This window comes from Mesorhizobium sp. CNPSo 4671 (assembly GCF_057784245.1).
In genome coordinates, this window is record NZ_JBWLUW010000006.1 from 278161 (window position 1) to 335484 (window position 57324).

Sequence of the window (57324 nt, forward strand, 5' to 3'; positions counted from 1 at the left end):
CCGCACGCATGGGCGGCGAGGAATTCGCACTGGTGTTGAAGCGCACCCTGCCGGAGACGGTCGAGGACGCTGCAGAGCGCATCCGCACCGCCTTCGCGACGCGCCTGATAGAAACCGAGGCGGGATCCCTGAGGTGCACGGTCAGTGCCGGCTTTGCGTTTGGCAGCAAAGAGGGCCTCAGCTTCGACAAGGTGCTCAGCGCCGCCGACAAGGCGCTCTACGACGCCAAGCGCGGCGGCCGCAACCGCGTCACCGCCTCTCCGTTCCGGCGCGCGAGCTGATTCCGAGCCTATGACGCTGGATAGGCGAAAGCGGCTCTAATGCATGTCGCCCAAAAGTGGCCCCGGTTTGGGAGAACGACATGCATGAAACAAGGACCTAAAGCGCGTCGCATGAAGCCGTTCAGATGCGACGCGCTTTAGGCCGCCATGACGATTTCATTGAAGGTATCGAGATCGACATAGAAGACCTTGGTGATCTCCTCGATCAGATCGTCGTATTCGCAGCCCTGTGACCGCAAGATGTTGATGGCGGCGATGATGTCGACGCGTTCGGTAAGCCGCCGCTTCTGATAATCCTCGACGTAACGTTCCATGGCTGTCCCTTAGCCTGTGTGCCCAAACGCGTTTGAACGACAGATCGCAGGAGGGAAGCTAGGAAGCCTTGCTTGCGTGGAACTTGCCCGGCCTTCGCCGCGCCCTCGATCTGCGATAACCAGACTGATACGGAAGCGGCCGACTCACAAAGCCAACAAAAGACTAGCATGCAGCCTCTGGCGCGCCAGAGATGCAGATCGCGAGATGGAAGAAATATTGGACTTGCCAGGGACTTTGGATCGTCAGCCGAAGTTCAATACCGATTCTAGACGGTAAGGAACTTGCGCACATCGGCCCGGTCTAAATCTTCCGCCGGGCCAGTATGGACGATCTGGCCCCTGTCCATGATGTTGACCTCGTCGGCGAGTTCGCGGCAGAAGTCGAGATATTGTTCGACCAGCAGCACCGCAATGCCGGCCTGGTCGCGCAGGTAACGGATGGCACGGCCTATATCCTTGATAATCGATGGCTGGATGCCTTCCGTCGGCTCGTCGAGCACCAACAGCTTCGGCCGCATCACCAGCGCCCGGCCGATAGCCAGTTGCTGCTGCTGGCCACCGGAAAGATCGCCGCCTCGACGGCCGAGCATCTGCTTCAGCACCGGGAACAATTCGAAGACATGCGTCGGCACATTGCGGTCGGCACGCTTCAACGGCGCAAAGCCGGATTCCAGGTTTTCGCGCACCGTTAGCAGGGGAAAGATCTCCCTGCCCTGCGGTACGAATGCGATGCCCGACCGGGCGCGGTCATACGCCGCGCTCCGGTCGAGCGCCTTCCCCTCGAAGGCAACGCTTCCGCTCGTCAGCCGGTGGTGGCCAACGATCGATCTCATCAAACTGGTCTTGCCGACGCCGTTGCGGCCGAGCACGCAGGTGATCTTGCCGGCGCCCGCCTTCAGCGAAACGCCGCGCAGCGCCTGGGCGGCGCCGTAATGGAGCGTGGCGTTTGAAACTTCGAGCATGTCAGCGCCTTCTCCAGAACCGTAGGAAGGCCAGATCGAAGTGATGGAAATGCACCCGCCAGACCATGTTCATCTCCCCAGATAGACTTCGACGACGCGCTCGTCGGCCGAAACGAAATCGAGCGTGCCTTCCGACAGCACCGAGCCCTCGTGCAGGCAAGTGACCTTGACGCCGAGTTCGCGCACGAAATGCATGTCGTGCTCGACGACGATGACCGAATGGTCGCGCGCAATGTCCTTGAGCAGCCGCGCGGTCTCCTCGGTCTCGGCATCGGTCATGCCGGCCACCGGCTCGTCCACCAAAAGCAGCTTTGGATCCTGTGCCAACAGCATGCCGATCTCCAGCCACTGTTTCTGGCCGTGGCTGAGATTGGCCGCCAGCTCATGGCGCTTGTCACCTAGCCGGATGATGCCGAGAATGTCGTCGATCTGCCGCGCCTCGGCCGCCGAGCGGCGATGAAAAAGCGCCGGGAAGATAGAACGCGGTCCCTTCAGCGCCAGCATCAGGTTTTCTTCGATCGTGTGGCTTTCGAAGACCGTCGGCTTCTGGAATTTGCGGCCGATGCCCATCATGGCAATCTCGGCCTCGTCATGCCTGGTCAGATCGACCTGGCCGTCAAAGAACACTTCGCCCTCATCGGGTCGCGTCTTGCCGGTGACGATGTCCATCATCGTCGTCTTGCCGGCGCCGTTGGGCCCGATGATGGCGCGCATCTCCCCCTTTTCGAGCACCAGCGACAGATTGTTGATAGCGCGAAAGCCGTCGAAGGAGACCGAGACGCCGTCGAGATAGAGGATGGTGTTCGACTTGCTCATGGCCCTTACTCCGCCGCCTGCGGTTCGGGCTCGGACCACGACCACTCGCCTGGATTTCTCGCCGGCGAGCGAGCGGGCTTCGAGGTCGCGGACGCCACGGCAACCTCGGTGCCGGCTTCTTCAGCAACCGCGGCTGCGCGCAACGCCTTCGCATTGCCGCGCCAGCTGTCCCACATGCCGATGATGCCCTTCGGCAGAAGCAGCGTGACCGCCACGAACAGGCCGCCCAGCGCAAACAGCCACAATTCCGGCAGCACGCCGGTGAACCAGGATTTGCCTGCGTTGACCAGCAGCGCACCGATGATCGGCCCGACGATTGTGCCGCGCCCGCCGACGGCCGCCCAGATCACCACCTCGATCGAATTGGACGGCTCGAACTCGCCGGGATTGATGATGCCGACCTGCGGCACATAGAGCGCGCCGGCAATGCCGGCCATCACGGCCGAGACGGTGAAGGCGAACAGTTTTACGTTCTCCGCTCGCCAGCCCAGGAAGCGGGTGCGGCTCTCGGCATCGCGCACAGCCATCAGCAGCTTGCCGTATTTGGAGCCGACGATCGCCCAGGTGATGAACACGGCGAACGCCAGCATCACCGCGCTTGCGGCGAACAGCGCCGAACGGGTCGCATCGGCCTGCACGTTGAAGCCCAGAATATCCTTGAAATCGGTCAGGCCGTTGTTGCCGCCGAAACCCATGTCGTTGCGGAAGAAGGCGAGCAGCAGCGCATAGGTCATCGCCTGGGTGATGATCGAGAGGTAGACGCCGGTGACACGGCTGCGGAAGGCGAACCAGCCGAAGACGAAAGCGAGCAGGCCGGGCACGGCGAGCACCATGATCGCGGCAAACCAGAAATGGTCGAAGCCGTACCAGAACCAGGGCAATTCCTTGTAGTTCAGGAACACCATGAAGTCCGGCAGGATCGGGTTGCCATAGACGCCGCGCGAGCCGATCTGGCGCATCAGGTACATGCCCATCGCATAGCCGCCGAGCGCGAAGAAGGCGCCATGGCCGAGCGAAAGGATGCCGCAATAGCCCCAGACCAGGTCGAGCGCGAGCGCCAGCAGCGCATAGCAGAGGTACTTGCCGGTCAGCGCCACGATATAGGCCGGGACATAGAAGGCGCTGGTCGGCGATACCGCAAGATTGAGCAGCGGCACGATGATGGCCACCCCCAGCAAGATGAAGATGGTGATGGCGATGCGGCGGTCCGCGCCCGCGGCGAAGAAGCGTCCCGTGATCATGCTTCCACCGCCCTGCCCTTGAGCGCGAACAGGCCGCGCGGGCGCTTCTGGATGAACAGGATGATCAGCACCAGCACGACGATCTTGCCGAGCACGGCACCGGCATACGGCTCAAGGAACTTGTTTACGATGCCGAGCGAAAAGGCGCCGACCAGCGTGCCCCAGAGATTGCCGACGCCGCCGAAGACCACGACCATGAAGCTGTCGATGATGTAGCCGCGGCCGAGATTGGGCGAGACATTGTCGATCTGGCTGAGCGCGACACCGGCAATGCCGGCAATGCCGGATCCGAGCGCGAAGGTCAGCGCGTCGACCCATGGCGTCCTGATGCCCATCGACGCCGCCATGCGGCGGTTGGCGGTGACGGCGCGCATCTGCAGCCCCCATGGCGTGCGCTTCATGACGTAGAGCAGCACGCCGAAGACGGTGAGCGCAAAGACCAGGATCCAGAGCCGGTTCCAGGTGATCGCCAGTTGTCCGACGTCGAACGAACCCGACATCCAGGAAGGATTGCCGACTTCCTGGTTGGTCGGCCCGAAGATCGAGCGCACCGCCTGCTGCAGGATCAGCGAGACGCCCCAGGTTGCCAGCAGCGTCTCCAGCGGCCGGCCATAGAGGAAACGGATGACGCCGCGCTCGATGGCCAAGCCGACGAGGGCGGCGACCAGAAAAGCAAGCGGCAGCGCGATCACCAGTGACCAGTCGAACAGGCCGGGAAAGGACGTCCGTATCACCTGCTGGACGACGAAGGTGGTGTAGGCACCGAGCATCACCATCTCGCCATGCGCCATGTTGATGACGCCCATGACGCCGAAGGTGATGGCGAGCCCGATCGCCGCGAGCAGCAGCACCGAGCCCAGCGAGATGCCGTACCAGATGTTTTGGCCGGCATCCCAAAGCGCCAATGTCGAATTGATATTGGCGATCGCGGCCGTCGCGGCTTCCTTGACCGCTCCGGAGGCATTGGCCTCGACCGAGGTGAGCAGTGAAACCGCGTCACGATCGCCGCGCGAGCCGATCAGGGCGATTGCGGCGAGCTTGTCTGCATCGGGCTTGTCTGAAACCAGTATGGAAGCGGCGCGCGCCTGTTCGAGCAGAGCCTTGACGCTCGCCACGCCTTCACTGGCGATCGCCGCGTCGAGCGGCTCGATATTGGCAGCGTCCGGTGTCTTGAACATAGTGTCGGCTGCGGCGATGCGGACAGTCGGATCCTTGGAGCCGAGCGTCAACGTGCCCAATGCATCACGGATGGCGCGGCGCAAGGTGTTGTTGACAGTGATCTTGGTTATGTCGTCCGCGGAGGCCTCGCCAGCTGCCTCACCGCTTAGCGGGTCAAAAAGCTGGACGCTTTCATCGCCTTCCTTGCCGACAAACACCATCGAGTCGGCCGTGCGAATGTAAAGATTGCCGTCAGCCAATGCAGCAAGCGCCCGTTCGACAGCGGGATCCCCTGTGGCGGTCAATTCGTGAACGACGGCTCCCGTCTCGGAAAAATCCGTTGCCGTAGCGAACTTGGCGATGATGCCACGCAGGTCGGCTTCCGCCGCGCCCGAAGACGACAGCGTCGCCAACAGGAACAGCAGCGTCAGGCCAATCGTGCGGAGCAGACTCATCGGCTTCAGGCGACCCTTGGAGGTTGAATTGGGCGTCCGGACGGTGGAGGAAACCGTCCGGACGCGCGCGGTCTTGGGCATGGACCTGAAGGTCCAGCCCGGGGAGGATCAGTTCGTTCCCTTGCCGCCACACTTGCCGGTGGCAACGTTGAAGTTGCCGCAGGACAAAGGCTTGCGCCAATCCGAGATCAGGTCCTTGGAGTCCGGCAGGTAGTCGGACCATTCATCGCCCATCACCAGGCCCGGTGTCTTCGAAACCGTCTCGAACTGGCCATTGGCCTGGATTTCACCGATCAGAACCGGCTTGGTAATGTGGTGGTTCGGCATCATCGTCGAATAGCCGCCGGTCAGGTTCGGCACCGAAACGCCGATCATGGCATCGATGACCTTGTCCGGATCGGTGGTGCCGGCCTTCTGGACCGCCTTCACCCACATGTTGAATCCGATATAGTGGGCTTCCATCGGGTCGTTGGTGGTGCGCTTGTTGTTCTTGATGAACTTGTGCCAGTCGGCGATGAACTTCTTGTTTTCGGGCGTGTTGACGCTCTCGAAATAGTTCCAGGCGGCGAGATGTCCGACCAGCGGCTTGGTGTCGAGACCAGCGAGCTCTTCCTCACCGACCGAGAAGGCCATGACCGGGATGTCCTCGGCCTTGATGCCCTGGTTGCCGAGTTCCTTGTAGAACGGCACATTGGCGTCGCCATTAACGGTCGAGACGACGGCGGTCTTCTTGCCGGCAGAACCGAACTTCTTGATCGCCGAGACTTCAGTCTGCCAGTCGGAGAAGCCGAACGGCGTGTAGTTGGTCATGATGTCCTCGGCCGCGACGCCTTTGGACTTCAGGTAGGCTTCTAGGATCTTGTTGGTCGTGCGCGGATAGACGTAGTCGGTGCCTTCAAGCACCCAACGCTTCACCGAGCCACCGTCCGCGCTCATCAGATAGTCGACCGCCGGAATGGCCTGCTGGTTCGGAGCCGCACCGGTGTAGAACACGTTGCGCTCGCTTTCCTCGCCCTCATACTGGACGGGATAGAACAGGATGTTGTCGAGTTCGGAGAACACCGGCAGCACCGACTTGCGCGACACCGAGGTCCAGCAGCCGAACACCGCCGCGACCTTGTCCTTCGAAATCAGCTCGCGTGCCTTTTCGGCGAACAGCGGCCAGTTGGAAGCCGGATCGACGACGACGGCCTCAAGCTTCTTGCCGAGCAGGCCGCCCTTGGCGTTCTGCTGCTCGATGAGCATCAGCATGGCGTCCTTCAGCGTCGTCTCCGAAATCGCCATGGTCCCCGACAGCGAATGGAGAATGCCAACCTTGATCGTGTCCTCAGCCGCCTTGGCGGGTACGGACATCAACAGGCCGGCGGCGATCACGCTTGCCGAAAACATTTTTGTTATTGTAGAGAAACTACCCCTCATACCGAAGACTCCCAAGCTGGTTGATTGCACCGCAACAATACAATGCAACCCCCATGCCAACCGCTGCCGGGATATTGAAAAACGGCAAATAGTTAAACATTATCAGGCATTTATTATATTAGATTGAGCGAACAAAAGAGAGCCGGTTAAAAATCGGTTGAGAGAAATTTGCGCAACGCACACGGCATTTGCCTAATTTTCGCCCAATTTCACAAGATGCCTAGATTTTGACCTACGAGCCCATGCCGCGGACGACAAATGTTGCGGCACAGCGCAAAAATAGGGCAAGCTCGCCGCTCAACCGAGCGACGTCATGGCATCCCTGATTTCACGCATTTTTATCAGCACAGTGCTTCTGGCGGCGGCGACCGGCGCCGCACGGGCCGATTTCAGCGACGGCAAGATGCCTGACGGCACCTATCACTGTGAAGTCTACCTGCTCGGCATGTTCCTCGACCTTGGAGACATCACGATCAAGGGGAACGTCTATAGCGGCCCTGTAACCTTCGGAACCGCCCAGCAGGCTTACAACTATCAGATGAACGCAAACGGCGAGATCTCCTGGCTGGGACCGCTCGGTGGCTACACCGCCGGCGGCAACTCGCTGTCGATGACCCAGGCAACGCTGGATGGCCAGAGCCCCCCCTCCTTCGACATCATCATGAAGCAACCCGACGGCGCCTTCACCGCCTCGACCTGCACCAGGAACTGAACGCAAAAAAGGCGCGGAACCATGTCAGGTTCCGCGCCAGCAGGCAGTCGGGAGGTCAGATGGTCTTGGCCGACATCTGCGCGGCGATGTAGTCGGCCTGGCGGATCGCCAGCGACACGATGGTCAAGGTCGGGTTTTCAGCGGCACCCGTCGTGAACTGGCTGCCATCCGACACGAACAGGTTCTTGATGTCGTGCGTCTGGCCATGGTTGTTGACGACGCCGTCCTCCGCCTTCTCGCTCATCCTGTTGGTGCCGAGATTGTGGGTCGAGGGATAGGGCGGCGTCGGGAAGGTTCGGGTAGCGCCGACCGCGTCGTAAAGCGCCGAGGCCTGCTTGTAGGCATGGTTGCGCATCGCCGTGTCGTTCGGATGGTCATCGAAATGCACATCGGCGATCGGCATGCCGTGCTCGTCCTTCTCGTCGGCATGCAGCGTGATGCGGTTCTCCTCGCGCGGCATGTCCTCGCCGACGATCCACAGGCCGGCCATGTGGTCGTAGTGGTCGAGCGCGGTGGTGAAGGAGCGTCCCCAACCGCCCGGATCGAGGAAGGCGGCCATGAACGGCAGGCCGAGCGACAGCGTCTCGAACTCATAGCCGCCAACAAAGCCGCGCGACGGATCATGCCGCGCCTCGTCGCGGATGATGCCGGCCATGGTGGTGCCGCGATACATGTGCACCGGTCTGTCGAAGATGGCGTAGACCGATCCGGTGGTGTGGCGCATGTAGTTCTTGCCCACCTGCCCCGACGAATTCGCGAGGCCATGCGGGAACTTGGCTGATTGCGAATTGAGCAGCAGGCGCGGACTCTCGATCGAATTGCCAGCCACCGCGACGATGCGGGCCTTCTGCTCCTGCAGCTTGCCGTCCTTGTCGGCATAGACGACGCCGGTCACCTTGCCGCTGGCGTCGTGGTTGATCTTGATCACCATGGCGTTCGGCCGGACTTCGAGATGGCCTGTCGCCTCGCCCTTGGGAATCTCGGTGTAGAGCGTCGACCATTTGGCGCCCCATTTGCAGCCCTGGAAGCAGAAGCCGGTCTGCTGGCAGGAATTGCGATCGTCGCGCTCGACCGAATTGATGGCCATGTTGCCGGTGTGGCATTCCTTGTAGCCGAGCTTGTCGGCGCCGGCCTTCAACACCTTGAAATTGTTGTTACCCGGCAGGCGCGGCCAGTCATTGGTGCCGGTCACGCCCATCTTGGCTTCCGCCTTTGCGTAATAGGGCTCCATTTCGGCAAGTGTCACTGGCCAGTCGAGAAGGTTTGCGCCCTTCACCTTACCGTAGGTGGTTGCCGCCTTGAACTCGTGCTCCTGGAAACGCAGCGAAGCGCCGGCCCAGTGCGTGGTCGAGCCGCCAACCGACTTGACGATCCAGGCCGGCAGATTCGGGAAATCCTTGGCGACCCGCCAGTCGCCGGATGTGGTGCGCTTGTCCTTCCAGGCGAGCTGGGCGAACGAATCCCACTCGTCATTGATGAAGTCCTCATATTCGTGGCGGGCGCCCGCCTCGAGTATGACGACGTCTATACCCTTCTGCGCCAGTTCGTTGCCGAGCGTGCCGCCGCCGGCACCGGAGCCGATGATGACGACCACGCCATCGTTCTTGAGATCAAATTGTGCTGCCATGGTTTCCTCCCATGAGATCGGTCAAAAAGCGGTTGCGGACAGAGCGGCTCAGAGCCACTCGATGTCGTTGAAACCGCGCGCGATGTAGCCGCCCTTGGAATAGGACTCGCCCTCGTAACCGAAGATCGGCCACACCTCTTTCTGGTTGTAGAGGCTGACGACGAGGCCGCCGCGCACCGCCTGGAAGAAAGGCGTCTTCTCGATCTCGGTGAGCAACGCCACACGCTGCTCTTCCCAGCCGAGCCCGCGATAACCACTCTTGCCGGCCTTCTTGTCGAGTTCGGCAATGCCCTTCTCGATCAGCTCCTTGTGGGCAGGATCCTTGGCGGCTGTCTCGTCATGGCTTTTGACGGCGATGGCGTAATATTTGTCCGGCACCTGGTCGTGCGGATAGATGTCGCGCGCCAGTTGGATCAGCGTCGCCATCGTCTCAGGCTTCAGCGCCGAGGTCTCCAGCCCCCAGGCGTGCTCTGGGCTGATGATGGCGCTGCCCGAAATGACGAGCAATGCGCCCGCTCCACCACGTTTGAGAAGCTCGCGCCGTGACAGGCCGGGCTTCCTCTCATAGATCGTGACCATTTGTTCCTCCCTGCTTGCTGTTCGCACCCTTGGGGTGCCGTTGCTGGCGCCGCGCTGGTCCGCGCGGCCGGTTGTCCCCTATTGAAAACGTCCCCCACGCTGCAGAACCTCGATCTTGTAGCCGTCAGGATCCTCGATGAAGAAAAAGCGGGCGATGAGCGAACCGTCGCGGTTGAACTCGACGATCTTCTTCGGATTGAGGCCGAGCGCGCCGAGGCGATCGTGTTCGCTGTCGAGATCGGCGACCGAGACCGCGAGGTGGCCATAGCCGTCGCCAAGCGCATAAGGCTCCTGCCGGCCCTTGTTGACGGTCAACTCGACTTCGAAAGGTGTGTCGGCATTGCTGAGATAGATCAGCGTAAAAGTCTCGAAATCCAGCCTTTGGGCGATCTCCAGGCTGAACGCCTTGCTGTAGAAATCGATGGACCGGGCCTCGTCGAGAACCCGGATCATGGTGTGGATCGCCTTCGCCAAATCAAACTCCGCAGGCCTCGCGCTATGGAGGATGATTATGCGCGCCAGCGAAGAAAGGTGGTGGCAGCCGATTACCACGTATAAGATTGGGAATGGGTAGTGTCCCATCTAAGGACGAAAGTCCGATTGCCGTAGTCGACGGTCCGGTCGAAAATGAAATCGCAGGCAGTGATCAAAAGGCGCCGATGGCCCCGTCGACGCTCAAGACCAACAAAAACGGGAGGTTACGATGTGCAGAGTGTTTGCCGCACAGGATCCGGAAGGCTATCGCCAGATCAACCGGTCGATTCGCATCGATGGACATTCGACCAGCATCCAGCTCGAGGCGACGTTCTGGGCCTTGCTTGACGAAATCGCCGAAAGCCAGAACCTGACGACGCCGAAATTCATCTCGAAGCTTTACGACGAAGCCATCGAGATCAATGGCGAGATTCCCAATTTCGCCTCCATGCTGCGCACCACCTGCGCGCTCTATCTGCGCGGCCACCGACCCAGCATGGACGAGCGGATGGCGCTGAAGCAGGAAGCCGCCTAGAGCAATTCCGGGAAAAGTGTGAGCGGTTTTCCCTAGGGAATTGCGTAAAACAAAGAGATAGAGCGGTTTGCCGTCTCCGTGAAACGGTGAAACGCTCTAGCGCCCTTCCGCCGCGATTTCGAGTGCCAGTCGGCTCATATCGGTGAAAAGCGCCTGGCGTTCGGAATAATCGGCCTGTTCGCCGGTAACCAGACTGTCGACGACGGTCAGCAGCGACAGGGCCCTCGCGCCGAAATGTGCCGCTATGCGGTAGAGCGCACTGGTTTCCATATCCACGGCCAGGGCTCCGAGCGCCCTTGCTTCGGCGTAGCGAGCGCGCGCCTCAGGATGGTAGAATATGTCGGTGCAGACTGTCAGGCCGGCGTGGTGGTCGATGCCGAGTTCGGCTGCCTTGGCCAATGCACAAGCGAGCAGGCCCGGATCCGGGCCGGCATCGGCTTGGTAAAGGCCAAAGACCTGACCGCTGTCGGTGTTTTCCGGCCGTGCCGATTGCGAGATCACCAGGCTGCGCAGCTTGGCCTCGGCGCTCAGGCCGCCGCAGGTACCGGTTCGGATCAATGTTCGGGCGCCATAATAGTCAAGCAATTCATGAGCATAGATCAGGAACGATGAAACACCGATGCCCGTCGCCTGAATGCTGATGGGCTGACCGCGATAAAGGCCGGTAAAGCCGAGCGCGCCGCGCCGGCGATTGACGCAGCGTGGCGCCTCCAGAAATGTCCGCGCCATCCATTCGGCGCGCTGCGGGTCACCCGGCAACAGCACCGTATCGGCGTAGTCACCCTTGGCTGCTTCGATATGTGGCGTCAACCGCTGCTCCCCCAAGCCCGCTTGCCGTTTCACCCGCAATCATGGCGTTGTCGGGGCGCTGCGCAAGGCGGACCATCGAAGAAAGCTAAATTAGGACTCCAGCATATCCTTGACGATCGTCGCCAATTGCTTGAGCGAAAACGGCTTCGGCAGGAAGCCGAAATGCGCGTCGGCCGGCAGGTTCCTGGCGAAGGCATCCTCGGCATAGCCGGAGACGAACACGAACTTGATATCCGGCTGGCGCTTGCGCAACTCGCCAAGCAGGGTCGGCCCGTCCATCTCCGGCATGACCACGTCCGAAACGACGATGTCGACCTTGCCGCCCAGGGCTTCGAAGACTTCCAGCGCCTCGACGCCCGAGGACGCCTCATGCACCGTATAGCCACGCGAGGTCAGCGCCCGCATGCCACCCATGCGCACGGCATCCTCGTCCTCGACCAGCAGCACCGTGGCTGACCCCGACAGGTCCTTGGTGCTGTCGACCGGTTTGACCGGCACAGCGCTCGGCGCGTCCCCGGGTTCAGCCGCCTTCTTCGCTTCCGGGATGTGACGCGGCAGGAAGATGCGGAAGGTCGATCCCTTGCCGACTTCGGAATCGCAGAAAATGAAGCCGCCGGTCTGCTTGATGATGCCGTAGACCATGGACAGGCCAAGGCCCGTGCCCTTGCCGACCTCCTTGGTGGTGAAGAAGGGCTCGAAGATCTTCTTCAGCACGTCAGGCGCGATGCCGCTGCCGGTGTCCTCGACCTCGACCACGACATAGTCGGCCACGGCGAGTTCGCGATAGGGGAAGGTCTTGCACTCCTCGGCGGTGACGTTGCGGGTGCGCACGGTAAGATCGCCGCCGGCAGGCATCGCGTCGCGCGCATTGACCGCCAGATTGACCACCACCTGCTCGAACTGGCCGATATCGACCTTGACCGGCCACAGGTCGCGGCCGTGATCGATCTTCAGCTTGATGTCGTTGCCGACCAGGCGGGCAAGCAGCATCCTGAGATCGGCGAGCACGTCGGTGAGGTTCAGCACTTCCGGCCGCAGCGTCTGCTTGCGCGAGAAGGCCAGCAACTGCCTGACCAGCGAAGCCGCGCGATTGGCATTCTGTTTTATGTTCATGATGTCGGGGAAGGACGGATCCGACGGCCGATGATTGGTCAACAAAAGGTCCGACGCCATGATGATGGCGGTCAGCACATTGTTGAAGTCGTGGGCGATGCCGCCGGCGAGCTGGCCGACCGCCTGCATCTTCTGGCTTTGCGCCATCTGCCCTTCGAGCGCCTTCTGCTCGGTCGTCTCGACGGCGTAGACGATGGCCGATTCCTCGGCGCCCTCGCCGCCGGTGCCGTCGGCGACGGCGTTGACGTAGAAACGGATGTGCCGGTCTTCGTTGCCGGGCAGCACGGTGTCGATCGGCTCGATGTCGGCCTGCCGCTGCCGGGCTTTCTCGAATGCCGCGGCAAAGGCCGGCCGCTCGCGCTCATGGATCACCGTGTCGAGCCGCACGCGGCGATCCACGGCGTCCCGGTCGACGACCGAGGCAAACAGCGACAGGAAGGGCGCGTTGGTGCGCAGGATGCGCCCGCTGGCATCGACGCCCGCGATCGCCATCGGCGTCGAATTGAAGAAGCGGGTGAAGCGCACTTCCGAAGCGCGCAGATCGGCCGACGCATCCTCGCCCTGCGTGCGGTTGAGCACGATCGTGCGCGTCGGGCCGCCGATACCTTCTCGGCTGGCCGAAACGCGATGCATGAAGCGCACTGGCAACGCTTGCCCCGACATCGTCGTCAGGTCGAGATCGATGACCGCGTTGCGCGTTGTGCCGGGGTCGGCCTTTACCGAGCGTACCAGCGCCATGCCGTCGCCGGCAACGATATCCGGCAAGGTCACGGCGCCGGGCGTGAAGCTGGCGAGATCGATGCCCAGCCATTCCGCGAGCGTGGCGTTGATGTAGGTGACGCGGCCGTCCTGGTCGGCTGAAAAGAAGCCGGCCGGAGCGTGGTCGAGGTGATCGATGGCTTTCTGCAGATCGAGGAAGAAACGTTCCTGCTCGGCCCGTTCCTGCGAAATGTCGGCGAGTTGCCAGGCCAGCATCGGCAAGCGCTGGCCCGGAACGCTGAAGGTGCGGGCGCGCGCCCTGTACCAGCGGGCGCCCGGTTCGGCGCCGGGCCGGATCGATTGCGCCAGCCGGAACTCACCGTCGCCCGGCTGGCCGTCACGCAGGCCGGAGGCCAGCCGGTAAATGGTCACCGAGGCCTCGGGAACATCCGAAAGCAGCCCCTCGACCGTCTTGAGGTCGGCGGCCGAGGACGCCCCGGTCATGTCGGCATAGGCCCGGTTGGCGTAGACGACGCGGCCCTTGGTGTCGGTGACGAGCAGGCCTTGCGCCATCGAATCGACGAACGCCTTGGACAGTTCATCGCCGGTCGAGCGCGGCGTGACCTGGACGAAGCCGATCGCGGTCGCGAACAGGAAGCCGACGCCGATCATCGCCAGCACGCCGAGCATGCCAAGCAGGAAGGGATCGCCGAGGCGCTCGCGGAACAGGCCGAAGACGATTGCCGCGCCCGTCAGAACGACGATGAAGATGATGAGCCGGGTGACCGCGCCCGGTCGCGTGTTCTGGTCGACGATCGGTACCGGATAGAAATCGCCGCGCGCTTCCTTGGCCATATGCCCCCTGCTCGTGAAGTCCGATGTTCCGACGCCCGCCCCTAATGCATGTCGCCCAAAAGTGACTTCGATTTTGGGAAAACGACATGCATGAAAACAAGGACCTGAAGCGCGTCGCATGAATCGGCTTCGGCGCGACGCGCTTTAGCCGGTTGAATCACATTCTCCCAGTCCGGAAAAGGCCCGGGCGGCAAATGTCAGATAAAAATGATGCCGGCCGTGTTTCAAGCTGTTCACGATGCGTGAAAGGCAACTTGCGGTGGCCAGCCGCAACGGTCTAGTGTCGCGTCACTTTCCAAACCGATCAGGGGAAACCAATGCAGTGGCTGGATAGCGTGGCGGGCCCTGGTTATGCGGCGGCACTCCTGTGGACCTTCGCGGCGCTGATCCTGCTGGTCATCGTGCTCGTCATCATCAGGCTCGTGCGCAACCTGACATTCGGCACGTTTGTCGCGGGTGGCCGGAACCGCAAGACCCGGCTCGCCGTCATGGACGCCACTGCCGTCGACAGCCATCGCCGGCTGGTGCTGGTGCGCCGCGACGACATCGAGCATCTGCTTCTCATCGGCGGCCCGACCGACGTCGTCGTCGAACGCGACATCCGCCTTGCCGCGCCACGCCGTCCGGCGCTGACCGGAGATGGCGGCCTGCAGCCTGTACCGACCACCGCGGCCCCGGCGGCAAAACCGCGGCCGCCTCAGCCCGCTCCCGCACCGGCACGACCGGCACCGCAGCCGGTGACCGCGGCGGCGCCTGCCCGCCCGCGCCCGGCAGCGCCGCCACCGGCCCCTGCGCCCGCACCGAAACCGGTGGCGCACACCTATCAGTCGGCCAACGTCACGCCGCTGCCTGCCTACGGCTCCGCCAACGCCAACGCCATCAGGCACGCGCCACCGCCGCCACGGCAGGAGAGCATCGACGACGCGCTGATGAAGGACCTGGAGGTTTCGCTCGATCAGCCGCGCTCTGGCGGCCCGATCGGTAAACCGGCAGCCAAGGCACCGCAGTCGCTGGACGATGAAATGACCAAGCTTCTGGGCGAACTTTCAAGCCAGAAGAGATGATTGGCGCGCCTGCGCCGCCCCGCCAGTCGGCGACCTGCCCGCCCGAGGTTTGAGTATACCTCAGCGTGATGCAACGAATCTGCCATCAAAAATGGCCGGAAAAACCGGCCATTTTTGATAATAATCTCACTGCAACTGCCCTGAGACACAGCCCAGAAGCAATGCGTCAGTCGTCGCGATAGACTTTTTCGCGGCGCTCGTGCCGTTCCTGCGCTTCGATCGACAAGGTGGCGATCGGGCGGGCGTCGAGCCGCTTCAGCGCGATAGGCTCGCCGGTTTCCTCGCAATAGCCGTAAGTGCCTTCATCGATGCGCTGCAGCGCCGAATCGATCTTTGAGATGAGCTTTCGCTGGCGGTCGCGGGCCCTGAGCTCGATGGCGCGGTCCGTTTCCGAAGAGGCGCGGTCGGCGAGGTCAGGGTGGTTGGCGTTTTCCTGCTGCAGGATTTCGAGAGTTTCGCGCGCTTCGCGCAGTATGTCGTTTTTCCAGGTGACGAGCTTTAGGCGGAAGTAGGATTTCTGCCGTTCGTTCATGAACGGCTCGTCTTCGGAGGGTACGTAATCGGCGGTAACGATGTCGTTCATTCGACTCACCCAAACTGCCCCAAATTTGGCGCCTATATATTCGCCACCAGACGCCTGCACAAGCGCAATCGGCCACCGACTCACGCAATTGTTAAAGTGCCCGGGCGGCGCCCGTTGGAGCGGGATGCCTCTGATTCGATGGAGAAAGTGCCACGACCCTTTGCCAACTTGTCCCGTGCGTGATTCATTGCGCGGGAGAAACAAGGGCCATTGTGCGCCGCGCCCTTCTCGTGGCTAATCCCGCTGCGGCTTCGGCTTCGGCATCCTCGGAGGTTGGGTGAGCAGGCTCTATCTGTTGCGACACGCCAAGGCTGGCTGGGCGCTGCCCGGCATGCGCGATTTCGATCGACCGCTTGACGCATCCGGTCGCGCCGATGCCGAGATGATGGGCGCAGCCATGCGCTCACGCGGCTATGTCCCCGACCTGACATTGTGCTCCAACGCCAAGCGCGCCAAGGAAACGCTCGAAGGCCTGGCCAGCCAGACCGATACCGGCAAGGTGCTGTTTTTCGACACGCTCTACAGCGAAGACGCGGCCGGTTATCTCCGTCTTATCCGGGAGCATGGCGGGCCGGGTTCACTGCTGGTCATCGGCCACAACCCGATGACGGAGGATCTTGCCATGGCGGTTTCGGGCGACGGCGACGAGACGGCACGTGCCACACTTAATCATGGCTTCCCGACCTCGGGCCTGGCGGTCGTGCGTTTCCTGGACGATTTGGCGAAAGCCGCCCAGGAAGCGGGTTATCTCGAAGCGTTTCTGACACCGGCCGATCTTTGATACCGGTTCCGGCGCCATTTCAAAGCCGGGTTTCAACGCCTATATCGGACGGACCGAAGCCCGAGAGATCACATTTTGGCATCATCGCTGACCACCTTCACCGACGAGGCAAGAATTGCCCTCGATACGCTGTCGGGACGCGCCACCGGGCTTTTTTCTCCGTCGCTGCGATTGGGCGTTACAGGCCTTTCGCGCGCGGGCAAGACGGTGTTCATCTCAGCGCTGGTCCACAATCTGATCCATGGCGGGCGCCTGCCGCTGTTCGAGGCGCAGAAATCCGGGCGCATCTCGCGCGCCTTCCTGGAAGAGCAGCCTGACGACGCCGTGCCGCGTTTCCAGTACGAGGACCACATCGCCGCCTTGGTCAACGACCGCGCCTGGCCCGATTCGACGCGCGCCATCTCGGAACTGCGGTTGACCATCGAATATGAATCGGCCTCCGGCTGGAGCCGCATGTTCTCGTCAGGCAAGTTGTCGGTCGACATCGTCGACTACCCCGGCGAATGGCTGCTCGACCTGCCGCTGCTCGGCAAATCCTTCGCCGATTTTTCCCGCGAGGCCATTGAGATGGCCGCTCTGCCGGTGCGCGAGGACCTTTCGCGGGCCTGGCGGGCGATTTCGGCGGAAATCGACCCGAATGCCGATGCCGACGAGATGACGGCACGCCGCCTGGCCGAAAGCTTCGCCGCCTATCTCAAGGCCTGCAAGCTCGACGAACGCGCGCTTTCGACCTTGCCGCCCGGCCGTTTCCTGATGCCTGGCGATCTCGAGGGCTCCCCCGCGCTGACCTTCGCGCCGCTGGCCGGCCTCGACAGGCGTCCGCGCCCAGGGTCGCTGCACGCCATGATGGAGAGGCGCTACGAGGCCTACAAGACGCATGTCGTCAAACCCTTCTTCCGCGAACACATCACCCGCCTGGACCGCCAGATCGTGCTGATCGATGCCATGCAGGCGCTGAACGCCGGCCCTGGCGCCATGGCCGACCTCGAGCGCGCCGTGACCGAGATCCTCAGCTGTTTCCGCCCCGGCCGGGGCAGCTTCCTCACCGACCTGTTTTCGCGGCGCATCGACCGCATCCTGGTCGCCGCGACCAAGGCCGACCACCTGCACCACGAAAGCCATGACCGGTTGCAGGCGATCGTGCGGCGGCTGGCAGACCGTGCCGTGGCGCGGGCGAATTTCACCGGCGCCGACGTCGACGTGGTCGCCATGGCGGCGGTACGCGCGACCCGCGAAGGCACGGTCAAGCAGAGCCGCGAGACATTGCCTGTCATCATCGGCACGCCGATCGCCGGCGAGACGATCAACGACGAAACCTTCGATGGAAAGACCGAAACGGCTATATTTCCCGGCGACTTACCGGAAAAGATTGATGCGGTGTTCGACATCTCCGGACCCGACCACAGGCAGGATTCGACGGACCCGGCAATCCGCTTTGTCCGGTTCCGTCCGCCAAAACTCGAACGCACGGCCGAAGGCGTCACGCTGTCCTTGCCGCATATCAGGCTCGACCGTGCCCTGCAGTTCCTGATCGGAGACCATCTGGCATGATCGCGCCCCGCAAACCGGCGGCCTTCCGCATCGAGCCGGAAGCCGCGTCAACACCAGAGGCGCCAAAGGCGCGCCAGACCGAGCTCTCGCGCAAACCCCGTGTGATGAAGGCCGATGTCACGCTGGTCATACCGGCGGAGCTCGACGTTTTCGAGGAGCCCGACATCGTAGCCGCAGAACCGCCGCCGGCAATCGCCCCCAGGAAGCGCTCGCTATTCGGCAGCATCTTCTTCGGCGCCCTTGGCGTGCTGGTTTCGCTGGCCATCGGCCTGTGGACCGACCAGCTGATCCGCGACCTCTTCACCCGCGCCGAATGGCTTGGCTGGCTGGCTGCCGGCATGGCCGCGATCGCATTGCTGGCGCTTCTGGTGATCCTGATCCGCGAATTCCTGGCGATTGCCCGGCTGGCCGAGGTCGAAAAACTGCAAAAACGTGCGCGCGACGCCATCGCGCGCGACGATCCCAAGGCGGCACGATCGGTGGTCGACGAGCTTTCGGCTTTCGTCGCCGGCAAGCCGGAAACCGCGGCCGGCCGGCGCGCTTTGGCCGAACTGCGCGGCGAAATCATCGACGGCGGCAATCTGGTGCGCCTGGCCGAAGCGGAAATTCTCGGCCCCCTCGATGCCAGGGCCAAGGTGATGATTCTCGAGGCCGCCAAACGCGTCTCGCTGGTAACGGCGGTGAGCCCGCGTGCGCTCGTCGATGTCGCCTATGTCGTGTTCGAGGCCGGACGCCTCATTCGCCGTCTCTCGGAACTCTATGGCGGACGCCCGGGAACGCTGGGTTTCTTCCGCCTGGCGCGCAGCGTGCTGGCGCATCTGGCGGTCACCGGTTCCATCGCCGTCGGCGACAGTTTCGTCCAGCAGATCGTCGGACACGGCCTGGCGGCAAGGCTATCGGCAAAACTTGGCGAGGGCGTCGTCAACGGCATGATGACGGCGCGCATCGGCATCGCGGCGATGGAAACGGCGCGCCCCCTGCCCTTCAGCGCCGCGAAGCGCCCGGGACTGGGCGATTTCCTCTCGGCATTGACGTCGTTTGCCGCGAAGAAGGACACCGAAACGGCCGGCCCGGGCAATTAGCGTTTTACGCTTCCAGACAGTGAACGGATTGCGGTTTCAAGGCCCTGCAGTGACGAAGCATTAACCAATCTTCTTCATGGTCGAAGAGGTTCCAAACAGCCTCTTTGTTGCCGGGTGTCGTCGATGAAAAGCGTAATTCTGTCCAGCGTCCTGCCCCTGGCCGTTGCGATCACAGCGGTCGTCGGTGTCGCCTCGGGAGCTTCCGCTACAGAGCCGGACAAGCAATTCTTCCAGTCGGCCGAAGGCAAATGGGTTGGCCCGGGCGAAATCGTCGCCGGCAAGTACAAGGGCACGAAATTCAACTGCAGTTTCACCGGCTCGACGCCGGACGGCAAGATGGGCATGACGCTCGACGGCGGCTGCCGGGTCGGCATGTTCACCCAGCCGATGTCGGCCAAGATCGAGCGCAAGGGCCGCGACTACAAAGGTTCCTTCATGGGTGGCGCGGACGGCGCAGGCCTCGATATCATCGGCGGCAACGTCGTCGATGCCCGCAAAGTGGTCTTCACCATAAACCGCAACCAGTTGCGCGGCGTCATGCAGGCCCGTATTCCCGACGACAATTCGATGACCGTGACGGTTGCCGTGCGTGTCCAGGACCAGCTGGTGCCGGTCATCGGCATGAGCTTGAAGCGCGTCGATGCCGTCGAAGTCGGCTCCATCACGCCGAACTGAGCGGCTGTCGCGCCCTATCCCGTTTTACGCAATTCCCAAGGGAAAGCGCTATGCGCTTTTCCCGCGAAAACCGTTTGACACTTTTCCTGGAATTGCTCGAACGCATCCCCAAAAGCAAAGAGGCGGCAGCCCATCGCTACCGCCTCCTTGAACCAGTCGAATCAGGCGCTTAGCCCTTGATGGCGGCCGTCACCTCGTCATACGCCTTGCAGGCGTCGGCGAGCGTCGTGGCGCCCTGGTACTTGGTTGTCACCGCCTGGACCTTGGCGGTCAGGTCAGCTGCCTTGGACGGATCCTTGGTGATCGCTTCCTGCAGCGCGGCAGCCATGTCCTGCGCCTTCTTGGTCGCGATCTCGGCCGTGCATTCAGGTGCCTTCGAACAGGCCGAACCGGCAAGCACCGCCAGGCCGACGGCAACAAGCAAAAACTTCTTCATGTCAGTCATCTCCTCAAAAGGGCGCGACTTGATCGTCGCTCACCCTCCAATGGCCGAAGCCGTGCGTCCTTAGCCTTCGATTGTGGCAACACGCAACGCGCGCATGGCGTAAACTTGTGTAACGCGCCTGCAATATTGGTCCGGACCGGATTCGGGCTACTGTGTCAGCGGCGGCAAAGTTTGGTTGCGCGGCTGCAGCAGCGCCAAGACGGCTGTCGATGCGGCAAGGATAGCAGTCACGGTCAAAGGCGCTGTAGGGCCATAGGTGTCCACAGCATAGCCGCCGACAACCGCGCCGATGGTGATGGCGACCTGAAAAGAGGCGACCATCAGGCTGCCCGCCGCTTCCAGCGCGTCCGGCGCTGCGCGAGACAAATTTGTCGGCAGCACCACCGGCGCCATGCCGAAGGCGAAGCCCCACAACGTAGCGAAGCCAAAGGCAACGCCAATGTGCACGCCCCAAAGCACCAATGCCAGCGCCGCAAACGCCATCAATGCGGCGGTAACCACGAGAGCCACGTGGATATTGGCGTCGGCCATACGGCCACCGGCAATATTGCCGATCACTGCGGCGATGCCAAATCCGAGCAACGCCAGGGCAATTGGCCCGGTTGCAAGGAGCGTCACATGTTCGAGAAAGGGACGCACATAGACCGAGCCGGCAAAATGCCCCGTCATCAGCAAAAGAATGGCAAGCATACCAAGTTGAATGCCACGCCGCCGTGTCAGCCGAAGGACGTCTGCAAGACTATTGCTCGCTGTTGCAGGCAAAGACGGCAGGCTAAGCAACTGCAGCAACATGGCAACCACGGCCAGCCCCGCTGTCATGGCCATGGCGCTGCGCCATCCCAGCCAGTCGCTGATCAGCGCACCCATCGACGGTGCGGCAATGGTGGCGAGCGAGACGCCAAGGGTGACGATAGCCATGCCCCGACCTGTCGCATTGGCGCCAACCAGCCTCGCGACGACGGCGACCGAAAGCGCCCAGAAAGCGCTGAGAGCGATTCCCAGCCCGGCCCGGCCTAGCAACAGCAGCCAGAAATTGGGTGCCAGCGCCGCAAGAATATTGGAAGCGACCGCTAGGGCCATGAGGCCAACCAGCACCGTCTTGCGGTTCAATCGGCCGATGAGAACATTGCTCAACATGGCCGTCACGGCACCGATGGAAGCGGTGGCGGTGACGACCTGTCCGGCCGTTCCCTCGCTGATCCCGAGATCGCGCGCCATTGGCGTCAGCAGACCTGCCGGCAGAAATTCGGCTGAGACCAGGGCAAAGCTGGTGGCCGCCAATGAAACGACCGCGAACCAGGTGGTTGCGCTCCAGGCGGCCGGCGCAGTGCCGTGAACGTCTATCGTCGCGTCTTCAAGCTGTAATGTTGTGTCAGTCACGGGAAGATCTCCAAAGTTTGGAGATCTTCATAAACGAGTCTTTTCGGATGATATGTATCTCAAAATCCGAAATCCATGTCTATTCGTCCGGGAATTGTGCGACGCACAACGCCTGGCGAGACATTGGTGATGCGCTTGAAGGCACGAGCGAAGGATGCCTCGGAATCATAGCCCAAGCGGGTAGCAACCTCGGCCACCGACCAGCCGTTTTGCCCCAACAACTCACGGGCAAGCTGCATACGCAAACGGGCGAGATAGCGTGCAGCACCCTCTCCCAATATAGCGCTGAAGCGCTCAGCGAAAATCGAGCGCGATTGGCCTGCCAGGCTGGCGAGGCTTTCGAGCGTCCAGTTATGGCCGGGGTCTCCGTGCATGGCTGCGAGGGCGCGGCCAATATGGGGGTCGCGGATGGCAGCGAGCCAACCGGTGGTCGAAGCTCCCGTACAATTGACCCAGCAGCGAATGAGCCGGGCTGTCAGCAAGTCCGCCATACGCGACAAGATGGTGGCGCTACCCATCTGCGGTTGCGCGGCCTCCGCGGTCATGGCCGCCAGCAACGGACCAACCACCGGATCATTGGCGGCCACGTCGCAACCCTTAATGATAGGCGGCATCAGCGTGATCAATGGGTTTAAAGCACAGGCGCCTAAGGCCATTGAGCCGCAGAAAAGGGTGCTTGTCGCGCCCGTGCCTTCCCGTACGACTTCGCAGACGTTGCTTCCCAACTTGGTTACCCGGCAATCATCGAGCGAGCCGCGTGCAACGTCCGGCGCGCTGGCCAGCCGATGGGCGATGCCTTGCGGCAGCAGCACCAGATCGCCATCGCGCAACTCCTGCCAGCCTTGCGCTTCGGTATGGATCCAGCAAGGACCCTGACCGACGAAGTGAAAACGAAGCAGCGATTGTTGCGGAAACTCTATGCTCCAAGGATGTCGGAGCTCGCAGCGGCCATAACTGACGCCGCTCAAGCGAAAGTCTTGCAGGACTTCGCTGAGCGCATCCATCGGAATATGGGACGGCGGAGACGGCCGGGACGAATGGTCAGTCATCCGACCGATATAGACACCAATCGTCCGGTGGACAAGCGGAGACGGTTGTTCCACCAGCGGAAACGCTTCAAAGGCACCTACCCGTCCTGGCAGGCTCCCCGCCCTTGCCTCCCGCTCCAACTGCATGCAAGGAGTGCTGTCGGACATAAGGAACCAAGAGGCATGGCAGCGGAAGCGTCGGGCAGCGATCTCATTCAGGTGGTGGCGCTGCTTGCCGCGGGTGTCGTCGCCGTTCCGATCTTCAAACGCATGGGCCTCGGCTCGATCCTGGGCTATCTCGCCGCCGGCGTGGTGATCGGCCCGTTTGGTCTCCGTATCTTTTCCGAATCAGGGGCCATCCTCCATGTCGCCGAACTCGGCGTCGTCATGTTCCTGTTCATCATCGGGCTGGAAATGCAGCCGTCGCGGCTTTGGGGCTTGCGGCGCGAAATCTTCGGGCTCGGGGCGCTGCAGGTAGGCGTCTGCGCGGTTCTGCTGACCGGTGTCGGTGTGGCCGGAGGCTTTCCCATCTCGCAATCCTTCGTCGCCGGCGCCGGTTTCGTGCTGACCTCGACCGCCATCGTCATGCAGCTTCTCGAGGAACGCGGCGAGATCGCCTCGCCGAAAGGCCAGCGCATCGTCTCCATCCTGCTGCTGGAAGATCTTGCCATCGTGCCGCTGCTGGCCCTGATCGCGTTCCTGGCGCCGGGCGGCGCCGACACCAGCTTGTCGGAAAGGCTGACCGAGGTCGGCATCGGCCTTGCCGCGATCGTCGGACTGGTGCTGGCCGGACGCTATCTGCTCAACCCCTTCTTCCGCATCCTGGCGGATGCCCGTGCCCGTGAGGTGATGACGGCTGCAGCGCTTCTGGTCGTGCTTGGATCGGCGCTCGCCATGCAACTCAGTGGCCTGTCGATGGCGATGGGCGCGTTCCTGGCCGGCGTTCTTCTGTCCGAATCGACCTTCCGCCATCAGTTGGAAGCCGACATCGAGCCGTTCCGCGGCATCCTGCTCGGCCTGTTCTTCCTTGCGGTCGGCATGTCGCTCGACCTGCATGTAGTGGCCGCGAACTGGAGGCTGGTCGCCATCTATGTTGTCGCCTACATGGTGATGAAGGCAGTCGGCATCTACATCGTCGCCCGCATCCTCAAAACAGGCCATCGCGAAGCGCTGGAACGCGCTGTCTTCATGGCGCAGGGCGGTGAATTCGCCTTTGTCCTCTACTCCGCCGCCGCTGCCGTCGGCATCATCGACAGTCAGGCCAATGCGACGCTGACGGCAATCGTCATCATTTCGATGGTGCTGACGCCATTGGCGATCATCGCCTTGCGCTATGTCACCCCGCGCGACGAGCAGTCGCTCGACGGCGTCGATGTCGCCGACGGCCTCACCGGCAGCGTGCTGGTCATCGGTTTCGGGCGCTTCGGTCAGATCGCCAGCCAGCCGCTGCTGCTGCGCGGCATCGACGTGTCGATCATCGACAACGATGTCGAGATGATCCAGGCGGCCGCCGATTTCGGCTTCAAGGTCTATTATGGCGACGGCACGCGGCTCGACATCCTGCGCGCCGCGGGCGCTGGCCAGGCGCGCGCCGTACTGATCTGCGTCGACAAGGCCGATGCCGCCGTTCGCATCGCCGAGCTCGTCAAGGCTGAATTTCCCTTGCTTACCGTGCTGGCGCGCGCCTTCGATCGCGGCACCGCTCTGCAGCTCATCCGTGTCGGCGTCGATTATCAGCTGCGCGAGACCTTCGAATCGGCATTGGTTTTCGGTGGCTCGGCGCTGGAATCGCTTGGTGTCGATCCTGAAGACGTCGCTGAAACGATCGAGGACGTCAGGCGCCGCGACACCGACCGTTTCGAAACCCAGCTCGCCGAAGGCATCCGCGCCGGCCAGCGCTTCTTGCGGGGCAATATCGGCACGCCTATTCCGACACCGCTCTATACGCCGCGCCGCCCCGGTAAGGCCCTCAATGAAGAGACGGCCGGCGTTCTGCAGAAATCCGAAACTGCCGATTGAACAGGGAATCATGCATGGAATTGGACAGCAGAGCCCTGTCGGTCACCAAATTCTGGCGTGACGCCGGCGAGGATGCATGGTTCGAGAAGAACGAGGCTTTCGATGCCGATTTTCGCGATCGCTTTCTCGATCTGCACTATGCAGCCGCGCGGCGCGAATGCGACGCCTGGTCGGAACACGCCGAAGGCTCGCTGGCGCTGATGATCCTGCTCGACCAGTTTCCGCGCAATTGCTTTCGCGGCACTGGCCATATGTGCGCCACCGACCCGCTGGCGAAGCATTTCGCTCAAAAGGCGGTCACATCAGGGCATGATCTGGCCCTGCAACCGGAACTCCGCGTGTTCCTGTACCTGCCGTTCGAGCATTCGGAAAACCTTGCCGACCAGGACGTTTCGGTCGAACTGCACACCGCCAGGGCCGAGTTCAACCTGAAATACGCACTGGAGCATCGCGACATCATCCAACGCTTCGGAAGGTTTCCGCACCGAAACAGGTTTCTTGGCCGCGAAACAACACCGGAAGAACAGGCATTTCTCGACGGCGGTGGGTTTTCCGGCTGATCGCTATGACGGTCGGCGACAACCTGACGGAGAGATCAGGTCAGCCACCAGTCACGGCCGGACGGCAGGCGTTCGATGCCTGATGCATCGACCGCAGCCAATCGCACCGATACGCTTCGCCCGCCGACGGCAAGATCCGGCGCGATTTCGGCCAGCGGCGCCAGCACGAAGGCGCGCTCCAGCATGCGCGGATGCGGCACTTCCAGCCCGGTCTCGTGGATGACACGGTCGCCGAACACCAGGATGTCGATATCGATCAGGCGGGGCCCCCAGCGCTCCTCGCGCACGCGCTTCAGCTTCCGCTCCGCATCGAGGCAGAGGTCAAGCAGTGCCCGCGGCGAAAGCCGGGTCGACAATTCGGCCGCGGCGTTGAGGAAATCGGGCTGATCGAGCTTGCCCCAGGGCGGCGTGCGGTAGAGCGAGGAGACGGCGGCGACGCGTGTGTCCGCATCGGCATCGAGAATGCGCAGCGCCGAGGCCATCGAGGCAGCCGGATCGCCCAGATTGCCGCCGAGGCTGAGGTAGACGGTGTTACTCGGGCCAGACAACGGTCACCTCGACATAATCGAGCACACCAGGCACCGGCGCGTTCGGCTTGCGCACGGTGATTTCGGCCTTCCTGATCTGCGGAAACCGCTCCGTCAGCGCCTTTGCCACTTCCATGGCCAGGGCCTCGATCAGGAAGCGCCGCTCGCCGGTGATGATCTTCTCGATCACCGTGAAGGCAATGCCGTAATTGACGGTTTCCTCGATGGCATCGTCGACGAGCGCGCGTCCGGGTTCGACCGACAGTACCGCGTCTACATAGAAACGCTGTCCGAGCGCCTCTTCCTCGTCGAGCACGCCATGCCGGGCAAAGAAGGCACAGTTCTTCAGGCGGATGACATACATGGCTCAGCGTCCCGATCTATAGCGACATGCGTCCACTTGGACGCACAAAGTACGCTCTAGCACTTTGTATCTACGCATCGTGCTTTCCGAAAATCGATTCCGATTTCCGGGCCGATGCGATGGTTTCACGCGCCAGCATAGCATCCGCCACGGCCAGCGCGTCCACGTTGATTGCGACATCATGGACGCGAAACAGATGCGCGCCCTTGAGTCTGAGAATGACGCTGGTCGCCGCCGTCCCGGCAGCGCGGTCGGCCGCATCGCGGCCGGTGACGGCGCCGATGAAGCGTTTTCGCGAGGTGCCGGCCATCAGCGGAAAGCCGAGCGCATGGAGCTCGGAAAACCGCGCCATCAGGTCGAGATTTTCCTCAGCCGTCTCCTTGGCGAAGCCGAAGCCGGGATCGAGCACGATGCGATCGTCCGCAATGCCGTTGCGACGGGCGATCTCCAGCGACTTTTCCAGGAACGCAAACTGGTCGGCGATGACGTCGGGCAGCTTCTCGCGATCCCGCCCGGTATGCATGATGATGAGCCCGGCGCCGGTCTCGGCGGCGATCCGCGCAATATCGGGCTCGCGCTGCAGGCCCCAGACATCGTTGACGATATGCGCACCGGCAGCCACCGCCAGCCGCGCGGTTTCGGCACGATAGGTGTCGACCGAAACCAACACCTCGCTGGCGCTCGCCAACGCCTCGATCACCGGCAGGATACGCGCCTGTTCCTCGCTGGCCGATAGAGTGGCGGCGCCCGGCCGGGTCGATTCTCCGCCGACGTCGATAATCTCTGCCCCTTCCGCGATCATGCGGCGCGCCTGGGTCAGCGCCGCTTCCGGCGCATCAAACAGGCCGCCGTCGGAAAAACTGTCGGGGGTGACGTTGAGGATGCCGACGACCACGGCCTTGCCGCCAAGGTCGAGATGGCGTCCATGCGCCAGCTGCCATCGCCTCGCCGTCATTGTCCATCAACCATGGGGCTCATCAACCAAGGGCTCATCAACGATGTGTGATCCGCAAAGGATCAATTCCGTTGCGTCGGCAACGGCCGTAAAGCAAGGTGGGTAAAGAGGCAATATGATGAAACGATCCCTGCTTTACGCACTGCTGCTTGCCGCGACCACCGTCCCGGCGGGCGCGGCCAATCTGGTGAAAACATACAGCTATTTTTCCATTGGCGGCAGCACGCTCGAAGATATCGAGAAGCAGCTCTCCATACATGGGCCGCAGGTCAAAAGCACGGGCTCGCGCCACCCCGGCGCCACCCAGATGGCCTTCACCACCCGTATCAGCTACGCCAAGCAGGCCGGCTCCTGCCGGATCGCCGACGCGGTCGTGACCGTCAAGGTCAAGGTGATCCTTCCGGAATGGCGACGCCCGCGCAAGGCGGACCCTGACGTGAAGCTGTTCTGGGACACGCTGGCCGCCGACATCAAGCGCCACGAAGAACGCCATGTCGAGATCGCCAAGAACCATGCCCGCGCGCTTGAAGACGCGCTGAAGGCGACCTATCCGCAGAAGGATTGCGGTGCGGCCAAGGCCAAGGCGGCCGAGATCACCGCCGCCATCCTCGCCAGGCACGACCGCGCCCAGGTGCAGTTCGATCGCGTCGAAAGCGTCAATTTCGAAAGCCGTATCCTGCGGCTCATGCGCTATCGCGTCCAGCGCATCGAGAGTGGCCAGTTGCCGCCGCCGGCCTGAATTTCGTCGGTGCCCTCGATGGCGCCGATGCAGGCCAACCCGGCCGAAGCGTAGTGCCAGCTTCGAAAAATTTCGAACGGCAGTCGAAATCGGCCTATACGAGGCGACATATCCCGGGTTGGCGGGCACAACCCTCGAGGTACGAGCACCACGACCGATCGCGCGCGGACACACCAGGCAAGCCCAATCGGTGACCGGACAGCGCGCAAAGCACATGGACAAAGACTATGGACCAGGCTGCCGGCAAGCAGACCATGGCGGCTGCCGCCACACCGCTGACCGAAAGCGAGAAGAACGCCATCATCGGCGGCGTTCTCCTGTCCATGCTACTGGCGGCGCTCGACCAGACCATCATCGCGCCGGCCATGCCGACCATCGCGCGTGCGCTCGGCCACGCCGAGTATTTGCCCTGGATGGTCACCGGCTATCTCCTGACCGCCACCGCCGTGGCACCGCTCTATGGCAAGATTTCCGACGTTTATGGCCGCCGCCCGACCGTTTACGCGGCGATCCTCATCTTCCTCGTCGGATCGGTGGTGAGCGCTATGGGCCCCAACATGTTCGTGCTGGTGATAGGGCGCGCGATCCAGGGGGCCGGCGGCGGCGGTCTGTTTGCGCTGGCGCAAACCGTCATCGGTGACCTCGTGCCGCCGCGCGAACGTGCACGTTATGCGGCCTGGGTCTCCGGCACTTGGGCCGTCGCCAGCATAGCCGGGCCACTGCTGGGCGGCACCTTCGCCCAGCATCTGCACTGGTCGCTGATCTTCTGGATCAACATTCCGCTTGGGCTTCTGGCCATGGCGATCATCAACAAGCCGCTGAAGAAGCTGCCGATTGCAGCCAAACATCACCGCATCGACGGGTTGGGCGCCGTGCTTCTGGTCATCGCCACCGCACTTCTGCTTCTGGCGCTCAACTGGGGCGGCAGCACCTATCCCTGGTTTTCGCGCGAAATCCTCGGGCTGGTGGCCTGTTCCGCCGTGTTCTGGGCCCTGTTCGCCCTCAGACTGCTAAGGGCCACCGAGCCGTTGATCTCGCTTGAGGTGTTGAGCAACCCGATCGTACTCGCCGGTGCGCTGTCGATGTTCCTGCTGCAAGCGGCGAATATCGGCGCCTCGGTCTACTTGCCGGTCTATCTGCAGACCGTCATCGGGCTCTCCGTCAGTGAATCGGGAATGGCCATGCTCGGTCTTTTGCTCGGCACGGTCGCCGGCGCCGCTTCCAGCGGCCGCCTCATCCCCCGCTTCGTGCACTACAAGCGCATCGCCATGATCGGCATCACTCTGGCCATTGCCAGCATCGGCATGCTCAGTGCCATTGCGGAACACGCCTCGCTGCTCGAGGTCGAGATACTGACCACCCTCATCGGCTTGGGTGGCGGAACGACATTCCCGGTCGCGACCGTCTCTGTCCAGAACGCCGTCGACCGGGCCCATCTCGGGGTTGCGACCGGCGTGCTGACCTTCCTGCGCACGCTGGGTGGCGCGCTGGGCGTCGCCCTGCTCGGAGCCGTCGCGCTCGGCTACGGCCTGCCGCTCTCCGCCGAGGGCTCGCAGACGCATATTCAGCTAACATCGGCGTTGCCGTTCGTGATGATCTTCATCACCGCCGGCATCACGCTGCTGCTGGGGCTTGTCGCAATGATGCTGATGCCGGAAAAGCCGCTGCGTGGCCGCGACGAGGCCGCCGCGCCCGTTCTCGCGGAATAGAAGCGCCTTCTTACCCTACCACGCCGAGCTTCTTCTGCAGGCTGGTCGACGAGGTCGTGTACTGGAACACGATCCGCTCGCCAGGGCTGATGATGCGCTTGGCGGCCTGCGCCATTAGCGCCACCTCGTGGAAGCCCGACAGGATCAGCTTCAGCTTGCCCGGATACCAGTTGATGTCGCCGACCGCGAAAATGCCGGGCACCGATGTCTGGAACTTCTCGGTGTCGACCGGGATCAGGTTTTCGTGGAGATTGAGCCCCCATTCCGCGATCGGCCCGAGCTTCATGGTCAGGCCGAAGAAGGGCAGCATGCGCGTGCATGGCACTTCGATGTCGCCATCCGGACCGCCCTTGATGGTGGCCGATGACAGCTGGCCGTCGGCCCCAGTGAGGCCGGTTACCTGGCCGACCCTGAATTCCAGCTGCTTCATCTCCTGCATGGCATACATCTTGTTGACGCTGTCGGGCGCCGCGCGAAATTCAGCGCGCCTATGGACCAGCGTCACGCTCTTTGCCACCGGCTGCAGGTTCAGCGTCCAGTCGAGCGCCGAGTCGCCGCCGCCGACAATGACAAGGTCGTGGCCGCGAAAATCCTCCATTCGGCGCACCGAATAGAACACGCTCTTGCCCTCATAGGGCTCGATGCCAGGGATCGGCGGGCGTTTGGGCTGGAACGAGCCGCCGCCGGCGGCGATCACCACCACCTTGGCCTCGAACACCTCGTTCTCGTCGGTGGTGACGCGAAAGCTGCCGTCCTCCAGTTTTTCGAGGCTGGAGACCATGCGGTTGTAGGTGAAGTCAGGCTTGAACGGATGGATCTGCTCGAGCAGCTTGTCGACCAGCCCTTGCGCTGAGATCGAAGGCCAGCCGGGAATGTCGTAGATCGGCTTTTCCGGATAGAGTTCCGCGCACTGGCCGCCGGGTTTGTCGAGAATGTCGATCAGGTGGCACTTCATGTCGAACAGGCCGAGTTCGAACACGGCGAACAGGCCAACCGGCCCTGCCCCGACAATGAGGACGTCTGTCTTGATTGTTTCGGTCATGCGATGTGTCCCCTTGGGAATGGGGCGAGACTGCATGAGCCTTGGCCCGCTGCCAAGCGGCCAATGTCAAAGAAATTGGAACGTGGGCCGAAGGCCCCTTAGCCCTGGCGTTCCGGCACCCGCACCACCAGGCCGTCGAGCGCATCGCGCACCTTGATCTGGCAGGACAGCCGCGAGTTCGGCTGGACGTCGTAGGCGAAGTCCAGCATGTCCTCTTCCATCGCCTCCGGCTCGCCGACTTCCGCCGTCCAGGCTTCGTCGACATAGACATGGCAGGTGGCGCAAGCGCAGGCGCCGCCGCACTCCGCCTCGATCCCCGGCACGGCGTTGCGGATGGCGTTTTCCATGACCGTCGAGCCGTTTTCGGCGTCCACGTCGAATTGTGTGCCGTCATGGGCGATGAAGGTCAGCTTGGTCATTTGTCACCTGAAGGGAGTTACCGCCGAGATAATCACTCCGGCAGACAAGTCAACTGCCGCGCGAAAGCGCCGCTCCGTGACGTTTTTCCACAAACCTGGGTCAGCGATTGATGGCGGCGATGAAATCGCGCACTTCGTCGATCAGCTTGCCAAGCCGCTTGAGCGTCTGGCCGTCTTCCGGGCTCCGCTCGATCTCGGTGGCGCAATCGGCGATGGCGAAGGCGCCGACGCCGCGAGCCGACCCCTTCAGACCATGCGCCAGCAGGAGCCGATCCTTGAGATCGGCATCGACTATTTTGTCGCGTACCGACAGCGCCTGCTGTACAAACAGCGCCAGCACCTCCTGCTCGAGGGCGCGGTCGCCCATCGTCTGCCGGGCTAGGTGTGCCAAATCGACCGGTCGGGACTGTCTGGTTCCCGATACGTCGCCCCCGGGCATTGAGAAGGCAATGCCGCTTTCGCCACGCATGAACTCGAACTCCTTTTCTTCGGTCGCCTGAAAAACTAGGCGAATCCAATGGACAACGGGTTAATGAATGGCCGGGAAAAATGTTGCGAAAGCGGCGCCCAAATCACGCTTCCGTTAACCTTATATTTAAAGTTTTACGTATCCCGCGGAATGCATGTTTTCTTTACCCCCCTGTGTCATTACGATACGAGGGGTCCATTTTCAGCCTCCTGCGCGGGGTACGACAAAGACAATTATAAGCCCGCGGCAGCTAGTACAGGGTAGCGAAGGCATGGCAAAGAAACCAACGACGACGACGACGAGAAATCTCGACAGCGACGTGGCCAGGGAACTGGAAAAAGCGCTCGATCTCGACCTCAGCGGCGATATCGGCAGCGGCGATCTCGACATCGCAGCTTCGATGGAAGATCTGGAAGCGCAGATATCTCAAGCCGCCGACGAACTGGCCCGTGAGGGACGCAACCAGAAGCCCGCCCCCGCCGCCAATCAGGCCCCCATTGCCAATCAGCAGGCGAATCCCACGCCGAAGGCCAAGCCCGCCGAACTGCGCCCCGTCGAGACACGCAATGGCAGTGGCACGCAGCCCGCGGGTTTTGCGCCGGCCAATGACGATCGTCAGAAAGATTACAAGACACTCCTGCACAGCCTCAACAGGCGCGCCTCCAACACCGTCTACTGGATCGTTGCCTTTGTCTCGCTGGCCTGGATCGCGGGCGCCGGCGGGCTGGCCAACCTGCTATTCGGACCGAGCATCTGGCGGATCCGCACACTCGACCAGTTCCTTGCCCGTCCCGAGCTGATTGGCCTCGCCATCGCGGCGATCGTGCCGATCATCCTGTTCTGGGCCTTCGCCGCCATGATTCGCCGCGCCCAGGACATGCGCATTGCCGCCCAGTCGATGACGGAAGTGGCCTTCCGCCTGACCGAGCCGGAAAACATGGCGCAGGATCGCGTCATGATGATCGGCCAGGCCGTTCGCCGCGAGGTCGCGGCCATGGGCGAAGGCATCGAACGCACGCTGGCCCGCGCCGTCGAACTGGAAACGCTGGTCCACAGCGAAGTCAACCAGATCGAGCGCTCCTATTCGGAAAACGAAACCCGCATCCGTTCGCTGGTCGACGGGCTCGGCAACGAGCGTGAGGCGGTCGTCACCCATGCCGAACGCGTCCGCGCCTCGATCGCCGGCGCGCATGAGACGCTCAAGGATGAAATCGGCGCCGCCAGCGACATCATCCGCGACTCGATCCTCAATGCGTCGACCAAGCTGTCGATGACGATCACCAATTCCGGCGACACGCTCATCGATCGCATCAATGAAAGCTCGATGTCGATCTTCGATTCGGTGGAAGGCCGGCTCGAGAACATCACCGACAGGCTGTCGACCTCCGGCGAGGCCTTCGCCAGCCTTCTCGACACGCGCATTGCCAAGCTGACGGATACGACGGACGGCCTGACTAGGTCGTTGACCGATCTGCTCGACGATCGCACGACCGGCATGGTTTCGCTGCTTGGCGGCGCCGCGCGTACCCTCAATTCGGAATTCGAAGCCAGCCTCAATGGCATCGAGCGCACGCTCGCCGAACGCGGTCAGGCGCTGATCAGCGAGTTCCAGACCCGCGCCGAGGCGCTCGACACCGGCACGCAGAAGCTGAACGCCGCACTCGAGGCCCGCGCCCGCCAGATCAACGAGACGCTGGTCGAGCGCGCCCGCGAAATCGCCCACACCTTCGCCGAGAGCAAGGATACGCTGGCCGCGATGATCGATCAGGGCAAGACCCAGATCGGCGCCGACATGGCCGACATCGTCACCTCGACATCGAGCATGCTGGAGGCCCGCGCCAGCGACTTTGCCGGTCGCATGGAAGCGGCACGTCATGTCGTCTCGCGTTCCTTCGACAGCGATATCCAGCGACTTGCCGACGCCCGCGTCGGCATCGAGGAAGCAGTCGAAAACCACAGCCGCAAGCTGTCCGAAAGCCGCGAGCGCATGGCCGCCGCCATGGAGGCGGATCTGGAGAAATTCGCCGAAGGCCGCGCCGGCATCGATGCCGCGGTGACCAACCAGGTGCAGAAGCTGGCCGAAGGCCGCAGCCTGATCGCGCGCGCCCTCGAAGAGGATCTGCGCAAGGTCAATGAATCGCGTGCGGCCATCGACGCGTCGCTGGGCAGCCATCTCGAAAGGCTGGAAGAAGGTCGCAACCGGCTCTCGCTCGCTCTCAACGAAGACTCCGGGAAACTCGTGCAAGCCCGTACGATCATTGATGAAATGGTCGCCGGACACGTCGGAAAACTCGCGGAAGGCCGCAACATTCTGTCGCGCGCCCTGGAAGCCGACCTCGGCAAACTGTCCGACAGCCGCGCCAGCATTGACGGGCTGGTCGCCGGTCAGGTCGAGAAGATCGCCGAGGGCCGTGCGGTGCTCGCCAAGGCCCTGGAAAACGATATCGCCGGCATCAAGAGCCTGATCGAGGCGCATTCGGCAAAGCTGGTGGAAGACCGCAGCCAGCTCGGCCGTTCGCTCGAGAGCGACCTCTCCGGCATCAGGGGCCTGCTAGACGATCATTCAGGACGGCTTGCCAACGACCGCAGCCTGCTGTCGCAGACGCTCGAAGCCGACCTTGCCAAGCTCGCCGAAAGCCGCTCGAGCATCGACGGCCTCGTCGCCGGCCAGGTCGAGAAGTTGGCCGAGGGCCGCGACATTCTCAAGCGCGCCCTGGAAGCCGACCTCAACACCATCAAGGGCGTCATATCGAGCCAGTCGGAAAAACTAGCGGAGGACCGCGGGCAGCTTTCGCGCGTCCTGGAAGCCGACCTGCAGAATGTGAACAGCGTCATCGCCGACCACATGAACAGGCTGGTTCAGGATCGTTCGACCCTGTCGAAGGCTCTCGAGGACGATCTCGCCAAGCTGGCCGACAGCCGCTCCAGCATCGACGGCCTCGTCGCCGGCCAGGTGGAAAAACTGGCCGAAGGCCGCGACATCCTCAAGCGCGCCCTGGAAGCCGACCTCAACACGATCAGGAACACCGTTGCCGACCAGTCGCAGAAGCTGGTCGACGACCGCGCGCAGTTCGCCCGGGCGCTAGAAGCCGATCTCGAAACGGTCAACGGATTGGTCAACAGCCACTCTGAGCGACTTGTTCAAGACCGTTCGACACTGTCGAAAGCGTTGGAAGCCGACCTCGGGAACGTCAGCGGGTTGGTGAACAGTCACGCCGAAAAACTCGTCCAGGATCGCTCGACACTTTCCAAGGCATTGGAAGACGACCTCGCCAAACTGGCCGAAAGCCGGTCGAGCATTGACGGGCTGGTTTCCGGCCAGGTCGAGAAGCTCGCCGAAGGCCGAGATATCCTCAAGCGGGCTTTGGAAGCCGACCTCAACACGATCAGAGGTGCAGTTGCCGACCAGTCGCAAAAGCTTGTCGACGACCGCGCGCAGTTCGCACAAGCTCTGGAAGCCGACCTTGAGAGCGTCAGCGGCCTGGTGAACAGCCACGCGGAAAGGCTCGTCCAGGATCGTTCTACTCTGTCGAGAGCCCTCGAGGAAGATCTTGCCAAGCTGGCCGAGAGCCGTTCGAGCATCGACGGTCTGGTGGCTGGCCAGGTTGAGAAACTGGCCGAAGGCCGCGACGTCCTCAAACGCGCCCTGGAAGCCGATCTCGCCAAACTGGCTGAAAGCCGCTCCAGCATCGACGGCCTGGTTGCCGGCCAGGTCGAGAAGCTGGCCGAAGGCCGCGACATTCTCAAGCGCGCCCTCGAAGCCGACCTGCAGAAGCTGACCGAAAGCCGCGGTGATATCGACGGCATCATCGCCGGCCACGTCGGCAAGCTCGCCGAAGGCCGCAACATGCTGAGCCGCGCGCTGGAAGACGATCTCGGCAAGCTCGCCGAGACCCGCAAGGACGTCGACCGCTCGCTGTCCGGCCACATCGATCAGATCGCTGCCCGGAGCACCGACATTTCGGCCGCGATCGCCGCCGATGTGGACAAGATCGAGCAGGCGTTCAGCCGTCAGACCGGTATCATCGAGGAACGCGCCGGAACCATGGAGCGCGCGCTCTCGACCGGCGTCGACAATGTCCGCAGCGTGCTCGAGAAGAGCGCGGTCTTCGTCGCCGGCGCCCTGCGCGAAAAGGTCCTGGAAGTCACCAGCACGCTGCATGAGCAGGCTGGCGCGGCGTTCAGTGACGCCGATCGCAAGATTGCCGAGCGCGCCGAGCAGACCTCCGCCGCCCTTTTGGCGCGTGCCGAAGACATCGCCCGCACCTTCGAGGAGGCCGATCGTCGCCTCCACGCCCGTGCGGAAGATACGTCGAACGCCTTGCTCGCCCGTGCCGACGACACCTCCAGCTCGCTGCTGGCCCGTGCCCATGAAACCGCCGATCAGCTGGCCGCCCGCGCCGGCGAGATCGCCGGCACCTTCGACATGGCGGACCAGAAGCTCGCCGCCCGCGCCCAGGCAACGACCGACCAGTTGGCCGCCCGGGCTCAGGATACCGCGGATCATCTCGCCGCCCGTGCAAACGAGATCGCCGGGGCCTTTGACGCGGCCGACCAGAAACTGGTTGCCCGCGCCGTCGAGACCGCACAGTCGCTGGCCGCCCGCGCCGGCGACATCCTGCGCAACTTCGAAAGCGCCGACCAGCGGCTCGGCATGCGCATCGGCGAATCGGCCGAGGCGCTCGCCGCCCGCGCGTCGGACCTTGGCCGCATCTTCGATGCCGCCGACCAGCAACTGGTCTCGCGCATCGCGGAAGGTTCGGACGCGCTGTCCAGCCGTGCGTCGGAAATCGGCCGCATCTTCGACGAGGCCGACCAGCGCCTGGTCGCGCGCATCGCCGACAGCTCTTCGACGATCGGCGAGCACGCGCAGACCATCGTCGGTGCTTTCGCCAGCACCGAGCAGAGGGTCGCCGATCGTGCGCGCCAGACCGGCCAGGAGATGGCCGTGCATGCCCGCGAAATCGAGCAGGCACTTGCCAGCGCCGACGAGCGTCTTGCATCGAGCGCAGCGGCTGCAGCCGCCCGTGTCGAGGAGCAGATCGCCAGCGTCGAGAACCGGCTCGCCCACACCACCGAGACGATGGGCCAGAGGCTCAACGAGCAGGTGTCGAGCGCCGAGGCGCAACTCGTTTCGCGCGCCAATGTGATCGCCGAGACCTTCACCGCGGTTGGCCAGCATATCGGCCAGAGCACCAACGATGCCGCCAAGACGATCGGCGCCAACACACGCGAACTCAACACCATGCTCGCGGCGCGCTCCGCCGAAATGTCGAAAATCCTCGACGAAACCGCACGGCCTCTGGTCGAGCGCTTCGCCCAGGGCGGCTCGGAACTGCAGAAGAGCATGGAAGAGGTCACCGAACGCGCCACCGAGAAGCTGCGCAGCGAAAATGCAGCCCTGGTTAATGCGCTCGCCAGCCGCACCGCCGAGACCTTGTCGGCGGTCGAGGGCGCTCGCTCGTCGCTGTCGGACAGCGTTGCCGATCTCATCGGCCGCATGACCAAGTCCAGCTCGCAGCTCGGTCAGCTGATCGAGCAGGCCGCGGTCAATCTCGGCCAGGTCGACGAACGTCTGACCGGCAGCACGCAGAGCTTCGCGGCCACCACCGAAAAGGCGGCGCAGACCTTCGCCAGCTCGGCGCGTCTGGTCGATTCGAACACCACGAGGCTGACGGAACTGTCCTCGTCGACCTTGCGCGAAGTGGCCTCGATCGCCACCAAGTTCGACGAACACAGCCGGCTGCTGGCCAGTGCCTCGGACCTGTTGAGTTCGGCCCAGAGCAACCTCGAACACACGCTGGAAAGGCAGTCGTCGCTCGAGGACCTCGCTGTCGGCCTGGTCAAGAAGTCGGAGGATCTCGAAAGGGTCATGCGCTCGTTCGAAAACCTCGTCGGCCAGACGCTGCAGAACGCCGAGGGCAAGACGATGGAGTCGGCCGACAAGATCCGCAACGCCATCACCGACGTGGTCGATTCGGCGACCAAGCGCTTCGCCGACGCGACTGAGGAGATGCGGCGCACGGCGGGTTCGATCAAGAGCGAGCTCGACCTCACCCGCGCCGAGCTCAAGAAAGGCGTCATCGAGATGCCGGAAGAGGCAAAGGAATCGACCTCTGCGATCCGCCGCGCCGTTTCCGAGCAGATCAACGCCCTGAAGGAACTTTCGGACATCGTTGCGAAGTCCGGTCGCGGCGGCGGCGATACCGCTGAGCCACGCCCGCTGCGACCGGCGCCACAAGCGCCGGCGGCACGTCCTGCCGAGCCGCCGCGTCGCGCGCCGGCACCGCAGCCGGAGCTTCGCACGCCTCAGGCGCCGCTGGGTGGCACCGCGCTGCGCGGCACGCTCGATCTCGAGCGTCCGGCCGACGCGGCACCGCGTCAGCGTCCTGACGCCGGCGCCCGCACGCCGCAAGGCGGCTGGGTGCGCGATCTCCTGACCGCGGCATCGAACGATGCGGATCTCAGGCCGGCAGCACCACCTTCGGCGCCCGCGGAAGCACCGCGCGCGACCCCTGCCCAGCGCTCGCCGCTGCATGTCGTGGAATCACTGAACTCGCTGTCCGTCGATATTGCGCGGGCGATCGACCACGATGCTTCGATCGAGCTGTGGAACCGCTATCGGCGCGGCGAGCGGGACGTGTTCACGCGCCGGCTCTACACGCTGAAGGGCCAGCAGACCTTCGACGAAATCCGCCGCAAGTATCAGGGCGAGGCCGAGTTCCGCGCCGCCGTCGACCGTTATTGCGACGACTTCGAAAAGCTGCTCAAGGATGTCTCGCGTAACGACCGCGACAACATCATGGCGCAGACCTACCTGACGTCGGACACCGGCAAGGTTTACACCATGCTGGCCCACGCCAGCGGACGGTTGCACTAGGCAGCCGCCGAGACCCGCTTGCGGAGACCTTCGTGTTTCCGCAGGCGAGGCGCCAAAACGCCGGTTCCCTGCCGGCTCCGACCGTGACGAGAGGTGCCACCACCTTCTTCAGACTGATCTGATCCACAAGAAGTAACGGCGGGCCTACGGTGTGAAAGTCACATTCAAAGGGATCACCCAGCCATACGAGACCTTGGAAGAGTTCGTCCCAGTCCTTGGTCACTTCGACCTGGAGCGGCAGTTTGAATTATGGATCTCGGCCCCGAGCGGCCAATCCATCTCTATGCTGAGGAATGGCGAAAACGCTTGGCTGATGTATCTGCGCTTCGATGGAGACAGCGGTTCGGCGACACAAGGTGCCCAACGCGAGGGTGGGACCTGCGTTTACACGCTGGCGAACGGTCAGGTTGATGAATATCCCCTGTCGTGGTGCATCCCGATCGAGCAATGCTACGAGGCGATAGTATACTTCTTCCTCAACGACGGTGGCCAATACAAGTCGGTGGCATGGCAGGACATGTGACCAACGCGGCCCAGCGAGCCGCTGGATGAAAAGGGTACCGACCGTGAAGACGGCCATCATATTCGACTGCGAGTTTCTCTGCCTCGAGGGTTCGCAAGGCAGATTCTGGTGCGCGGCCCACGATCCCGACCCGGTCATCGCGCAGATCGGCGCGGTCAGGCTTGGGCTCGAAGACGACTTTCCCCTGCTCGGGACACACAAGGCCTATATCAGGCCGATCGACCGGTTTGGCCAGAGATACGCACTCGACCCGTTCTTTACCAAACTGACCGGCATCACCGAGGAAAACATCGAGACCGAGGGGGTCGAACTGGGAGCAGCCCTTGCCGAGGTCGATCGGTTTTCCGGCGGCGCGCGGCTCTGGTCCTGGGGCAAGGACGAGCTGAACATGATCGCCATCAGCTGCTATGTCGCGGGCATTCAGCCTTCCATCCCGGCCACCCGGTTCGACAATGCCGTCAAGCTGCTGATCGCGGCCTGGATGCCGATCGAGGATCTGGCGAAGACGCCGAGCCACAAGCTTGCGGACTATTATGGCGTCGACCACCCGCCATTGCAGGGCCACGACGCGCTCGACGATGCGCTCTCCGTAACCTACACCTTGCAGCACCTGTTGAAGACTGGAAAGCTGCGGCCGGATGTCTTCGATCGCCTTTAGCCTGGAAGCGTCGGTGCATCCGGCGCGCCTGGCGTTCAGATGACCGAATCGGTCCAGCGAACAATCTGCTTGGCGGCGTCCCCAAACGCGCTGTCGAGCGCTCTGACATAGGCAGGATTGCCGCTGCCCGAAACGGGCGCGGACGCAGTGAAGCTCTTGGAAGCACGCACCTCGCCGTTGCGATCGTTGAGCAGGCGCACGAACAGGTCGACTTCGGCATGTTGACCGCCGTCGACACTCACCTCGAAGGAACGGATCTCGACGATCACCTGGTAGTCGATCGCCAGGCCCTCGCCCGGCTTGCCGACGCCGGCAAAGCTGCCCGAGCGCTGGAACGTCTCGGCCAGCCGCGCCTGCACAATCAGCGGCAGGCGGTCGGCCCACTGCGCCCCCTTCAGATACTGGATCGAGCGGTCGGAGGGCTTGATGACGATGTTCTGGCTGTCCAGCGCCTTGAGCGCCGAGGGCTGGGCGATCAGGATTTGCTTTCGGCTGTGGCCATGCGCGTCGACCGAAGGCGCCGACAGCTCAAACGTGTCGAGCGGCGCAGGCTTGCCGCCCAGTACCGCACAGCCGGCAAGCGAAAGCGCAAGCAGCGCCGCAGCCGGTGTCAATCCAACCGTTCTCACCCACACCGACTTCACGCGCGATCCCCGTTGTCCCCGGATCGTAAGATCAACCCGCATCCGCAGGTCATGTTCTTGGGGCGCGCCGACGCCGAAGTCAACGCCGCGCCCTGCCATCGAATTGCCGAACCTCGCCGTCGCCACCCGAAAGAATGCGCTGCGGGTTGCGGCTGAGATCGGTGACCGCCTCCTCGATCCGGCTGATCGAGCGGCGGCTGTCCTGCACCAGCGCCTCGACATTCGACAGGCCCTGGCCCGAGAAGCGCGCCAGATTGTCGGTGATGACGCCAAGCCGCGCATTGAGCGTATCGGCAACCTGCTTGAACGACTTCAGCGTATCCCTGGCATCGGCCATCACGCCATCGGCCTGCCCCGATCCAAGCAAGGTATCGACCTTGGCGAGGATACCGTCGACGCGCACCGAGGCATCGTTGAGCCGCTGCGCCAGTTGCTTGGCGTCCTTGATCGTCTGGTCGATGTCGTCGGCGCGGTTGGCGAATTTTTCGGTCACCAAGGCGATGTCGGCGGCGGCCTTGTTGGCGTTTTCGCTGGCCTTCTGGATATTGGCCAGAGCGGCACGCACCTGCGCCGGGTCGACCCCGTCGAGCACGCCATCGACCTTGGCCAGAGTCCCTTGCGTCTGCTTGGCGAAATCATTGACAGACCCGACCGCAGTGTCGACATTCTTGATCACGCCGTCGAGCTGCTGCGATGTCTCCTTGAGATTCGCGGTCACCGTGTCAACATTGGCCACGATGCTCTTGATCTTGTCCTTGTCGACGGCATTGAGAATCCCTTCAGCCGCCTTCAGCGTGCCGTCGAGCTTCCCGGAAACACCCTTCAGTTCATCGGACAGAGCACTGACGCTGGACAGAAACTTGTCGATGCCGTCGGAATTCTTGGCCAGCGCATCGGAGAATGTCTGCGCGTTCTGCACGGTCTGCGTCAGCGGTCCGCGAACGTCCTTGGTGAAGCCTTCGAGTTCCGAAAGCACCTTGTCGGCGCGGGTGAAGATGTTCTGCGCTGTCTGCAGGAGATTGGTCACGGCCGAGGGGTTGGCGACGATCTCTGCCACCTTGCCTTCCTTCTCGGCCTGGTCGAGGAGTTTCACTTCCTTGGGGTCGGCGCCCTTGAGTTCGATGTTGGCCTGGCCGGTGAGGCCGGCAAGGCCGATATCGGCCTGCGTCGACTTGGTGATCGGCGTCAGCCGGTCGATCTCGGTGTCGGCGATGGCGACGGTCGGATTGTCGACGTCGATATAGACGCGCTTGACGTCACCGACTTTGACGCCGTTGAACAGCACGAAGCTGCCGCGGCCAAGGCCGGAAGCCGAACCAGGGATACGCACGCGCAGCAGCGTCGTCTCGCCCCTGTCGCCGATCGCCGCCGTCCAATAGACGAAGCCGAAGGCCGCCAGGATCGCAACCAGCGTGAAGATGCCGACAATAACGTAGTTGGCTCTGGTTTCCATTGCTTCACTTATCGCTATGCACGCGCGGCAAGATCAAGTTGCCGGGCGCGTTTTCCGCGGAAATAGGATTTTACCCACGGTTCTTCGCTCTTCAGCATGTCGTCGATGGTGCCTTCGACCAATACTTTCTTCTTGCCCAGCACCGCCACGTGGTCGCAAGCGGTAAACAGCGTGTCGAGGTCGTGTGTGACCATATAGACGGTCAGATCCATGGTGTCGCGCAGCTTGACGACCAGTTCGTCGAACTCAGCCGCGCTGATGGGATCGAGGCCGGACGTCGGTTCGTCGAGAAAGACGATGTCCGGGTCGAGCGCCAGGGCCCGCGCAAGTGCGGCGCGCTTGATCATGCCGCCGGAGAGTTCGGAAGGGAATTTCTGCGCCGCGTCGGGCGGCAGACCGACCAGCTCGATCTTGAGCAGCGCCAGCTCGTCCATCAGCTTCCTTGGCAGGTCGAGATATTCGCGCATCGGCACCTGCACGTTCTCCTGCACGGTCAGCGCCGAAAACAGCGCGCCATGCTGGAACAGCACGCCAAGGCGCATGTCGATGCGCAGGCGCTCTATATCGCTTGCCTTGTCGACGTCGACGCCAAACAGCTTGATCGTTCCCGACTGCTTGGGCATCAGCCCGAGAATGGTTCGCAAGAGGACGGACTTGCCGGCGCCCGAAGCGCCGACGAACCCCAGGATCTCGCCACGACTGATGTCGAGCGAAAGCTTGTCGAGGATCAGCTTGTCCTCGATGGCAACGGTGACGTCGCGCACCGAAAGGACGATCTCGTTCTCGTCCTTTTCCTCCATCTTGATGCCATTGCTCTTCGCCATCTTTTCAGAACTCGATCGCTGCGTAGAACATGGCGAAAAGCCCATCGAGGATGATGACGACGAAGATCGACTTCACCACCGAGGCGGTCACGTGCTGACCGAGCGATTCGGCGCTGCCGCCGACCTTCATGCCTTCGACGGAAGCGATCGTGCCGATGATCATGGCCATGAACGGCGCCTTGATCAGGCCTGCGAAAATCGTGCTGAGATCGATGGCGACACGCAAGCGGTCGATGAACGCAGCAGGTGGGATATCGGAGTAGAGCCAGGCCGCGACGATGCCGCCGCCGAGTGCGGCGAAATTGGCGATGATCGTCAGGCACGGCAAGGCGATCACCAGCGCGACCAGGCGCGGAAAAACCAGGACGCCGATCGGATTGAGACCGATGACCTTCAGCGCGTCGACCTCCTCGCGCATCTTCATCGAGCCGATCTCGGCGGTGATCGCGCTGCCGGAGCGGCCGGCGATCATGATTGCCGTCATCAGCACGCCGAGTTCGCGCAGGATCAGCACGCCGACGAGGTCGACGACGAAGATATCGGCGCCGAAATAGCTGAGCTGATATGCGCCTTGCTGGGCGACGATGGCGCCGACGATCGCCGACATCAGCACCACCACCGGAATGGCGCCGACGCCCATGCGGTCGATCTGGTTGAAGATTGCGGCCGGGTTGACGGCATGACCACGGCCGAGCTTCATCTGCGCGCCGCGGATGGTGGCGCCCAGAATATTCATCGAGGCGAGGAAATCGTCGCGCATCTCGTAGACGCGCCGGCCAACCGCCTCCAGCGCCCGGATAATGATGTTTGGCGGCCGCGCCGGGCCGGATTCGGGCTCGCGCCGGACAGCCTCGCCGACGGCGTCGAGCAGGATGGACGCGATCTCGCTTTGGCCTTGCAGCCGGACCTCGACGTTCTTCTTCTCGAAGGCGCTGACCAGCCGGTCGATCAGCCAGGCGCCGGCGGTATCGATCTTTTCGATTTTCGAAAGATCCAGCGCCAAGATCTTGAAACCGCTTCGTTTCTCGATTTTGCGCATGTCGGCGTCGATCAGCGCCACCGTCCGTGTCGTCCAGATTCCGGAAAACGCGCAGCCGAGCACGCCGCCTTCCTCGCCGACCGCCACGCGTGGTTGGTGGTCAGCCTCCGAGGCGGTCGTGCCGCTTGCGTCGCGCTTGCCGATGGTCAACATGGCGTCCTGTTTAGCCTGATGGGTCCGACCTTGTCGATTTGCCGACACCCCTTCTCGCATAGCCGGAGCAGAAAAATATGGCGCGTGTCATTTCGGTTGAGGCCGAACGTTTTCCGATCGCCGGCACCTTCACCATTTCGCGCGGCTCCAAGACCGAGGCCGAGGTCATCACCTGCACGATCAGCCAGGATGCTCATCGCGGTCGCGGTGAATGCGTTCCCTACAAGCGCTATGGCGAGACCATGGACGGCGTGCATGGCGCGATCGAGGCCATGCGTGAGCGGATCGCCGGCGGTATCGACCGCACCGCTTTGCTCGACGCAATGCCGGCGGGAGCCGCGCGCAACGCCGTCGACTGCGCGCTGTGGGATCTTGAAGCCAAGATCAGCGGCAAGCCGGTGGCAAACGCGATCTGGCCGGCTCCGCTGCGTCCGCTGGAAACCGCCTACACGCTGTCGCTTGGCGAACCCGAGTCGATGGCGGCGCATGCCCGCGCCAACGCCGGCCGCCCGCTGCTGAAGGTCAAGATCGGCGGCGACAACGACATCGCCCGCATCCAGGCGGTGAGACAGGCCGCGCCTCAGAGCCGAATCATCCTTGATGCCAATGAGGGCTGGACCGACGACAACATCGTCGCAAACCTCGCTTTTGCCGCGGAGCAAGGCATTGCCCTCGTCGAACAGCCCCTGCCCGCCGGCCGGGACGAAATCCTGCGCCACATCGCGCATCCGCTGCCGATCTGCGCCGACGAAAGCGTGCATGAGGCGAAGAACCTGGAAACGCTGGTCGGTCTCTACGATGCCGTCAACATCAAGCTCGACAAGTCCGGCGGGCTGACGGCGGCGCTCATGCTGCGCGATCGCGCCTGGGAACTCGGTTTCGGCATCATGGTCGGCTGCATGGTCGGCACATCGCTGGCGATGGCGCCGGCGGTGCTACTCGCCCAGGACGCCGATTTCGTCGACCTTGACGGTCCGCTGCTACTTGCCCGCGACCGTGTGCCGGGTCTCGTCTACCAGGGTTCGCTCGTCTCCCCTCCGGACCGGGCGCTTTGGGGCTGAGCGTGCGGCGAGCCCGATCAGCACGAGGCCGACGATCGCGATCGGGATCATCACCAGGAAACCATCGACGCCGAGACGGTCATAGAGCGGGCCGGAAGCCAGCGTAACGGCGGCCATGAAGAAGCCGTTGAAGAAATAGGCGATGCCTTGCGCGGCGCCCGTGCGCTCTTCGGAGACGGTCTCGGCGATCATTCTTTGCAGGCCGATGAGCACCATTGCGACAGACACCGAATGCAGCGACTGCACGGCGAAGAAACCGGCGACACCCAGGCCGAGCGGCCATACCAGTGGGAAGATGATCCAGCGCACGATAGAGCCGATGCCGGCGATCACCATCACCTTGACGACCGACACGGAGGCAAAAATACGATTGAAAAACAAAAACATGCAGACTTCGGACACGACGCCCCAGGCCCACAGCAGGCCGACGACGGAATCGCTGATGCCGATCGATTTCCAGTAGATGGAAACGAAACCGTAGAGGAAGGCATGGCTGGCGGTGATGATGCCGACGCCAAAGGTGAAGTAGAGGAAATAGGCATTGAACAGGCTCGGCGCCGCATGCTGGATTTCCGCCGCCGACAGCGGCGAGGCCTTGCGCGGCCGCCCCATGCGCGGCGCCAGCAGGCCTGCGACGAGCGCCGCGCCAAGGGCAAGGAATATGATCGCCGGAACGGCCTGGGGACCGGTGGCCGCCAGGATGAAGCCGCCCGCGACATTGGCGCAGAGATAGCAGATCGAACCCCATTTTCGCATGCTTGCGTAGTTTGAGCCGAAACGGCGCACGCCCGAAAGCGCCAGCGAATCGGCGATCGGCGAATGCGGCGTCCAGACAATGGTCAGCGCCAGCGATACCGCCAGCACCATCGCGTAGGTCGGCGTGAGAAAATAACCCGCCGAGAGCAAAAGGGAGGCTGCCACCAGTGCGACATAGACATTGGCGCGGTCCCTCGCCCGATCGGCGAGCGTCGCCAGCAGCGGCGTCGTCACCACGCGCAGGAACATCGGCGCCGCCAGGATGACGGCGATCTGCTCGGCGTGAAACCCCTTGGCCTGCAGCCAGAGCGGGAAATAGGGCAGATGCGTGCCGAGCGATATGAACAGCGTGCCGAAGATCAGGCTCATGCGCAGTTCGAAATGGCGCGGCTTGACGAGTTGTTCTGGCGAAAGCGGCGGCAGGGACATGAATCGATCCAATTACGCCGCGTACGATCGGCCGGCGACATAGATCGATCCCTTAACATGGCGGAAAACCAGACGAAACCGGCTGGACTAACCGATTAACGCTTAAAGTCGTCGCGCGTCAGGCCGCCTGCCCGACCCGATCTTCGATAAGCATCGGAATGAAGAGCTCGTCAGGCGCTTCGGGCAGGACTTGCGCCCAGGTCAGGATTTCCATCCGGCCATCGAAGTGCTCGACCACGGCAGTACAGCTTTCCACCCAGTCGCCGGTGTTGATGTAGCGCACATCCTCGAAATTCTCGATCGCCGCATGATGGATATGGCCGCAAATGACGCCGTCGACATGCGAGCGGCGGGCCTCCTCGGTCAGCACGGTCTGGAACGAGCCGATGAAGTTGACCGCCTTCTTGACCTTGACCTTCGCCCAGGACGAGAACGACCAGTAAGGCAGGCCGAGCAATTGGCGCAGCCGCGTCACCACGCGGTTGACGATCATCGCTGCGTCATAGGCATGATCGCCGAGATAGGCGAGCCAACGCTGGTTGTGGACGACGGTGTCGAACTGATCGCCATGGATGACGAGCAGGCGCTTGCCGTCGGCCGTTTCATGGATGGCGCGGTCGGCGACGACGATGCCGCCGAAATGCACGCCCTGGAACTGGCGGGCAAACTCGTCGTGGTTACCGGCGATATAGGTGATCAAGGCGCCCTTGCGCGCCTTGCGCAGCAATTTCTGCACGACGTCATTGTGGCTTTGCGGCCAGTGCCAGCTCCGCCGCAGCCGCCAGCCATCGACGATGTCACCGACCAGATAGATGATGTCGGCGTCGTGATAGCGCAGGAAATCGATCAGGAAGTCGGCCTTCGCCGCCTTCGAGCCAAGATGGACGTCGGAAATGAACATGCTGCGGAAAGTGCGGGGCTGTTGGCCTGACATCGCGATTTCACCCTTGCTTTCGAGCAGCCTATGCCCCGATTCATGCAACAACCGTATGACGGTTGCGATTGGTCCAGCCTAAGGACTAGCTTGCCGGGTAAATCACAGGAGAAATCGTCATGGATCTCGGTATCCGCGGGAAGAAGGCCATCGTCTGCGCTTCGAGCAAGGGACTTGGAAAAGGCTGCGCTATGGCGCTGGCCGAGGCCGGTTGCGACATCGTCGTCAACGGCCGCAACGCGGAACTGGTGGCGAAAACCGCTGCCGAACTGCGCCAGCGCTATGGCGTGACGGTGACGGAAGTCGTCGGCGACGTTTCGAAGCCGGAAGTGCAGAAGGCGCTGCTCGCCGCCTGCCCTGAACCCGATATCTTGGTCAACAACAATGGCGGCCCGCCGCTGCGCGATTTCCGCGAGCTCGATCGCACAAAAATTCTCGAAGGCGTCACCCAGAACATGGTGACGCCGATCGAGCTGGTGCAGGCCGTTCTCGACGGCATGGCAAAGCGCGGCTTCGGCCGCATCGTCAACATCACCTCGCTCTCGGTCTATGTCCCCATCCCTGGCCTCGACCTGTCGTCGGGCGCGCGCGCCGGCCTGACCTCGTTCCTCGCCGGCGTGGCGCGAACAGTGGTCGACCGCAACGTCACCATCAACAGTCTTCTGCCAGGCAAGCTCGACACCGACCGGTTGCGTGGCCCGCATGAGGCCGGCACTGTCGAGGAACCCGCTGCGGCTGCGGCGCGAAAGACCCGCATCAGTGCCGATGTGCCGGCCAAACGGCTCGGCACGCCCGAGGAATTCGGCCAGATCTGCGCCTTCCTCTGCTCGGTCCATGCCGGCTATCTGACCGGGCAGAACATACCGGTCGACGGCGGTCTCTATGTCAGCGCCTTCTGATCGAAAGGTCGGTGAAACGGCAGGACTCATCTGGCATTAAACAGCCGTAAGCATCTGACATCTAGCGATTTTCGACGCGCCTCCGTTTAAAGCTACCGGCGCGTCAATTAGCGTCGCGAAAAACCTTTACCGCATGCTAAAAGGTCTCTCGAAGCAGGTTTCGAGGGAGTGGCCGCATGGAAGGCGAGAACAAGAAAACGGCACGTTCGGACCTCGACGAAGCCGCCCTTTACTTCCACAAGTACCCGACGCCGGGAAAGCTCGAGATCCAGGCGACCAAGCCGCTCGGCAACCAGCGCGACCTGGCGCTCGCCTATTCGCCTGGCGTGGCGGCCCCCTGTCTTGAGATCCGCGACAATCCGGCGACTGCCGCCGACTATACGGCGCGCGCCAACCTCGTCGGCGTTGTCTCCAATGGCTCGGCCGTGCTCGGCCTTGGCAATATCGGCCCGCTGGCCTCCAAACCGGTCATGGAAGGCAAGGCGGTCCTGTTCAAGAAGTTCGCCGGGATCGATGTTTTCGACATCGAGATCGACGCCCCCGAGATCGAGCGCATGGTGGAGACCGTCGCCGCTCTCGAACCCACTTTCGGCGGCATCAACCTTGAGGACATCAAGGCGCCGGAGTGTTTTGAGGTCGAGGAGCGGCTGAAGGCCCGCATGAGCATACCGGTCTTCCACGACGACCAGCACGGCACCGCCATCATCGTCGCCGCCGCCGTGCTCAACGGACTGGAATTCGCCGGCAAGACCATTTCGGACATCAAGGTCGTCACCTCCGGCGCCGGCGCGGCCGCCCTTGCCTGCCTCAACCTCCTGGTCTCGCTCGGCGTGCGTATCGAAAACATCTGGGTCACCGACCGTTTCGGCGTCGCCTACAAAGGCCGCACCGAAGAGATGGATCGCTGGAAAGACCCTTATGTGAAGGACACCGAGGCGCGCACGCTGGCCGATGTCATCCCGGGCGCCGACGTTTTCCTCGGCCTCTCGGCGGCGGGCGTGCTGAAGCCGGAACTGCTGCAGCACATGGCGCCAAAGCCGCTGATCCTGGCGCTGGCCAACCCCAATCCCGAGATCATGCCGGAAGTGGCGCGCGCGGCGCGCCCTGATGCCATGATCTGCACGGGCCGGTCGGATTTCCCTAATCAGGTCAACAACGTCCTGTGCTTCCCCTACATCTTCCGGGGCGCGCTTGATTGCGGCGCCAGCGCCATCAACGAAGAGATGAAGATGGCCGCCGTGCGGGCCATCGCAGCCCTTGCCCGCGAAGAGCCTTCGGACGTCGCCGCACGCGCCTATTCGGGCGAGACGCCAATCTTCGGACCCGAATTCCTGATCCCCTCGCCCTTCGATCCCAGGCTCATCCTGCGCATCGCGCCGGCCGTCGCCAAGGCGGCCTGCGACACCGGTGTGGCGACACGGCCGATCACCGATTTCGCAGCCTATATCGATAAGCTCAACCGTTTCGTCTTCCGCTCGGGCCTGGTGATGAAGCCGGTGTTCTCGTCCGCCAAGGCGTCGAGCGCCAAGCGCGTCATCTATGCCGACGGCGAGGATGAGCGCGTGCTGCGCGCCGCCCAGGTGGTGCTCGAGGAAGGCATCGCCGAGCCGATCCTGATCGGCCGCCCGCACGTCATCGAGGTCAGGCTGAAGCGCTATGGCCTGCGCATCAAGCCGGGCGTCGATTTCGGCCTGATCAACCCGGAGGACGATCCGCGCTACCGCCACTATGTCGACCTTTTGATCGAACTCGCCGGCCGGCGCGGAGTGACGACGGAAGCGGCACGCACCATGGTGCGCACCGACAACACGGTGATCGCGGCGCTTGCCCTGAAGCGCGGCGACGCCGATGCCATGGTCTGCGGCCTCGAAGGGCGCTTCGAGCGGCATCTGCGCAATGTGACGCTTATCATTGGCCCTCGCGCGGGCATCAAGGACTATGACCTGTCGACGCTGTCCATGCTGATTTCGCAGCGTGGCATCATCTTCCTCACCGACACGCACGTCTCCGTCGACCCGACGGCCGAGGAGATCGCCGAGATGACCGTGCTGGCGGCCGAGGAAATCCAGCGCTTCGGCATCGAGCCCAAGGCGGCCCTTCTGTCGCATTCGGATTTCGGTTCGCGCGATTCGCCAAGCGCGCTGAAGATGCGCCAGGCGGCGGCGATCCTGGCACGCATCGCGCCGGAGCTGCAGTGCGACGGCGAAATGCATGCCGATTCCGCTTTGTCGGAGCATCTGCGCCAACGCGTCTACCCGCATTCGCGCCTGAAGGGCGAAACCAATCTGCTGGTGTTCCCGAACCTCGATTCGGCCAACATCACGCTGACGGCCCTGCGCGCCATGATGGATGCGCTGCATGTCGGGCCGATCCTGCTCGGCACGGACAAGCCGGCGCACATACTGACGCCCTCGGTCACGTCGCGCGGTGTGGTCAACATGACGGCGCTCGCCGTGGTCGAGGCCGCGCACAAGGCGCAGGCGATCGCCAATCTGGACTAGGCGAAGCCGGCCTCAGCGGCTCGGCCTGGTCTTTCGGGCAGCACCCTCATATGCCGCAGCACCTCGTTGCAAACCAGGTGTTGCGAACCGGCAACTTGCGATTGCGGAAATTCGGCGTTGGCCGGAAGCGGATTTCGCGGGGGAAGCCGACCTGCTATGGTTGCGCATCTGATTTGACGGCGAGGACGTCATGAAGAGCCTGTTGCTAGCATCCGCATTGCTGTCGCTGGTCGGCGGACAAGCTCTGGCCGCGGACGCCATCAGTGTCGAGCCCACAACCGCCCATGATTGGTCCGGCGTCTATGTCGGCGGGCAAATTGGCTACGGTTTCGGCAGGACCGACGCGACTTACAATTTGCCGAACACCCCGACAATCCGAGGTTCGCAGGACTACGATACCGATGGTTTCCTAGGCGGCGTGCAGATTGGCTACAACTACCAGATCAATTCCGCCGTTCTGGGCGTCGAGGCCGATTTTTCCGGAGCTGACATCAAGGGGCACTCCGACGAAATCAATGTCGGCAGAGGCGATGTTTACGACACCAAGGTGGATTGGTTTGGAACGCTTCGCGCCAGGGCGGGCTATGCGTTTGATCGTACCCTGATCTACGGCACCGGTGGCCTGGCGTTTGGAAGCGTCGAAAACCAGTATCTCGACGGCCCGTTCAACAGCTTTTCCGAAAAGAACACCAAGGTTGGCTGGACCCTCGGCGCCGGACTGGAGCAAGCGATCACGGACCATTGGTCGGCAAAGTTCGAATATCAATATGTCGACCTGCGGGACCAGCCCATCGACTATGCGCCGAACTCGAACACCACGTTCGACAACACGTTCAACGCGGTCAAGATTGGTATGAACTACAAGTTCTGACAGCCGGCGGTGCGATCTGCCGTGCCCCGCCGCTCCAGCCGATTGAAGCCGCCGCTGCCGCGACCAAAGGGCTTTCGGCCAACCGCCTGATCGCATCCGAAATAGACGATTAACCGGCAACGGGGTAGCTTGGCGGACACAGGCCAGCGGGATTGAGGCGGATGACGAGCGGAGGGTTGAAGCGGGCGCATGCTGCCATGCTGCTTGGCTTGCTGCTGTCCGGCGCCACCGTCACCGAGCCACAGGCCGCCTCGCGGGTCTGCCGTCAGTTGGAGGCCGACCTTGCCGCGGCTTCGCGTGGCGGCGGCGGTGGTCCGGCAATGATCCGCAAATACGATGCCGCGATCGACCGGCAGCGCGAACAGATCTCCAAGGCACGCAGCCAGGCGGACGATGCCGGTTGCGGGTTCTCGCTGTTTTCCCGCAACATCAATCGATGCGCCGGGCTCAACGCCACCATAGACCGCATGAACGCCAATCTCGACAGTCTGCAGGCCAAGCGTGCCCAGCTCGCCGGCGGCGGCTCGCGTCGCGACCGTGGCCGCATCCTGGCCGCGCTGGACGCCAATGGCTGCCGCGACGACACGGTTGCGCCACGCCGTGCTCCGCTGCAGGAAGCCGACCGTGGAGAAGACGCCAACGCCAACCTGTTCGACCAGCTTTTCGGCGGCGGTGGCCAGCAGAGCGACACGCTCGATCAGCCGGACGATCCCGGCGAGGAACGCAATGTCCGCCACGTCCTGAACCTGCCCGGCATTCCGGACTTTCCAGATACCGACGGCGAGTTCCACACCACCTGCGTGCGCACCTGCGACGGCTATTTTTTCCCGATGTCGAACGCTGCGTCGGTCGGCGATTTCGAGCGCGACCAGAAGAATTGCGAATCGAGCTGCCCCGGCACCGAAATGCAGGTCTTCTATTCGCGCGGCATGGACGACGATTCCGCCTCGATGACGTCATCCGTCACTGGCAGGCCTTACAGCGAATTGCCGACCGCCTATCTCTACAAGCAGTCCAACAAGTCGCAGCCGCCGGCTTGCGGCTGCAACGCCGCGCAGAATTTCCAGATCATTGGCGGCAACCCGCCGCCCCCGCAGCAGTCCCAGCCGGAAACGGACGCGGCACCGTTCGTTCCCATGCCGGCCTCCAAGCCCGATCCGGGCGCCGACCCGGAGACGCTGGCCAACAGGGAGGGCGGGCTCGACCGCGAAGCCATCAAGCGGCTTTCCGCCAAGCCGGTGACGTCGCCGGTGTCCGCTTTGCCGCCGGAGCAGCGCAAGGTCAGGGTCGTCGGGCCAACGTTCCTTCCCGACCCATCAGCGGCAATAAATCTGCAAGCTCCGGCCCCGAAGGCAGTCCAGTAAGGGCAAGCCTCAGCGGCATGAACAGCCCCTTGCCCTTGCGCCCGGTTGCTTCCCTGATCTTGCCGGTCCAATCCTTCCAGACCGTACCGTTCCAGGGCTCTTCAGGCAGGATATCGAAGGCCTGATTAAGAAAATCGCGGTCGTCGGCCGAAAATTCGGACCGCTCCTGCGGCCCCTCGCGCAGGATGCACCACCAGCCCGCAGCATCGGCAAGCCTATCGAGATTGCCGCGCACCGCCAGCCAGAACGGCTCCGCTTGTTCGCCGGAGATGCCAAGCACCATCAGCCTGTCCCGCGCCTCGTCGAACGGCATATGGTGCAGCAGCACACGGTTGAGCACGAACAATTCGTCAGGATCGAACTTGGCCGATGATTTCGAGGTCGCGGCCGGGTCGAAATGGCCGGCAAGTTCGGTTAAATCATGCGCGGCCGCGACATTCTCCGAGGTGCCGACCAACACCGCGAGCGACGCGACGGCCATCGGCTCGATGCCGTCCTCGCGCAGGCTTTCGATGGAAAGCGCCCCGGTGCGCTTCGACAGCCCCTCGCCCGAGACGGTGGTCAAGAGATTGTGGTGGCCGAAGACAGGCGGCTCGGCGCCCAGCGCCTTGAACAGGGCGATCTGCACGCCGGTATTGGTGACATGGTCGTCACCCCTGATGACATGGCTGACGCCCATCTCGATGTCGTCGACGACGGAGGGCAGCGTGTAGAGATAGGTGCCGTCCTCGCGCACCAGCACCGGGTCGGACAGCGAGGCCAGATCGACCGTTTCCTCGCCGCGCACCAGATCGTTCCAATGCACCTCGGTGCGCTCCGGCTGTAGCGGATCGCCCGAGAAATTGGGCAGCAGGAAGCGCCAGTGCGGCCGGCGCCCGTCAGACTGGTATTCGGCCACCTGCTCTCGCGTCAGCGCCAAGGCCTCGCGGCCATAGACCGGCGGCAGGCCGCGCGTGCGGCGCACTTTTCGCCGGAGATCGAGTTCTTCCGGCGTTTCGTAGCACGCGTAGAGAACGCCCGCCGCCTTCAACCGCTCGACTGCCGCGTCATAGACCTCGAAGCGTCGCGACTGATATTCGGTGGCATCAGGGAAAATACCCAGCCAATGTAGGTCATAGAGGATGGCGTCGGCGAATTCCTGCTTCGATCGGGCGATATCGGTGTCGTCGAAGCGCTGAATGAAGCGGCCCTTGTTGTTCAGGGCGAACAACCAGTTGAACAGAGCGGTGCGCGCATTGCCGATATGGATGCGGCCGGTCGGTGACGGGGCGAAACGAACGGTAACTGTCATGAAAGGGGCGTACCGGATGCATTTGTGATTGACAAGACGCGCCCCCGCGCCGGTCGGCACACATAGAACATGACGCGGGCAATGAAAAGACTAAGGGCCATGCGGCACGCGTGGCCAGTGTCCGATGAGATCATCGAAGGCGATCAGCGGCCGAAGTCGTCGGAACTGAGGCGGGTCCAGCGGTCGCCCATCAATCCTCCGATGAAGATGTCGCCGGAACGCACCGCTTGCGCAACCTCAGGAATGCGCGAGCGTACCATCGTTCCCCCGGCATAGCGGAAGAAAACATTCTTGTAGCTGAAGAGTTGCGGCATGAACCTGGTCTGCGTCTGCCCGATAATGCCTGCGCAGCCCATATTCCACGCGTCCGCGATCAGACTATCGAGGGTCGCGCCCCAGTGCGATCCGGAGGCCTGGATTTGCAACAGGTTCGCCATGCCGCCGGCTTGACCGTAGAAAGCGTAGCAACCGAGCATTTTACCGGCTTCGTCGTAGGTCCCACTGAAATGAAGCGGGCCGTCGGCCCGCTTCTCGGCCGCCAGCGCGAGCAGCCGTGGCAGTTCGCCATCCTGCCAACGCGGCCGAAGCGCGTAATCGGACACAAGGGTCGGCAACCGCTCCGCAAATTGCGCGGCATCCATCGGCTCGCGATGGACCCGGTGTGACGATGAATGCTGGACGGACGGCTCGAACCTTTTTCTCGTAAAAGGATCGAATGCCCTGGCGCAAGGATCGAATACGAAGCGAGACAGGCCCGGCCATTTGCCGCGCACCACGGCGGAGGCCACCGCGGCAGGGCGAAAAATGCGGGTCCACCCCAGACAATGCACCGGCAGGAGCTGGTATTTCAACGGACGCGCGAAAGCCAGGGATACCCGGTTGGCCGAATCGGTCAGATGCAGATCGAATCCGCCTTGATGCACGGCACGCAGCAATTGCGGTCCGGCCGATCCGTGATCAGTGCCGGTGTCGGCCATGAGCGGACCGATGATCGCCGCATTCAATGGCGCTCCGTTGAGCTCGTAGCGGGCTTTCAGGACACCGAGGAAGCCACCCAGATCGCCCTGCGGGTTGATCTGGACAAGCGCGTTGCTCTCACCAGGCTGGCCGGCAGCATCAAGATAGATCTTCTTCATATACTCGGCCGTCTCCGCGATCGCGCGATCGCGGAGATGACGCCGACGCCGGCGAAACTTCGTCAGGAAGAGTGCGGCGACGCGCTCGAGATCTTCGGCAACTAGCGGCCGAACCGAGCCGTGGTGGGTCGCCAGCACCGACGGCGCGGCCACCTTTTCCACACCGGTATCTTCGGAAGCAAGATGCATCGTGAAGCCGAAATCCTGCGCTGACCAATCTGATCCCAGAGCAAGGGCTTACGCCCCCTGGGTTGCTTTTGAGTAAATATGCAGCAACCAGTGGTAGAAAAGACGTGTTGTGCCCTGGCATTATAAACTACGTCTAAACTGCCGGGATGCCGCAAGATGCCGCGTAGGTCACTCTGGCTGACAGCGACTGATGGAGTTGGCCTCCGGCCGAAGCCGGAGGCCAACTCAGTTCAGACGACCAGTCCCTTGGTCAGCTCGAGCGCCTGGCGCTCGAACAGGCGGCGGTAGATGCCGCCCTTCAGCCTGATCAGCTCGTCATGCGAGCCTTCCTCGACGATGTTGCCGCTGTCGAAGACAAGCAGCCGGTCGAGCGCCCGGACCGTCGACAGCCGATGTGCGATGACCAGCGTGGTGCGGCCGACCATCAGCCGTTCCATCGCCTGCTGGATCAACACTTCCGATTCCGAATCGAGGCTCGACGTCGCCTCGTCCAGGATCAGGATGCGCGCATCGGCCAGGAAAGCACGCGCGATCGCCACGCGCTGACGCTCGCCGCCCGACAATTTAACGCCGCGTTCGCCGACCAGCGTGCCGTAGCCTTTCGGCAGGCTGGTGATGAAGTCATGCGCACTCGCAAGCCTGGCGGCATGCTCGATCTCCTCCTGCGTTGCGCTTGGCCTGGCATAGGCGATGTTCTCGGCCAGCGAGCGATGGAACAGGATCGGCTCCTGCTGGACGATGGCGATCTGCCCGCGCAGCGATGCTTGCGCCACCTGCGAAATATCCTGGCCGTCGATCAGAATCTTGCCCGCATTCACGTCATAGAGCCGCTGGATGAGCTTGACGAAGGTCGTCTTGCCCGAACCGGAGTGACCGACGAGCCCGACCCGCTCACCCGGCGCGATATCGACCGAAAAGTCGCGATAGAGCGGCGACCGGTGATTGCCGTAGTGGAAGGTGACGTTGTCGAAGCTGATGGCCCCTTGCGTGATCCGGATCGGCCTGGCGCCGGGCCGGTCCTCGATGCCGAGCGGTTCGGACTGGAAATCGACCAGTTCCTCCATGTCGTTGATCGAACGCTGCAGATTGCGGATATGCGTGCCGATATCGCGCAAATAACCTTGCAGCACGAAGAACGAGGTGAGCACGAAGGCGACGTCGCCGGCGCTGGCCTGCCCCCACGACCACAAGAGCAGCGACAGGCCGATCACCGCGGCGCGCATGACCAGCAGCAGCGCCCCTTGCGTGGTGCCGTTGATGGTGCCGCGCACCCAGGTGCGCCGCGTGCGCGCCCGCCATTTGGCGACAACCTTGGCAAGGCGGCGCTCTTCGCGCTCCTCGGCGCCAAAGCCCTTGACCACAGCGTTGCAGCTCACCGCGTCGGCGAGCGAACCGCCGAGGCGCGTGTCCCAGGTGTTGGCGAGCCTTGCCGCCGGCGCGACATAGCCAAGCGACAGCATCCCCGTCACCATGATGAACAGCACCGAACCAGCGGCCACGACCACACCCATCAGCGGCCAGAACCAGCCGAGCAGCAGCGTCGAGCCGACAAGCATGACCACGGACGGCAGCAGCGCGATCAGGATGGTGTCGTTGAGCAGGTCGAGCGCCCACATGCCGCGCGTCACCTTGCGCACGGTCGAGCCAGCAAACGAGTTGGCGTGCCAGTCGGTGGAAAAGCGCTGAACGCGATGGAAGGCATCGGCGGCGATGTCGGCCATCATCTTCAGCGTCAGTTCGACGATGCCCATGAACGCCATGTTGCGCAGCACGACGCCGGTCAAGGCGAGCGCCATCAAAATAGAAAACGCCGTCATCGCGGCATTCCAGGCAATGGCGTCCGCGCCGGCGCTGCTGGCGACAGCATCGACCAGCCGGCCGGAATAGAGCGGCGTCAGGACGTCGGCCAGCGTCGACAGCAGGAAACCACCCATGATCAGCGAAAGCCGCCAAGGCTGGCGCCGCCAATGGGTGAGCGTGAAACCAAGAACGCTGCGAAAGGCGCTCGCGCGCAAATCGATCTTGAAACGAGCCATGATGTCATTCGGGCGCAAACGAGCCCGATCCCAAGTAAGGTCGAAAATTGAAGAAGCCGCGCAAGGGGCAAATGATTGCCCAGAAGCGGAGTGGCATATCTTGGCGTCACGCCCGTAATCGGGCGGCGACCGGCATCGGCATAAGCCTGTGCTCAATCCGGCTACGATGCAAAGGATGGACCTTCGCCGAGCGCCGGATGAGACCTAGGCTTCGCGGCCTCGCATTACCATGTGAAATACT

The 57324-nt window shown here is 62.9% G+C and carries 50 protein-coding genes (1 of these 50 only partly in view); 20 read left to right on the forward strand and 30 right to left on the reverse strand.

Annotated elements, in window-relative coordinates; all coding sequences use genetic code 11:
* On the forward strand, positions 1-281 hold the end of the coding sequence (locus AC04SF_RS19465) for a GGDEF domain-containing protein (protein WP_488479134.1). 868 nt of this gene lie to the left of the window's left edge; only the last 281 of its 1149 coding nucleotides appear in the window; its start codon lies beyond the left edge, outside the window; the stop codon is at positions 279-281.
* Positions 282-418: 137 nt separating this feature from the next.
* On the opposite strand, the gene AC04SF_RS19470 is transcribed toward AC04SF_RS19465, so the two are convergent.
* The 6 genes from AC04SF_RS19470 to urtA form a co-directional block, all read right to left on the reverse strand.
* Positions 419-595: a hypothetical protein gene (locus AC04SF_RS19470; RefSeq protein WP_010909636.1), complete on the reverse strand. Its 177-nt coding sequence runs from the start codon at positions 593-595 to the stop codon at positions 419-421.
* A 266-nt stretch (positions 596-861) separates the two neighbouring features.
* Positions 862-1557, reverse strand: a complete 696-nt coding sequence (gene urtE / locus AC04SF_RS19475) for an urea ABC transporter ATP-binding subunit UrtE (RefSeq protein WP_096446401.1) — start codon at positions 1555-1557, stop codon at positions 862-864.
* Between the two features lie 69 nt (positions 1558-1626).
* Positions 1627-2373: an urea ABC transporter ATP-binding protein UrtD gene (gene urtD / locus AC04SF_RS19480; RefSeq protein ID WP_488479135.1), complete on the reverse strand. Its 747-nt coding sequence runs from the start codon at positions 2371-2373 to the stop codon at positions 1627-1629.
* Between the two features lie 5 nt (positions 2374-2378).
* The gene (gene urtC, locus AC04SF_RS19485) at positions 2379-3614 is read right to left on the reverse strand and encodes an urea ABC transporter permease subunit UrtC (protein WP_488479136.1); all 1236 of its coding nucleotides are present in this window, start codon (positions 3612-3614) and stop codon (positions 2379-2381) included.
* Positions 3611-5227 (reverse strand): urea ABC transporter permease subunit UrtB, encoded by a 1617-nt coding sequence (gene urtB, locus AC04SF_RS19490; RefSeq protein ID WP_488479137.1) that lies wholly within the window; start codon positions 5225-5227, stop codon positions 3611-3613. The genes urtC and urtB overlap by 4 nt, the downstream gene beginning before the upstream one ends.
* 108 nt (positions 5228-5335) lie before the next feature.
* On the reverse strand, positions 5336-6616 hold the full coding sequence (urtA, locus tag AC04SF_RS19495; protein ID WP_488479138.1) for an urea ABC transporter substrate-binding protein: 1281 nt from the start codon (positions 6614-6616) through the stop codon (positions 5336-5338).
* Between the two features lie 343 nt (positions 6617-6959).
* Here urtA and AC04SF_RS19500 point away from each other — a divergent pair, with 343 nt between their 5' ends.
* Positions 6960-7358: a hypothetical protein gene (locus tag AC04SF_RS19500; protein WP_488479139.1), complete on the forward strand. Its 399-nt coding sequence runs from the start codon at positions 6960-6962 to the stop codon at positions 7356-7358.
* A 55-nt stretch (positions 7359-7413) separates the two neighbouring features.
* Here AC04SF_RS19500 and AC04SF_RS19505 read toward each other — a convergent pair whose 3' ends face one another.
* The 3 genes from AC04SF_RS19505 to AC04SF_RS19515 form a co-directional block, all read right to left on the reverse strand.
* Positions 7414-8985 (reverse strand): GMC family oxidoreductase, encoded by a 1572-nt coding sequence (locus AC04SF_RS19505; RefSeq protein WP_488479140.1) that lies wholly within the window; start codon positions 8983-8985, stop codon positions 7414-7416.
* A 48-nt stretch (positions 8986-9033) separates the two neighbouring features.
* Complete coding sequence (locus AC04SF_RS19510; protein WP_096446413.1) at positions 9034-9564, reverse strand: Twin-arginine translocation pathway signal; 531 nt, start codon at positions 9562-9564, stop codon at positions 9034-9036.
* Between the two features lie 78 nt (positions 9565-9642).
* Positions 9643-10038 carry a VOC family protein gene (locus AC04SF_RS19515; protein WP_095200076.1) on the reverse strand — a complete coding sequence of 132 codons (396 nt, stop codon included), beginning with the start codon at positions 10036-10038 and terminating at the stop codon, positions 9643-9645.
* A gap of 229 nt (positions 10039-10267) precedes the next feature.
* Here AC04SF_RS19515 and AC04SF_RS19520 point away from each other — a divergent pair, with 229 nt between their 5' ends.
* The gene (locus AC04SF_RS19520) at positions 10268-10573 is read left to right on the forward strand and encodes a ribbon-helix-helix domain-containing protein (protein WP_096457344.1); all 306 of its coding nucleotides are present in this window, start codon (positions 10268-10270) and stop codon (positions 10571-10573) included.
* A gap of 96 nt (positions 10574-10669) precedes the next feature.
* On the opposite strand, the gene AC04SF_RS19525 is transcribed toward AC04SF_RS19520, so the two are convergent.
* A complete protein-coding gene (locus AC04SF_RS19525; protein WP_488479141.1) occupies positions 10670-11383 on the reverse strand; it encodes a purine-nucleoside phosphorylase in 714 nt (237 codons plus the stop codon).
* Positions 11384-11473: 90 nt separating this feature from the next.
* Positions 11474-14050, reverse strand: coding sequence for a cell cycle histidine kinase CckA (cckA, locus tag AC04SF_RS19530; protein ID WP_488479142.1), 2577 nt, complete (start codon positions 14048-14050; stop codon positions 11474-11476).
* A 317-nt stretch (positions 14051-14367) separates the two neighbouring features.
* Between cckA and AC04SF_RS19535 the strand changes: the two genes are divergently transcribed.
* Positions 14368-15114: a hypothetical protein gene (locus AC04SF_RS19535; protein ID WP_488479143.1), complete on the forward strand. Its 747-nt coding sequence runs from the start codon at positions 14368-14370 to the stop codon at positions 15112-15114.
* A 166-nt stretch (positions 15115-15280) separates the two neighbouring features.
* Here AC04SF_RS19535 and dksA read toward each other — a convergent pair whose 3' ends face one another.
* Positions 15281-15697, reverse strand: coding sequence for an RNA polymerase-binding protein DksA (gene dksA, locus AC04SF_RS19540; protein ID WP_006202025.1), 417 nt, complete (start codon positions 15695-15697; stop codon positions 15281-15283).
* 277 nt (positions 15698-15974) lie between these two features.
* Here dksA and AC04SF_RS19545 point away from each other — a divergent pair, with 277 nt between their 5' ends.
* The 4 genes from AC04SF_RS19545 to AC04SF_RS19560 all read left to right on the forward strand — a co-directional run bounded on the left by AC04SF_RS19545 (position 15975) and on the right by AC04SF_RS19560 (position 19786).
* Positions 15975-16478 carry a SixA phosphatase family protein gene (locus AC04SF_RS19545; RefSeq protein WP_488479144.1) on the forward strand — a complete coding sequence of 168 codons (504 nt, stop codon included), beginning with the start codon at positions 15975-15977 and terminating at the stop codon, positions 16476-16478.
* A 75-nt stretch (positions 16479-16553) separates the two neighbouring features.
* Positions 16554-18029, forward strand: coding sequence for a YcjX family GTP-binding protein (locus AC04SF_RS19550; protein ID WP_488479145.1), 1476 nt, complete (start codon positions 16554-16556; stop codon positions 18027-18029).
* A complete protein-coding gene (locus AC04SF_RS19555; protein WP_488479146.1) occupies positions 18026-19111 on the forward strand; it encodes a YcjF family protein in 1086 nt (361 codons plus the stop codon). The genes AC04SF_RS19550 and AC04SF_RS19555 overlap by 4 nt, the downstream gene beginning before the upstream one ends.
* Positions 19112-19234: 123 nt before the next feature.
* Positions 19235-19786, forward strand: coding sequence for a hypothetical protein (locus tag AC04SF_RS19560; RefSeq protein WP_096446426.1), 552 nt, complete (start codon positions 19235-19237; stop codon positions 19784-19786).
* A gap of 169 nt (positions 19787-19955) precedes the next feature.
* Here AC04SF_RS19560 and AC04SF_RS19565 read toward each other — a convergent pair whose 3' ends face one another.
* The 3 genes from AC04SF_RS19565 to AC04SF_RS19575 all read right to left on the reverse strand — a co-directional run bounded on the left by AC04SF_RS19565 (position 19956) and on the right by AC04SF_RS19575 (position 22660).
* On the reverse strand, positions 19956-20222 hold the full coding sequence (locus AC04SF_RS19565; protein WP_095200069.1) for a hypothetical protein: 267 nt from the start codon (positions 20220-20222) through the stop codon (positions 19956-19958).
* Between the two features lie 156 nt (positions 20223-20378).
* A complete protein-coding gene (locus AC04SF_RS19570; RefSeq protein WP_488479147.1) occupies positions 20379-21611 on the reverse strand; it encodes an MFS transporter in 1233 nt (410 codons plus the stop codon).
* Positions 21612-21670: 59 nt separating this feature from the next.
* On the reverse strand, positions 21671-22660 hold the full coding sequence (locus AC04SF_RS19575; RefSeq protein ID WP_488479188.1) for an AraC family transcriptional regulator: 990 nt from the start codon (positions 22658-22660) through the stop codon (positions 21671-21673).
* A gap of 162 nt (positions 22661-22822) precedes the next feature.
* Here AC04SF_RS19575 and AC04SF_RS19580 point away from each other — a divergent pair, with 162 nt between their 5' ends.
* Positions 22823-24658, forward strand: coding sequence for a monovalent cation:proton antiporter-2 (CPA2) family protein (locus AC04SF_RS19580; RefSeq protein WP_488479148.1), 1836 nt, complete (start codon positions 22823-22825; stop codon positions 24656-24658).
* A gap of 14 nt (positions 24659-24672) precedes the next feature.
* Positions 24673-25218 (forward strand): DUF924 family protein, encoded by a 546-nt coding sequence (locus tag AC04SF_RS19585; protein ID WP_488479149.1) that lies wholly within the window; start codon positions 24673-24675, stop codon positions 25216-25218.
* Positions 25219-25253: 35 nt separating this feature from the next.
* Here the strand turns inward: AC04SF_RS19585 and folK are convergent, their stop codons facing one another.
* The 3 genes from folK to folP all read right to left on the reverse strand — a co-directional run bounded on the left by folK (position 25254) and on the right by folP (position 27064).
* Positions 25254-25766, reverse strand: coding sequence for a 2-amino-4-hydroxy-6-hydroxymethyldihydropteridine diphosphokinase (folK, locus tag AC04SF_RS19590; RefSeq protein ID WP_202350196.1), 513 nt, complete (start codon positions 25764-25766; stop codon positions 25254-25256).
* Positions 25750-26109, reverse strand: a complete 360-nt coding sequence (folB, locus tag AC04SF_RS19595; protein ID WP_488479150.1) for a dihydroneopterin aldolase — start codon at positions 26107-26109, stop codon at positions 25750-25752. The genes folK and folB overlap by 17 nt, the downstream gene beginning before the upstream one ends.
* Positions 26110-26179: 70 nt before the next feature.
* The gene (folP, locus tag AC04SF_RS19600) at positions 26180-27064 is read right to left on the reverse strand and encodes a dihydropteroate synthase (protein ID WP_488479151.1); all 885 of its coding nucleotides are present in this window, start codon (positions 27062-27064) and stop codon (positions 26180-26182) included.
* Between the two features lie 115 nt (positions 27065-27179).
* Here folP and AC04SF_RS19605 point away from each other — a divergent pair, with 115 nt between their 5' ends.
* Entirely contained in the window at positions 27180-27803 is a 624-nt protein-coding gene (locus AC04SF_RS19605) for a DUF922 domain-containing Zn-dependent protease (protein ID WP_488479152.1), read from the forward strand.
* Positions 27804-28030: 227 nt separating this feature from the next.
* Positions 28031-29512: an MDR family MFS transporter gene (locus AC04SF_RS19610; RefSeq protein WP_488479153.1), complete on the forward strand. Its 1482-nt coding sequence runs from the start codon at positions 28031-28033 to the stop codon at positions 29510-29512.
* 10 nt (positions 29513-29522) lie between these two features.
* Here the strand turns inward: AC04SF_RS19610 and AC04SF_RS19615 are convergent, their stop codons facing one another.
* The 3 genes from AC04SF_RS19615 to AC04SF_RS19625 all read right to left on the reverse strand — a co-directional run bounded on the left by AC04SF_RS19615 (position 29523) and on the right by AC04SF_RS19625 (position 31442).
* On the reverse strand, positions 29523-30554 hold the full coding sequence (locus AC04SF_RS19615; protein WP_096446442.1) for an NAD(P)/FAD-dependent oxidoreductase: 1032 nt from the start codon (positions 30552-30554) through the stop codon (positions 29523-29525).
* A 98-nt stretch (positions 30555-30652) separates the two neighbouring features.
* A complete protein-coding gene (locus tag AC04SF_RS19620; protein WP_010909663.1) occupies positions 30653-30973 on the reverse strand; it encodes a 2Fe-2S iron-sulfur cluster-binding protein in 321 nt (106 codons plus the stop codon).
* Positions 30974-31073: 100 nt separating this feature from the next.
* Positions 31074-31442, reverse strand: coding sequence for an Hpt domain-containing protein (locus tag AC04SF_RS19625; protein WP_095200060.1), 369 nt, complete (start codon positions 31440-31442; stop codon positions 31074-31076).
* Between the two features lie 271 nt (positions 31443-31713).
* Between AC04SF_RS19625 and AC04SF_RS19630 the strand changes: the two genes are divergently transcribed.
* From AC04SF_RS19630 to AC04SF_RS19640, 3 genes are all read left to right on the forward strand, one after another.
* The gene (locus AC04SF_RS19630) at positions 31714-38322 is read left to right on the forward strand and encodes a kinesin (protein WP_488479154.1); all 6609 of its coding nucleotides are present in this window, start codon (positions 31714-31716) and stop codon (positions 38320-38322) included.
* 151 nt (positions 38323-38473) lie between these two features.
* Positions 38474-38845: an Imm1 family immunity protein gene (locus AC04SF_RS19635; RefSeq protein WP_488479155.1), complete on the forward strand. Its 372-nt coding sequence runs from the start codon at positions 38474-38476 to the stop codon at positions 38843-38845.
* Positions 38846-38888: 43 nt separating this feature from the next.
* Positions 38889-39503 (forward strand): exonuclease domain-containing protein, encoded by a 615-nt coding sequence (locus AC04SF_RS19640; RefSeq protein WP_488479156.1) that lies wholly within the window; start codon positions 38889-38891, stop codon positions 39501-39503.
* Positions 39504-39538: 35 nt separating this feature from the next.
* Here AC04SF_RS19640 and AC04SF_RS19645 read toward each other — a convergent pair whose 3' ends face one another.
* From AC04SF_RS19645 to AC04SF_RS19660, 4 genes are read right to left on the reverse strand one after another with little or no spacing between them, the layout of a single operon-like run.
* Positions 39539-40189 carry an ABC-type transport auxiliary lipoprotein family protein gene (locus AC04SF_RS19645; RefSeq protein WP_488479189.1) on the reverse strand — a complete coding sequence of 217 codons (651 nt, stop codon included), beginning with the start codon at positions 40187-40189 and terminating at the stop codon, positions 39539-39541.
* A gap of 37 nt (positions 40190-40226) precedes the next feature.
* A complete protein-coding gene (locus AC04SF_RS19650) occupies positions 40227-41600 on the reverse strand; it encodes an MlaD family protein (RefSeq protein ID WP_488479157.1) in 1374 nt (457 codons plus the stop codon).
* A gap of 14 nt (positions 41601-41614) precedes the next feature.
* Positions 41615-42424: an ABC transporter ATP-binding protein gene (locus AC04SF_RS19655; RefSeq protein WP_096446454.1), complete on the reverse strand. Its 810-nt coding sequence runs from the start codon at positions 42422-42424 to the stop codon at positions 41615-41617.
* Between the two features lie 4 nt (positions 42425-42428).
* Positions 42429-43616, reverse strand: coding sequence for an ABC transporter permease (locus tag AC04SF_RS19660; protein ID WP_096446456.1), 1188 nt, complete (start codon positions 43614-43616; stop codon positions 42429-42431).
* A gap of 77 nt (positions 43617-43693) precedes the next feature.
* Between AC04SF_RS19660 and dgcA the strand changes: the two genes are divergently transcribed.
* A complete protein-coding gene (dgcA, locus tag AC04SF_RS19665) occupies positions 43694-44677 on the forward strand; it encodes an N-acetyl-D-Glu racemase DgcA (protein ID WP_488479158.1) in 984 nt (327 codons plus the stop codon).
* On the opposite strand, the gene AC04SF_RS19670 is transcribed toward dgcA, so the two are convergent.
* Together AC04SF_RS19670 and AC04SF_RS19675 are read right to left on the reverse strand one after the other, a co-directional pair.
* A complete protein-coding gene (locus AC04SF_RS19670; RefSeq protein ID WP_488479159.1) occupies positions 44597-45862 on the reverse strand; it encodes an MFS transporter in 1266 nt (421 codons plus the stop codon). The genes dgcA and AC04SF_RS19670 overlap by 81 nt on opposite strands.
* A 118-nt stretch (positions 45863-45980) precedes the next feature.
* A complete protein-coding gene (locus AC04SF_RS19675; RefSeq protein ID WP_488479160.1) occupies positions 45981-46796 on the reverse strand; it encodes a UDP-2,3-diacylglucosamine diphosphatase in 816 nt (271 codons plus the stop codon).
* A 119-nt stretch (positions 46797-46915) separates the two neighbouring features.
* On the opposite strand from AC04SF_RS19675, the gene AC04SF_RS19680 reads away from it, so the two are divergent.
* The 4 genes from AC04SF_RS19680 (at position 46916) to AC04SF_RS19695 (ending at position 52431) form a co-directional block, all read left to right on the forward strand.
* The gene (locus AC04SF_RS19680; RefSeq protein ID WP_488479161.1) at positions 46916-47695 is read left to right on the forward strand and encodes an SDR family oxidoreductase; all 780 of its coding nucleotides are present in this window, start codon (positions 46916-46918) and stop codon (positions 47693-47695) included.
* A 176-nt stretch (positions 47696-47871) separates the two neighbouring features.
* Positions 47872-50196: an NADP-dependent malic enzyme gene (locus AC04SF_RS19685; protein ID WP_488479162.1), complete on the forward strand. Its 2325-nt coding sequence runs from the start codon at positions 47872-47874 to the stop codon at positions 50194-50196.
* 190 nt (positions 50197-50386) lie between these two features.
* The gene (locus AC04SF_RS19690) at positions 50387-51067 is read left to right on the forward strand and encodes an outer membrane protein (RefSeq protein WP_488479163.1); all 681 of its coding nucleotides are present in this window, start codon (positions 50387-50389) and stop codon (positions 51065-51067) included.
* Positions 51068-51228: 161 nt separating this feature from the next.
* Positions 51229-52431, forward strand: coding sequence for a DUF2865 domain-containing protein (locus tag AC04SF_RS19695; protein ID WP_488479164.1), 1203 nt, complete (start codon positions 51229-51231; stop codon positions 52429-52431).
* Here AC04SF_RS19695 and gltX read toward each other — a convergent pair.
* The 3 genes from gltX to AC04SF_RS19710 all read right to left on the reverse strand — a co-directional run bounded on the left by gltX (position 52349) and on the right by AC04SF_RS19710 (position 57083).
* Positions 52349-53722: a glutamate--tRNA ligase gene (gene gltX / locus AC04SF_RS19700; RefSeq protein WP_488479165.1), complete on the reverse strand. Its 1374-nt coding sequence runs from the start codon at positions 53720-53722 to the stop codon at positions 52349-52351. The two genes, AC04SF_RS19695 and gltX, sit on opposite strands and share 83 nt — an antisense overlap.
* A gap of 143 nt (positions 53723-53865) precedes the next feature.
* Positions 53866-55047 carry a hypothetical protein gene (locus AC04SF_RS19705; protein ID WP_488479166.1) on the reverse strand — a complete coding sequence of 394 codons (1182 nt, stop codon included), beginning with the start codon at positions 55045-55047 and terminating at the stop codon, positions 53866-53868.
* Positions 55048-55277: 230 nt separating this feature from the next.
* The gene (locus AC04SF_RS19710; RefSeq protein WP_488479167.1) at positions 55278-57083 is read right to left on the reverse strand and encodes an ABC transporter ATP-binding protein; all 1806 of its coding nucleotides are present in this window, start codon (positions 57081-57083) and stop codon (positions 55278-55280) included.
* Between the last annotated feature and the right edge of the window lie 241 nt (positions 57084-57324).

Excerpts from the sequence above, each read along its gene's own strand:
- AC04SF_RS19470 (WP_010909636.1), bottom strand. The coding sequence starts at position 595 with ATGGAACGTTACGTCGAGGATTATCAGAAGCGGCGGCTTACCGAACGC.
- urtE (WP_096446401.1), bottom strand. The coding sequence starts at position 1,557 with ATGCTCGAAGTTTCAAACGCCACGCTCCATTACGGCGCCGCCCAGGCG.
- urtD (WP_488479135.1), bottom strand. The coding sequence starts at position 2,373 with ATGAGCAAGTCGAACACCATCCTCTATCTCGACGGCGTCTCGGTCTCC.
- urtC (WP_488479136.1), bottom strand. The coding sequence starts at position 3,614 with ATGATCACGGGACGCTTCTTCGCCGCGGGCGCGGACCGCCGCATCGCC.
- urtB (WP_488479137.1), bottom strand. The coding sequence starts at position 5,227 with ATGAGTCTGCTCCGCACGATTGGCCTGACGCTGCTGTTCCTGTTGGCG.
- urtA (WP_488479138.1), bottom strand. The coding sequence starts at position 6,616 with ATGTTTTCGGCAAGCGTGATCGCCGCCGGCCTGTTGATGTCCGTACCC.
- AC04SF_RS19500 (WP_488479139.1), top strand. The coding sequence starts at position 6,960 with ATGGCATCCCTGATTTCACGCATTTTTATCAGCACAGTGCTTCTGGCG.
- AC04SF_RS19505 (WP_488479140.1), bottom strand. The coding sequence starts at position 8,985 with ATGGCAGCACAATTTGATCTCAAGAACGATGGCGTGGTCGTCATCATC.
- AC04SF_RS19510 (WP_096446413.1), bottom strand. The coding sequence starts at position 9,564 with ATGGTCACGATCTATGAGAGGAAGCCCGGCCTGTCACGGCGCGAGCTT.
- AC04SF_RS19520 (WP_096457344.1), top strand. The coding sequence starts at position 10,268 with ATGTGCAGAGTGTTTGCCGCACAGGATCCGGAAGGCTATCGCCAGATC.
- cckA (WP_488479142.1), bottom strand. The coding sequence starts at position 14,050 with ATGGCCAAGGAAGCGCGCGGCGATTTCTATCCGGTACCGATCGTCGAC.
- AC04SF_RS19535 (WP_488479143.1), top strand. The coding sequence starts at position 14,368 with ATGCAGTGGCTGGATAGCGTGGCGGGCCCTGGTTATGCGGCGGCACTC.
- dksA (WP_006202025.1), bottom strand. The coding sequence starts at position 15,697 with ATGAACGACATCGTTACCGCCGATTACGTACCCTCCGAAGACGAGCCG.
- AC04SF_RS19555 (WP_488479146.1), top strand. The coding sequence starts at position 18,026 with ATGATCGCGCCCCGCAAACCGGCGGCCTTCCGCATCGAGCCGGAAGCC.
- AC04SF_RS19560 (WP_096446426.1), top strand. The coding sequence starts at position 19,235 with ATGAAAAGCGTAATTCTGTCCAGCGTCCTGCCCCTGGCCGTTGCGATC.
- AC04SF_RS19565 (WP_095200069.1), bottom strand. The coding sequence starts at position 20,222 with ATGAAGAAGTTTTTGCTTGTTGCCGTCGGCCTGGCGGTGCTTGCCGGT.
- AC04SF_RS19575 (WP_488479188.1), bottom strand. The coding sequence starts at position 22,660 with ATGACTGACCATTCGTCCCGGCCGTCTCCGCCGTCCCATATTCCGATG.
- AC04SF_RS19580 (WP_488479148.1), top strand. The coding sequence starts at position 22,823 with ATGGCAGCGGAAGCGTCGGGCAGCGATCTCATTCAGGTGGTGGCGCTG.
- AC04SF_RS19585 (WP_488479149.1), top strand. The coding sequence starts at position 24,673 with ATGGAATTGGACAGCAGAGCCCTGTCGGTCACCAAATTCTGGCGTGAC.
- folB (WP_488479150.1), bottom strand. The coding sequence starts at position 26,109 with ATGTATGTCATCCGCCTGAAGAACTGTGCCTTCTTTGCCCGGCATGGC.
- folP (WP_488479151.1), bottom strand. The coding sequence starts at position 27,064 with ATGACGGCGAGGCGATGGCAGCTGGCGCATGGACGCCATCTCGACCTT.
- AC04SF_RS19605 (WP_488479152.1), top strand. The coding sequence starts at position 27,180 with ATGATGAAACGATCCCTGCTTTACGCACTGCTGCTTGCCGCGACCACC.
- AC04SF_RS19610 (WP_488479153.1), top strand. The coding sequence starts at position 28,031 with ATGGACCAGGCTGCCGGCAAGCAGACCATGGCGGCTGCCGCCACACCG.
- AC04SF_RS19615 (WP_096446442.1), bottom strand. The coding sequence starts at position 30,554 with ATGACCGAAACAATCAAGACAGACGTCCTCATTGTCGGGGCAGGGCCG.
- AC04SF_RS19620 (WP_010909663.1), bottom strand. The coding sequence starts at position 30,973 with ATGACCAAGCTGACCTTCATCGCCCATGACGGCACACAATTCGACGTG.
- AC04SF_RS19625 (WP_095200060.1), bottom strand. The coding sequence starts at position 31,442 with ATGCGTGGCGAAAGCGGCATTGCCTTCTCAATGCCCGGGGGCGACGTA.
- AC04SF_RS19630 (WP_488479154.1), top strand. The coding sequence starts at position 31,714 with ATGGCAAAGAAACCAACGACGACGACGACGAGAAATCTCGACAGCGAC.
- AC04SF_RS19645 (WP_488479189.1), bottom strand. The coding sequence starts at position 40,189 with ATGCGGGTTGATCTTACGATCCGGGGACAACGGGGATCGCGCGTGAAG.
- AC04SF_RS19650 (WP_488479157.1), bottom strand. The coding sequence starts at position 41,600 with ATGGAAACCAGAGCCAACTACGTTATTGTCGGCATCTTCACGCTGGTT.
- AC04SF_RS19655 (WP_096446454.1), bottom strand. The coding sequence starts at position 42,424 with ATGGCGAAGAGCAATGGCATCAAGATGGAGGAAAAGGACGAGAACGAG.
- AC04SF_RS19660 (WP_096446456.1), bottom strand. The coding sequence starts at position 43,616 with ATGTTGACCATCGGCAAGCGCGACGCAAGCGGCACGACCGCCTCGGAG.
- dgcA (WP_488479158.1), top strand. The coding sequence starts at position 43,694 with ATGGCGCGTGTCATTTCGGTTGAGGCCGAACGTTTTCCGATCGCCGGC.
- AC04SF_RS19670 (WP_488479159.1), bottom strand. The coding sequence starts at position 45,862 with ATGTCCCTGCCGCCGCTTTCGCCAGAACAACTCGTCAAGCCGCGCCAT.
- AC04SF_RS19675 (WP_488479160.1), bottom strand. The coding sequence starts at position 46,796 with ATGTCAGGCCAACAGCCCCGCACTTTCCGCAGCATGTTCATTTCCGAC.
- AC04SF_RS19680 (WP_488479161.1), top strand. The coding sequence starts at position 46,916 with ATGGATCTCGGTATCCGCGGGAAGAAGGCCATCGTCTGCGCTTCGAGC.
- AC04SF_RS19685 (WP_488479162.1), top strand. The coding sequence starts at position 47,872 with ATGGAAGGCGAGAACAAGAAAACGGCACGTTCGGACCTCGACGAAGCC.
- AC04SF_RS19690 (WP_488479163.1), top strand. The coding sequence starts at position 50,387 with ATGAAGAGCCTGTTGCTAGCATCCGCATTGCTGTCGCTGGTCGGCGGA.
- AC04SF_RS19695 (WP_488479164.1), top strand. The coding sequence starts at position 51,229 with ATGACGAGCGGAGGGTTGAAGCGGGCGCATGCTGCCATGCTGCTTGGC.
- gltX (WP_488479165.1), bottom strand. The coding sequence starts at position 53,722 with ATGACAGTTACCGTTCGTTTCGCCCCGTCACCGACCGGCCGCATCCAT.
- AC04SF_RS19705 (WP_488479166.1), bottom strand. The coding sequence starts at position 55,047 with ATGCATCTTGCTTCCGAAGATACCGGTGTGGAAAAGGTGGCCGCGCCG.
- AC04SF_RS19710 (WP_488479167.1), bottom strand. The coding sequence starts at position 57,083 with ATGGCTCGTTTCAAGATCGATTTGCGCGCGAGCGCCTTTCGCAGCGTT.